Origin of the sequence: Cellulophaga sp. BC115SP (assembly GCF_009905545.1) — a bacterium.
GTDB lineage: Bacteria > Bacteroidota > Bacteroidia > Cytophagales > Spirosomataceae > Flectobacillus > Flectobacillus rivi.
Window position 1 is genome coordinate 1 of sequence record NZ_JAAALB010000018.1, and the last position, 57671, is coordinate 57671.

50 protein-coding genes and 2 tRNA genes (1 of these 52 running past the window's edge) are annotated in these 57671 nt (G+C 35.8%); 20 read left to right on the plus strand and 32 right to left on the minus strand.

Annotated features, from left to right (window positions below; genetic code table 11):
* Positions 1-350: hypothetical protein (locus GVN22_RS14495; protein WP_166551731.1), on the plus strand; the 350-nt coding region annotated here is incomplete at its 5' end.
* A 770-nt stretch (positions 351-1120) separates the two neighbouring features.
* On the opposite strand, the gene GVN22_RS14500 is transcribed toward GVN22_RS14495, so the two are convergent.
* The 15 genes from GVN22_RS14500 to GVN22_RS14570 all read right to left on the minus strand — a co-directional run bounded on the left by GVN22_RS14500 (position 1121) and on the right by GVN22_RS14570 (position 15387).
* Positions 1121-1357 carry a hypothetical protein gene (locus tag GVN22_RS14500; RefSeq protein ID WP_166551732.1) on the minus strand — a complete coding sequence of 79 codons (237 nt, stop codon included), beginning with the start codon at positions 1355-1357 and terminating at the stop codon, positions 1121-1123.
* 385 nt (positions 1358-1742) lie between these two features.
* Positions 1743-1919: a hypothetical protein gene (locus GVN22_RS14505; protein ID WP_166551733.1), complete on the minus strand. Its 177-nt coding sequence runs from the start codon at positions 1917-1919 to the stop codon at positions 1743-1745.
* 177 nt (positions 1920-2096) lie between these two features.
* Positions 2097-2252 carry a lmo0937 family membrane protein gene (locus tag GVN22_RS14510; RefSeq protein ID WP_166551734.1) on the minus strand — a complete coding sequence of 52 codons (156 nt, stop codon included), beginning with the start codon at positions 2250-2252 and terminating at the stop codon, positions 2097-2099.
* Positions 2253-2495: 243 nt separating this feature from the next.
* The gene (locus GVN22_RS14515; RefSeq protein ID WP_166551735.1) at positions 2496-3128 is read right to left on the minus strand and encodes a porin family protein; all 633 of its coding nucleotides are present in this window, start codon (positions 3126-3128) and stop codon (positions 2496-2498) included.
* 171 nt (positions 3129-3299) lie between these two features.
* Positions 3300-3752, minus strand: coding sequence for a peptidase M23 (locus GVN22_RS14520; RefSeq protein WP_166551736.1), 453 nt, complete (start codon positions 3750-3752; stop codon positions 3300-3302).
* A gap of 133 nt (positions 3753-3885) precedes the next feature.
* Positions 3886-4329 (minus strand): hypothetical protein, encoded by a 444-nt coding sequence (locus GVN22_RS14525; RefSeq protein WP_166551737.1) that lies wholly within the window; start codon positions 4327-4329, stop codon positions 3886-3888.
* A 374-nt stretch (positions 4330-4703) separates the two neighbouring features.
* Positions 4704-7199, minus strand: a complete 2496-nt coding sequence (locus tag GVN22_RS14530; protein WP_166551738.1) for a cation-translocating P-type ATPase — start codon at positions 7197-7199, stop codon at positions 4704-4706.
* 241 nt (positions 7200-7440) lie between these two features.
* Positions 7441-9834, minus strand: coding sequence for a glycosyltransferase (locus tag GVN22_RS14535; RefSeq protein WP_205690906.1), 2394 nt, complete (start codon positions 9832-9834; stop codon positions 7441-7443).
* Positions 9835-10233: 399 nt separating this feature from the next.
* Positions 10234-10869: a porin family protein gene (locus GVN22_RS14540; RefSeq protein WP_166551739.1), complete on the minus strand. Its 636-nt coding sequence runs from the start codon at positions 10867-10869 to the stop codon at positions 10234-10236.
* A 126-nt stretch (positions 10870-10995) separates the two neighbouring features.
* On the minus strand, positions 10996-11682 hold the full coding sequence (locus GVN22_RS14545) for a BON domain-containing protein (protein ID WP_166551740.1): 687 nt from the start codon (positions 11680-11682) through the stop codon (positions 10996-10998).
* Between the two features lie 529 nt (positions 11683-12211).
* Positions 12212-12442 (minus strand): hypothetical protein, encoded by a 231-nt coding sequence (locus GVN22_RS14550; protein WP_166551741.1) that lies wholly within the window; start codon positions 12440-12442, stop codon positions 12212-12214.
* 111 nt (positions 12443-12553) lie between these two features.
* Positions 12554-12892, minus strand: a complete 339-nt coding sequence (locus GVN22_RS14555; RefSeq protein WP_166551742.1) for a cupin domain-containing protein — start codon at positions 12890-12892, stop codon at positions 12554-12556.
* 400 nt (positions 12893-13292) lie between these two features.
* Positions 13293-14054: an SDR family NAD(P)-dependent oxidoreductase gene (locus GVN22_RS14560; protein ID WP_166551743.1), complete on the minus strand. Its 762-nt coding sequence runs from the start codon at positions 14052-14054 to the stop codon at positions 13293-13295.
* A gap of 267 nt (positions 14055-14321) precedes the next feature.
* Positions 14322-14528: a hypothetical protein gene (locus tag GVN22_RS14565; protein WP_166551744.1), complete on the minus strand. Its 207-nt coding sequence runs from the start codon at positions 14526-14528 to the stop codon at positions 14322-14324.
* Between the two features lie 280 nt (positions 14529-14808).
* Positions 14809-15387 (minus strand): AraC family transcriptional regulator, encoded by a 579-nt coding sequence (locus tag GVN22_RS14570; protein WP_166551745.1) that lies wholly within the window; start codon positions 15385-15387, stop codon positions 14809-14811.
* Between the two features lie 425 nt (positions 15388-15812).
* On the opposite strand from GVN22_RS14570, the gene GVN22_RS14575 reads away from it, so the two are divergent.
* The gene (locus GVN22_RS14575) at positions 15813-16406 is read left to right on the plus strand and encodes a DUF1003 domain-containing protein (RefSeq protein WP_166551746.1); all 594 of its coding nucleotides are present in this window, start codon (positions 15813-15815) and stop codon (positions 16404-16406) included.
* A gap of 162 nt (positions 16407-16568) precedes the next feature.
* Positions 16569-17597, plus strand: a complete 1029-nt coding sequence (locus tag GVN22_RS14580; RefSeq protein ID WP_166551747.1) for a pesticidal protein Cry7Aa — start codon at positions 16569-16571, stop codon at positions 17595-17597.
* 286 nt (positions 17598-17883) lie between these two features.
* Here GVN22_RS14580 and GVN22_RS14585 read toward each other — a convergent pair whose 3' ends face one another.
* The 4 genes from GVN22_RS14585 to GVN22_RS14600 all read right to left on the minus strand — a co-directional run bounded on the left by GVN22_RS14585 (position 17884) and on the right by GVN22_RS14600 (position 20711).
* The gene (locus tag GVN22_RS14585) at positions 17884-18798 is read right to left on the minus strand and encodes a PKD domain-containing protein (protein WP_166551748.1); all 915 of its coding nucleotides are present in this window, start codon (positions 18796-18798) and stop codon (positions 17884-17886) included.
* A 179-nt stretch (positions 18799-18977) separates the two neighbouring features.
* Complete coding sequence (locus GVN22_RS14590; RefSeq protein ID WP_166551749.1) at positions 18978-20225, minus strand: phage integrase SAM-like domain-containing protein; 1248 nt, start codon at positions 20223-20225, stop codon at positions 18978-18980.
* A 280-nt stretch (positions 20226-20505) separates the two neighbouring features.
* A tRNA-Glu gene (locus GVN22_RS14595) sits at positions 20506-20577 on the minus strand.
* 62 nt (positions 20578-20639) lie between these two features.
* Positions 20640-20711: transfer RNA gene (locus GVN22_RS14600), tRNA-Glu, on the minus strand.
* A 396-nt stretch (positions 20712-21107) separates the two neighbouring features.
* On the opposite strand from GVN22_RS14600, the gene GVN22_RS14605 reads away from it, so the two are divergent.
* Positions 21108-22691 (plus strand): putative maltokinase, encoded by a 1584-nt coding sequence (locus tag GVN22_RS14605; RefSeq protein ID WP_166551750.1) that lies wholly within the window; start codon positions 21108-21110, stop codon positions 22689-22691.
* Positions 22692-22877: 186 nt separating this feature from the next.
* Here the strand turns inward: GVN22_RS14605 and kbl are convergent, their stop codons facing one another.
* Positions 22878-24071, minus strand: a complete 1194-nt coding sequence (kbl, locus tag GVN22_RS14610) for a glycine C-acetyltransferase (RefSeq protein ID WP_166551751.1) — start codon at positions 24069-24071, stop codon at positions 22878-22880.
* 16 nt (positions 24072-24087) lie between these two features.
* Entirely contained in the window at positions 24088-25053 is a 966-nt protein-coding gene (locus GVN22_RS14615; RefSeq protein ID WP_166551752.1) for an NAD-dependent epimerase/dehydratase family protein, read from the minus strand.
* A gap of 203 nt (positions 25054-25256) precedes the next feature.
* Between GVN22_RS14615 and GVN22_RS14620 the strand changes: the two genes are divergently transcribed.
* From GVN22_RS14620 to glgB, 3 genes are all read left to right on the plus strand, one after another.
* Entirely contained in the window at positions 25257-25718 is a 462-nt protein-coding gene (locus GVN22_RS14620; RefSeq protein WP_095160424.1) for an Lrp/AsnC family transcriptional regulator, read from the plus strand.
* A gap of 193 nt (positions 25719-25911) precedes the next feature.
* A complete protein-coding gene (locus tag GVN22_RS14625) occupies positions 25912-26529 on the plus strand; it encodes a trimeric intracellular cation channel family protein (RefSeq protein WP_166551753.1) in 618 nt (205 codons plus the stop codon).
* A 309-nt stretch (positions 26530-26838) separates the two neighbouring features.
* Entirely contained in the window at positions 26839-28899 is a 2061-nt protein-coding gene (gene glgB / locus GVN22_RS14630) for a 1,4-alpha-glucan branching protein GlgB (protein WP_166551754.1), read from the plus strand.
* Between the two features lie 543 nt (positions 28900-29442).
* On the opposite strand, the gene GVN22_RS14635 is transcribed toward glgB, so the two are convergent.
* Positions 29443-31053: an amidohydrolase gene (locus tag GVN22_RS14635; protein ID WP_166551755.1), complete on the minus strand. Its 1611-nt coding sequence runs from the start codon at positions 31051-31053 to the stop codon at positions 29443-29445.
* A 1022-nt stretch (positions 31054-32075) separates the two neighbouring features.
* Between GVN22_RS14635 and GVN22_RS14640 the strand changes: the two genes are divergently transcribed.
* Both GVN22_RS14640 and GVN22_RS14645 read left to right on the plus strand, forming a co-directional pair.
* On the plus strand, positions 32076-32294 hold the full coding sequence (locus GVN22_RS14640) for a hypothetical protein (protein WP_166551756.1): 219 nt from the start codon (positions 32076-32078) through the stop codon (positions 32292-32294).
* Between the two features lie 9 nt (positions 32295-32303).
* The gene (locus GVN22_RS14645) at positions 32304-32537 is read left to right on the plus strand and encodes a hypothetical protein (RefSeq protein WP_166551757.1); all 234 of its coding nucleotides are present in this window, start codon (positions 32304-32306) and stop codon (positions 32535-32537) included.
* A 154-nt stretch (positions 32538-32691) separates the two neighbouring features.
* Here the strand turns inward: GVN22_RS14645 and GVN22_RS14650 are convergent, their stop codons facing one another.
* From GVN22_RS14650 to GVN22_RS14660, 3 genes are all read right to left on the minus strand, one after another.
* Positions 32692-33324 (minus strand): DUF1275 family protein, encoded by a 633-nt coding sequence (locus tag GVN22_RS14650; protein WP_166551758.1) that lies wholly within the window; start codon positions 33322-33324, stop codon positions 32692-32694.
* Between the two features lie 253 nt (positions 33325-33577).
* A complete protein-coding gene (gene pyrF / locus GVN22_RS14655) occupies positions 33578-34408 on the minus strand; it encodes an orotidine-5'-phosphate decarboxylase (protein ID WP_166551759.1) in 831 nt (276 codons plus the stop codon).
* Between the two features lie 320 nt (positions 34409-34728).
* Positions 34729-35964, minus strand: a complete 1236-nt coding sequence (locus GVN22_RS14660; RefSeq protein WP_166551760.1) for a pitrilysin family protein — start codon at positions 35962-35964, stop codon at positions 34729-34731.
* A 239-nt stretch (positions 35965-36203) separates the two neighbouring features.
* Here GVN22_RS14660 and GVN22_RS14665 point away from each other — a divergent pair, with 239 nt between their 5' ends.
* Together GVN22_RS14665 and GVN22_RS14670 are read left to right on the plus strand one after the other, a co-directional pair.
* On the plus strand, positions 36204-37304 hold the full coding sequence (locus GVN22_RS14665; RefSeq protein WP_166551761.1) for a glycosyltransferase family 1 protein: 1101 nt from the start codon (positions 36204-36206) through the stop codon (positions 37302-37304).
* A 337-nt stretch (positions 37305-37641) separates the two neighbouring features.
* On the plus strand, positions 37642-38682 hold the full coding sequence (locus GVN22_RS14670; protein WP_166551762.1) for a glucosaminidase domain-containing protein: 1041 nt from the start codon (positions 37642-37644) through the stop codon (positions 38680-38682).
* Between the two features lie 370 nt (positions 38683-39052).
* On the opposite strand, the gene GVN22_RS14675 is transcribed toward GVN22_RS14670, so the two are convergent.
* Positions 39053-39976, minus strand: a complete 924-nt coding sequence (locus GVN22_RS14675; protein WP_095160614.1) for an aspartate carbamoyltransferase catalytic subunit — start codon at positions 39974-39976, stop codon at positions 39053-39055.
* 80 nt (positions 39977-40056) lie between these two features.
* A complete protein-coding gene (gene pyrR, locus GVN22_RS14680) occupies positions 40057-40593 on the minus strand; it encodes a bifunctional pyr operon transcriptional regulator/uracil phosphoribosyltransferase PyrR (RefSeq protein ID WP_166551763.1) in 537 nt (178 codons plus the stop codon).
* 300 nt (positions 40594-40893) lie between these two features.
* On the opposite strand from pyrR, the gene GVN22_RS14685 reads away from it, so the two are divergent.
* Positions 40894-41763, plus strand: a complete 870-nt coding sequence (locus GVN22_RS14685) for a sugar phosphate isomerase/epimerase (RefSeq protein WP_166551764.1) — start codon at positions 40894-40896, stop codon at positions 41761-41763.
* Positions 41764-42079: 316 nt separating this feature from the next.
* Positions 42080-44287 (plus strand): carbohydrate binding family 9 domain-containing protein, encoded by a 2208-nt coding sequence (locus tag GVN22_RS14690; RefSeq protein ID WP_166551765.1) that lies wholly within the window; start codon positions 42080-42082, stop codon positions 44285-44287.
* A 160-nt stretch (positions 44288-44447) separates the two neighbouring features.
* Here GVN22_RS14690 and rfbC read toward each other — a convergent pair whose 3' ends face one another.
* The gene (rfbC, locus tag GVN22_RS14695) at positions 44448-44978 is read right to left on the minus strand and encodes a dTDP-4-dehydrorhamnose 3,5-epimerase (protein ID WP_095160411.1); all 531 of its coding nucleotides are present in this window, start codon (positions 44976-44978) and stop codon (positions 44448-44450) included.
* Positions 44979-45209: 231 nt separating this feature from the next.
* Between rfbC and hemW the strand changes: the two genes are divergently transcribed.
* The 3 genes from hemW to GVN22_RS14710 all read left to right on the plus strand — a co-directional run bounded on the left by hemW (position 45210) and on the right by GVN22_RS14710 (position 48487).
* The gene (gene hemW, locus GVN22_RS14700; protein ID WP_166551766.1) at positions 45210-46337 is read left to right on the plus strand and encodes a radical SAM family heme chaperone HemW; all 1128 of its coding nucleotides are present in this window, start codon (positions 45210-45212) and stop codon (positions 46335-46337) included.
* A 243-nt stretch (positions 46338-46580) separates the two neighbouring features.
* Positions 46581-47378: a monofunctional biosynthetic peptidoglycan transglycosylase gene (gene mtgA / locus GVN22_RS14705; protein ID WP_205690907.1), complete on the plus strand. Its 798-nt coding sequence runs from the start codon at positions 46581-46583 to the stop codon at positions 47376-47378.
* 518 nt (positions 47379-47896) lie between these two features.
* Positions 47897-48487, plus strand: a complete 591-nt coding sequence (locus GVN22_RS14710; RefSeq protein ID WP_166551767.1) for a hypothetical protein — start codon at positions 47897-47899, stop codon at positions 48485-48487.
* Positions 48488-48537: 50 nt separating this feature from the next.
* Here the strand turns inward: GVN22_RS14710 and GVN22_RS14715 are convergent, their stop codons facing one another.
* Entirely contained in the window at positions 48538-48870 is a 333-nt protein-coding gene (locus GVN22_RS14715) for an MGMT family protein (protein WP_166551768.1), read from the minus strand.
* The gene (locus GVN22_RS14720) at positions 48870-49442 is read right to left on the minus strand and encodes a DUF3109 family protein (protein ID WP_166551769.1); all 573 of its coding nucleotides are present in this window, start codon (positions 49440-49442) and stop codon (positions 48870-48872) included. Before GVN22_RS14720 ends, GVN22_RS14715 begins: the two co-directional genes overlap by 1 nt.
* 475 nt (positions 49443-49917) lie before the next feature.
* On the opposite strand from GVN22_RS14720, the gene GVN22_RS14725 reads away from it, so the two are divergent.
* Positions 49918-52278 (plus strand): LysM peptidoglycan-binding domain-containing protein, encoded by a 2361-nt coding sequence (locus tag GVN22_RS14725; RefSeq protein ID WP_166551770.1) that lies wholly within the window; start codon positions 49918-49920, stop codon positions 52276-52278.
* 282 nt (positions 52279-52560) lie between these two features.
* On the opposite strand, the gene GVN22_RS14730 is transcribed toward GVN22_RS14725, so the two are convergent.
* Together GVN22_RS14730 and GVN22_RS14735 are read right to left on the minus strand one after the other, a co-directional pair.
* Positions 52561-53208, minus strand: coding sequence for an O-methyltransferase (locus GVN22_RS14730; RefSeq protein ID WP_166551771.1), 648 nt, complete (start codon positions 53206-53208; stop codon positions 52561-52563).
* Between the two features lie 350 nt (positions 53209-53558).
* Positions 53559-54377 carry a class I SAM-dependent methyltransferase gene (locus GVN22_RS14735; protein ID WP_205690908.1) on the minus strand — a complete coding sequence of 273 codons (819 nt, stop codon included), beginning with the start codon at positions 54375-54377 and terminating at the stop codon, positions 53559-53561.
* Positions 54378-54622: 245 nt separating this feature from the next.
* Here GVN22_RS14735 and GVN22_RS14740 point away from each other — a divergent pair, with 245 nt between their 5' ends.
* From GVN22_RS14740 to rlmB, 3 genes are all read left to right on the plus strand, one after another.
* On the plus strand, positions 54623-55873 hold the full coding sequence (locus tag GVN22_RS14740) for a GWxTD domain-containing protein (RefSeq protein ID WP_166551772.1): 1251 nt from the start codon (positions 54623-54625) through the stop codon (positions 55871-55873).
* A gap of 208 nt (positions 55874-56081) precedes the next feature.
* On the plus strand, positions 56082-56990 hold the full coding sequence (locus GVN22_RS14745) for a hypothetical protein (RefSeq protein WP_166551773.1): 909 nt from the start codon (positions 56082-56084) through the stop codon (positions 56988-56990).
* Positions 56991-57197: 207 nt separating this feature from the next.
* Positions 57198-57671, plus strand: partial view of a 23S rRNA (guanosine(2251)-2'-O)-methyltransferase RlmB gene (gene rlmB, locus GVN22_RS14750; protein WP_166551774.1) — the 5' portion only. It continues 324 nt past the right edge of the window; 474 of the gene's 798 nt are visible here — the first part of the coding sequence; the start codon lies at positions 57198-57200; the stop codon falls past the right edge of the window.

Consider the following 57671-nt stretch of genomic DNA (forward strand, 5'->3'; position numbering starts at 1 on the left):
CAGCAACAGTGCAAATAAACTGGGAAGGAAAAGACGTGTACAAGCTTAAGGATTCAAAACGACCTACGGGGCAATTTGCGTTTGGATACCTTTACGATGGAACGATTGTATATCAATACCAACAAAATGGTACATGGACATTCACCACTGACCCTTATACACCACAGACAAACCAACACGGTATTGATACAAAAACCATTTTAGACTATTACAATGGTATTCCTATCTATCAATTTGGAAATGGAACGAGACCTGATGGAGTGGCTGGGTATCTTGAAGATGGGACATACGTCTATGAAAGATGGGCAAATGAAGGTACTGCAGAGGAAAAGAAAGAGTATTATTGGTGAAAAGTACCTGACAACGAAATATTCAAATGAATAACCGTCAAACATGGATGTAATTTGAATGATTAATTTTAAAAATAACGACTTTATGTAAGTGGAGAAGTAAGAACATTATTAATTGTATTTAAATGAGATTCCTATAAAAGAAATATAAAGAGAAACATCTGTCGTGGAATTGTGGGAAAGTGGAGTATCATGTAATATCTTCTATTTTGGAGTATTTCAATTTTTCTAGAAAATATTACGCCTTTTGAATTAGATATGATGTAATGTGTCTTTGATTTTTTGATAGACCTACATTAGCCTTTATGATGTTATCTTTAGGTTGTTTTTAGAGAAGTATTTTATTTCAGTCGAAAACGCTTCAAACACTTCAATAAAAAAGCCCCATAATTGTACAGGACTTTTAAATTGTTTTCAGTAACAATGTAAAAAATATCTAAACATTTTCATATTTTAAACCTTATTTTTTGTTATTTGAAATAGATGAATCAAAGGTTTTGCAGGATATTTGACAATGTACAACTTTTTTACCTTTCTATAATTGCTTCTTCTATTATCTATGCTTTATTATTACTTGTAATTTCTTTTTTTATTTTTGCTAAAATAGTTGAATTGCTAAAGTGTAAAGTACCACTATAGCATGCATTTATCAATATAAGATACTATCACAAGAAATTAATTTAGACACATATAAATTATCACTCTGATACACAGAGAAAATATAATTATCAATTTGATGATAGATTAACAATGACAGACCTAAACAAATGTTATTTAGATATATTCTTTACAGGAGATTTTTCATCTTCAATTAAAATACTGAAGTCTTTGTGAGCGATTTCATCCTTAACACTTTCATAGTTTTTCCTAAGCTTTTCCAAGTAGTTCTTTCCTCTCTCCGTCAAGTCTTTTCCTACTCCGTCCTTTGAACTGGCTATCAACATCCCAGTTAAAGTACCTAAGCCAAAAGCGGCTAATACTCCTAAAAATACACTGCTATTTTTCATGATTTGTTGTATTTAATAAATTTGAATAATAATCTTACTACTTAAAGTACTGATTATAAATAGAATAATCCTAGTCATGGTATTCATAATCAAGAAACCTTCGCTTTAGCACAAAATATGTCAAATATTTGTATATACGTAAGAGGTAAATAGTTTCTAACGACTTGAATATTGGATTGATTCATGCTTTTGAGTACTATCAGAAAAAGAACTATTTTATCTAATCAAATAGGAATCAATTTTAAGTATAACCAGCTAATTATATAAAAATGTGAACTTATCCATAATGTATATTACTGAAACTCGCATGTGTTTTGTATAAATCACAACTTATATAAAGGGAATCAATCGACACATATAAATTTGATTGTACAAAAGTGGCATGTTAACTATGATTTAATTCCAACTTACTTCTAAGTCCTAACTTGATCACCCTTTTAGCAATCTTCTTGGAGTACTTATCTATTGATTTTTTCAGTTTTTTATCTGTATCTGAAGTGATGACAGCTTTGTAAATGGCAGATGAAATTTTTTCTGTAACTTGTTGCTTTACTGATTTCATAATGATGAATATTTTTTATTAAAAAATTATACTACTTTTTGTTCAAGAATTAGCCAGACTATACTCATTGTGTGATACATTGGGAACTCTTTATCGCCATTAGTCAAAATAAACTTTTAGAGATATTAGGATACTCATGAAAGGAGTTGAAATCCTAATCACGAAAAAACATCCTGTTCAAAGAGGACGCTTTCCTCTAACGACTCTCAATACCACAGCAATAACTGCAACGGCTAACAGAATATGAATTATTCCATCCACATTGTATCCAATAAAACCAATAGCCCACAATAAGACGAGTATGACAGCTATCGTATAAAGTAAATTCCCCATCTATTTGTCATTAATGATTGATAAGTGTTATTCATTTTGAGTATTTTCTATGGCTGCAGTCTCATCAGCAAGCGTTTGTTCTCGTATTATTCTTCTTTTTCGCTTCAATTTTCTCCATCTATATGATTGATACAGCATGAAAGCAAAGAACAAGACACAAAGATGTATCAGCGAAAAGTAGATAAAGTCCATCGATAAATCTCTCATATCGGTAAGATTTAGGCTATGCTATTATAGTAATGTCTACAAAAATCTAAATCCAAGCGTTGCCTGATACCATCCGTTTTTATACCTTGGAGTAATAGAAGAACCATCTCCATTATTTTGTTGCAAATCATAACCAACTCTTGCGCCTAAAACAAAGTGTCCAAAGTTGATATTAACTCCTCCTGCAAGTGAGAGTAAGTTTTTCCTAACATTATCGTTCTTAAATTCCTTCTCTTGCTCCACACTAGTGGTAGAGGTCTTAAATGTATTTTTCTCCTTCACTAGAAAAGAAAACTGAGGACCGACCAAAATAGCCACCGCAGGAATGGGCTTAATCGCTAGTAATAAAGGAACATCGACATAGTCAGTGTTTCTGGTCATTTCGTAATCACTACCTAATACTCGTCCAGTGCTCTTAAAACCTTTTTCGGAGTATAATACTTCTGGCTGAATACCCAAAAATTTTCCAAATAAAATAGTAGCAAATCCTCCAAATACTACCCCGTATTTGCTACTAGCGATGAACTTTTCACCTTGTGTGTCATAAACGTTAGAGTAGTTTACTCCAGCTTTTAGACCAAAATTGAAAAAACTTACCTCTGTTTGTGCATAAAGGGGTGACGATAACAAAATAATTAATGTTGTTATCAACATAAGAAAACTTTTCATAATATTAATGTTTAAGTAAGTCAATAAAGTTAGTAGTCTCATTAGTAGTTATCTATATCTAAAAAATAGATGCAGTAGCCCGAAAGTATGTGTTATCAGAGACTAAACTATACACAACAAATTGATTGTTGTACATTGTTTTTGAAGATTTGATAGAAAATAGAGAGATTACTATTCTTTGGGAATCTTAACATTTTTTACAGTTAAATCCTTAAAGGCTTTACCTATTTCATCCATATCATGATTAAATTCCTTTTTAAAAGCTTTCCAATTCTTCTTGTTGTCCGCCCTAAATTCGTCCATGCGCTTCTTGAGGTCACTATTTTTCTTCTCAAGTTTTTCTATTTTTAATAGATAATCTTTTTTTGCGCTCTTTTTTTCAAGTGCAACTCTTGCTTTGAACTCTGCGATACTTTTATCATTCATCGCAATTTTTTCAGCTGTTTCTTGCTTGTACTGTGCCACTTCTTTAAGGTACTCCTGGTTAGCTTTAATTAAATTACTATCAGCTTCCATAACAGCAGCTTTAGCATGGTCTACTTTTTTGATTGGACTATTACAGCTCGACACAGTTGTCAAACCACATCCTCCTAAAAGGATATAAGTCAAAAAAAATGTTTTCATGTTATTGAGATTTAAAGTAAAAATGAAGTTAAAAAGTTTCATGATGCTATTTCTAACATCCATAAAGTCAAATCCTGTTCAAATACGCTGTTGTCTATTAATGGTATTAATAGACTTCTTTAAACAACGGGTATCAAAACGAATCTGTAGAAAGAATCATTTGGTTGTTCGGCAATTGTATTGTTGGGTCATTCTCTGCGGTAATAAAAATACGGGTAGGTTTTGTGGCTGATACCGTTTCAAAACTAGCTTTCAACTGCCTTGACACAGTCCCCTTTGTACTACTGATTTTACCAATATTTTTAGGAGTATTACTAGCTGATTCCATCCAGATTACATAGTATTGTTTGGGAGGTGTCAAACGTGAAACCTCTGCTAACTCTGTTATGTCTACGTGAATAACATAATTCATATTCCTATCCCTATGCACTTGAATGGTGCCTCTGGCAGCTGGAACCACAGAAGAAGTTAAAAAGGATATTTTTTTGGTACAAGATAGAAATGAAGAAGAAAGAGTGAGCGTCAGTGCAATAAGCGATATAACTCTTATTAGTACTTTACATATTAACAAATTCATACTGTCTAAATGTTTAATTGAATTGATAACACAAAGTTGGGATTATTCAAGACCTAAAGTGTTACATACTTAACACTTTAAAATACATATATCACTGATTTTAAATACTTTACAATTTGTTGAATATAGTAAGATCTACAAAGTGTATCACATTATTTAATAATCTGAAGCATTGTGAACTACCAAATACAGAATTCCATTCATCAACTCAGTTATAATCGAATGTATCCATTCTCAACTAGGCTTATCCTCTATATAGAGTACAATGGTCGTGAGGTAAAGTAAATACCTTCATCAAATTATTGACCTATTAGACATCAAATAGCCTACAAAGGAGAACTTTAAAGTGAACAAAAAACAAGAAAAACATCGTTTTATAAAATTCTTTTGCCCCACTTAAAAAATTCATACCACAGTACACTGATACACGCTATTGAAACGGAGATTACAAATTGAGTAAAATTGAGGGGCACCAACTCAAAAAATGCACTTGCTGGTTTGATATATAATATACTGACTAACAGCGATACGGTAATACCCAAAATCCACCATATTAGGTTGTTTTTATACTGAATTGTTATAAATATTGAATAGTATCCTGAACGATTAGTAAGTGTGAGGAAAATATTTGACCCAATGAGTACCGTAAAAACCATAGTTCGGGTCAAGGCTTCTTCCATTTGAAAAGTCACTGCGTAGTGATAAGTAAAGAGGGCTCCTGCTGCGATGACAAGTCCCTGTAAAATACTGATAATTAATTCGTTCCAATTAAAAAAAGTAGTAGTAATTGGTCGTGGTTTTTGATTCATAATGTTTTTCTCCATAGGTTCATTTTCGTAGATAATTGAACATGTGGGTCCCATAATTAATTCCAGAAAAATAATGTGTACAGGAGAAAAAATATTGGGATAAGTCCAATTTAACACTAAAGGAATAAATAAGACAAGAATAATAGGGATATGTATAGAGATAATATATTGAATAGCTTTTTTGAGATTGGCGTAAATTCGTCTTCCCATAGCAATAGCATTGACTAATTTTGTCAAATCATCATCTATCAAAACCAATGAGGCAGCTTGTTTGGCTATTTCTGACCCTTTTTTACCCATAGCTATACCAATATGTGCTGCTTTGAGCGCCATGCCATCATTTACACCATCACCAATCATGGCAACAATTTCGTGGTTTGCTTTTAGTGCATTAATCACTCTGAGTTTTGCTTCGGGAAACATTCTTGAAAAAATATTAATAGATGAAACTCTATTTTGCAAGACTTCATCAGAAAGCTCCATAAGTTCGTTTCCTGTAATACAGAATTCATGGCCTTCAAGTCCTATTTGTTTGGCAATAGCAACCGTAGTGGCAGAGTTGTCGCCTGTGATAATTTTTACTTTAACACCAGCCTGATAGAAGCTTTCTAGCACAGATCTAATATTAGGTTTTGGGGGGTCATAAAAGGCAATTAACCCTTTAAATTCAAAGCTAAAATCCTTTTGGTCTGAGGGAAATTGTTTAGACAAAAGCTTTGCCTCGCCAACTCCCAAAACACGAAAACCTTCCAGCCCCAAGCGCATGTTTACTTCTTCAATTTGTTGTATTTGTTGCTTTGTCAAATTTGACGCTTTGATTAGTGCCTCTGGAGCTCCCTTAGCTGCTATAATTCGTTGATTTATGTCGTTTTCAAATATATGAGTCATCATAGGTGGCGTGCCTCCAAGAGCATACTCTTGTACCATTTTGTACTTAGGTCGGTTGTCTACCTTCACAAAATTCGAATACGCATCATGCAAAGCTATCTCCATTGGATCATAAGGAATTACTTCACTAGCCCATGTGGCCAAAGACAGTACCTCCTTATCAAAATCAGTTAACAAGTGATTTACCACAGTAGTCTGTTGGGTATCCAGTGAAAAAATCTTAGCTAGGCTCATTCTGTTTTCGGTGATAGTGCCAGTTTTATCAGTACAAATAACAGTAGCACTTCCTAGGGTCTCGACGGTTTTCATTTGTTTTATAATAATCCCTAGGTTCATTAGCCTCCAAGAGCCTATAGCCATAAAGGTGGTAAATGCAATGGGTATTTCTTCAGGTAAAATACTCATCGCCAAAGTAAGTGCTTGTAGCAAGCTATCAAGTAATTTTTTGGAATGATAAAAGTTAATCCCCCAGAAAAAAATAAAAACAAAAAGACCAATCAATGCCATTTTCTGAACAAAATTGGTGATTTGAATCTCCAATGGAGTTTTCTCATCTTTAATGAGTTCAAGACTATTTCCTATTTTACCAAGTTGAGTTTGATTGCCGATTGCTTTTACAATGACAACTGCTGTACCAGTTGATACCATAGAGCCTTGGAAAACCATATCTGACTCCGAGTGAATACTTTTCCAAATAGGTAAGGATTCGCCCGTGAGTGTTGACTCATCAACAGAAAAATCATGCGAGTTGATAATTTGTCCATCAGCCGTAATAATACCTCCCTCTTCAACCAAGAGGTAGTCACCGATAACTATTTCTTCGCTTCTGATTTGCTTAATTTTGCCTGCTCGAATCACCTTTGACTTCGGTTGAGTAATTCCCCTGAGTTTTTCGAGTACATTTCGACTTCGGGTGTCCTGATATAATGACATAGCACATTCTAATACCAACGCTGATGTCAAAAAAAAACTATCGCCAAACTTCCTATTAATGAAATAAATACAAGCTGTGAGAAATAATAAAATGACCATTGGATCTCTTAATAAACCTTTTAGAGAGATCCAAAGAGTATTTTCTTGCTTGAAGTTTTGAACGTTATTTCCGTACTTGTTTCGTGCCGAATAGACCTGATTGTTAGTTAAACCATGATACCCAAACGAATCTGTGTACATATTTATGAGTTTTTAAGTATAAAAAATAGACGAACTATCCAAGCTTTTATCGGGTGAGAATACCCCAGTAGGAATGTATGGTTAAGTCCAAAATGATTCCCTAACAAAGGATAGAGTTTTTTCATGAAGGATGTTGGTAAAACAACAATTACTCATCTGAAATTATATAGAGTCTTTATGATTTTAATTCCAAAATCTGTATTTATACTATTGACAAGGTTCTATTAGAGAGTGTGTCATCTTATTCTGTAATAACCTTTTGCTCTGCATAATTGATAAGTAAATGGATTTCGGTACGACTGATGGCGCTGATTTTTTTGATGGTTACAAATAGTTTTTCGACCGTCAACCTAGCCATAAGATAACTAATAGTAGATTCAGCACCTTGGTTCAAATTCACAGCATGTTCCTCCAAACCATCGTAACATCCTCCTGTACAAGGATTATAGATAATTTGTTTCAAGTGATTATTTCCTAAAAACCAATTAAAAGCTACTTCAATCTTGTTTAAATATTCTTCTTCTTCGAAAACTTCATAGAATTTATGGAGTGCCAAAATGGTATAGGCTACGTCGATTGGTTGTTCGCCACCAATATGATGAAGTTTTTTTTCGTCATCTTTTTGTAACCAGTTTTTATTAGAAATAACTCTGATGGAATTAGGAGTGAAAATTTTTGAGAGTAAAAAGTCGAAGGATGATTTTGCAATATTTTTGTAAATGGGGTTATGTGTAGACAACCAAGCACAAAGCATTGATTCTGGCAAAATACTATTTGCATAAGTTAGATAGCTTTCAAACCACTCCCATTTGTGATTAGCCTCATGTCGAAACATTTGTACTAATCTATCGGATAGTTGCTCAATTAAAGGTACATACTCAAAATCGGACTTACATAAATTTGCATAATATAAGCCCTTAATGGCAAATCCCATAGCTCGAGTAGAGTGTACTTTACTCATACTTGGCAAGGCATCCTGTAAGGTTTTTTCAGCTTCCAAAAGAAGTCCCACAGGGAGTAGATGTCTAATTGAAATCAAGTAACCCAATGCCCAAATAGCACGACCATTGGAGTCAGCCAAATTGGAGGTAGTATTTTGTGCTGTAAAATGATAAGTTTCGCTGACATAATTATAAAAGTAGCCCTCTGGCTGTAAACAAAACCGGATAAATTGAAAATAGATACTAATATATACTAAGTCATTGGAGTCTTTCGTAATTTCATAGTGTTGGCAAAATGCCACTAAAGCACGTGCATTGTCATCCAATGTATAACCAGTATCTAGGTCAGGGTGATTTACTTTAGCAAACTGAATTATCCCAAAATTTGTCGTCATTTTTCTGATATGCTCCAAGTTAATATCAGGAATCCGATAATGTAAGTGAATTTGTTGATTACTCGTTTTTTCAAAGAGAATAGCATGTGCAATAGCTGCATTTTCCCAAGCAGTAGACGCCATACGATGGAGTCCATCTGAACTTATTTTTTGTCTTCGGGAGTTATCTCTTAATAAACTATTTACTTTTTCAGTGAGTTGTATGCTGTTACCAAAGTCAAAAATCAAATCAGAATTGTTTTGCAAAACCTCTATGGCATGCGGAATTGGAGTGGAAATAACTGGACACCCGCAACTAATAGCATAAGAAAAGGTTCCACTCACAGCTTGATTGGGATCTTTTGAGGTGAATAGATAAATATCTGAAAGTTGTAAGTATTCTAGTAAAGTATGGGTTGGTAAAAAGGCATTAATAAACCTGACATGCTTCTCTAATTTCAAAGCAGTAATTTTATTTTTCAACATTTGTCTATACACTTCACCTTCTTGTTGAACAACTGTGGGGTGAGTTTTTCCAATGATTAAAAAAAGTATACTCGGATTTTGTAAGACTATAGCAGGCAAGGCTTCCAAGGTTGTTTCTATACTTTTTCCAGAACTCAAAAGACCGAAAGTTGAAAGAACCGTTCTTCCTGATAAATGGTATTTAGTCTTAAGTAAATCTCTATCTAATTGTGATACCAAGTGAGTACCATGAGGTATCACCGCTACCTTCTTGATGTTTACTTGATAGTCTCTTTTGAGTACCTCTGAAGAAAATTTGGTCATTACCACAACCGATGATGCCACGTTAACAATTTGCTTTACATGCAACTTGAGCGTCTCATCAGGCGACTGAAGAACTGTGTGAAATGTAATTATAATAGGCTTTTCTAGGAGACTCAAAAACTTCAAGAATATTTCTGGATGCTGATTAAAAAAGCCAAACTCATGTTGCACAACAACAATTTGGATAGATTCATCATCGTTAATATCCTTTGCCAATCGTAGGGCAAGTTTAGGAAAACTTGTGTTGAAAACATATTTTACTTCATTCCCGTAAGAATAGTCGCTCAATTTTGATTCGACAGCACATACTTTTAAAGAAAAGGAGTATTGGAATTTGTTATTTAACGCCCTCAGTAAGTCTTGAGAATAAGTAGCTATACCGCATTCGCGAGAAGGATAGGAGGTAATAAATAGTATTTCAGGTAAAAGTAAATCTATTGATTTTTCATCTAACTGCATGAATTCGATTGAATTAGTCAATTCTGTTTCAATCAGCGATTGTGGCTGGATAAGGGAGATTCTCTTTCTCATTTTCTGAAAATTTTGTTTATGAGTGTGGTTGCTTCCTTTGACAGAATCATTAAACTACACTGTCTGAGCAGGCAAGCAAGATTGTATGAAAGCTAAGGCAGCTGACTGGGTAATTAATGGTAGTACCACTTAAGAGATTGATTAGTAGTTATTAGACGATATAAAGTTATTTAATTTAACTCAAGATGCTTTACATCCTGAATAAGCAATTTTATATATTTCACTGATTATCAAAAATAAAAAATCGTCCCGTAAAACTACAGGACGATTTACCCTCTGTTCTCCCTAACCTATGTTACTAAACCTTCCTTTCAATTTAAATAGATATTCATATTTGTTATATGCTCTGATAAAGCTCACAAGTTTTAAAGTAACGATAATCAATATACGTATAACTTTTTAATAAGGACAAAATCCTACAAACCCCTGAATCCAGATATTTTTGTATAAAGGTATCAAGGATGCTCTGGCTGCCATATTCATGCTTAAATCCTTGTTTACTCTTATCCCCCAAACGAAATGATTCAACACTATGTCTACACCTAATACTATACTGAAACTATTTTTTCTGGGATTTCCTTTCATAAATTCCTGCGCTTGAGCAGGAACGGTTGAGAGAAGATAGTCTTTTTGCTTAATCAAATAAGAATATTGAGAACCAAGCAAAATAGTAAATAATTTATTGGGCTTGTAGGTAAAGAAGATAGGAAAGTCAATATAGGAGGTACTTCGACAAAATTTGTAAGGCTGTCCCAATAACTTTCCAGAAGCCCCAAAGCCATTTTCTGAAAATAGTATCTCTGGATGAATACCCATTTTTATAGTAATAGGTATTTCAAGGTAAACACCAGCTACAACATCTAACTTAGGTTCCGTAACAAAGTCTTGATTTCGTACTCTATATACTTTAAAATAATTCATACCTATTTTGAAACCCAGCATGACTGTATCTCGTTTGTCACTAAAATTTTGTGCGTTTGTACAAATTAAAGTAGCGATGGTAAGCCCTATAGTTTGGTACAGTAATTTCATCATTAGCAATAAATTAGTGAATAAGTGTCCAAACAATTAGAGGCATACAGGAAATGTCGTTGCATGTAATATTCTAAAAAATAGAGATTTGTTTCTTTATTAGGATATCGACAGAAGTTTGGATTCGTCCTAAAAATTAATTTCTCCAAGCCATTTTTGTACTTTATACTGCACACCTAGCTCATTATCGACATTCCATACACCTGGGGCATTCCAAGCAACACGCTCTGCCTCGTCTTTTTGAAACAAAAAATGCACATGACCGCTCAAGGTTACTGAGTGACCAGCCACTTTAACTCTGATGTCTAATCCGTTGAGTGAACTGCATCTACTGAGTGCATCCTCGATCCTTCTTGTTTCGATTTCATCGTGACTCCCAGATTTTATAAGAATCCTATTGGTAATACCCGTTACTCCAGAAACCCCTCTGACGGCCTGATAAGCCCCTTGCTTTTCATAATTCCAAAAAACAATTCCTTCTAGTGTTACCCAACCATTCTCGACTTTTATCTTGACTTTATCTTTGGGAACCGCCCAGCTACTGCTCAGATTATTGAGAGCTTCTATGGCAATATCAGTATCGTCTTTGATATCGGATAGCACAAACTTTACATTAATATCTTCAACTATAGCTTTTACCCCTGGTACATTTTTAGTTGCATGCTCAGCTTCCGATTTTTTGATATAACTATCTACGGTTCCTGAAAGTGTGACAACTCCGTCTTGGGCGGTAACACCTATTTCTGCAGCGTGTAACAGTGGCTCCCATTTTATGGCTTCTTGAACGTCTTTCTGAAGTACTTCGTTACTATTCATGGTTGTCAAATTTAGATAATATTGGATTTGTTACGGTATTGATAAGGAGTAATACAAATAACGAATTGTGATAGTATATTTCTTAGTAATCAAAAAATCATACTTTAATTGACTGGGTATTATTTTTAATTATTGGCAATAGACGTTAAGTGAAAATACTTCCATTATTTCATCAAAAAAAGAATTGAACTTTTAGCCTAAGCTTAACACTTAGTTATTATTAAAAAAATCATTTTACCCATCTACCTACACAAGCCCTAACCTTATAATTATGTGTTTATCAGTTGATTTCTTCAAAAGAGGAGCAAAATCTTACTCCTCTTTTATTCCAAGCACTTTCCATTATATTAGCTCATTAACTCAAATTTTTGTCTGTATTGGGTATAGTCACAGCATTATCAACATTAAAAGCAAGTGAGATAAAATTTGAATTTCGTAGAACACTCAATAATAGGTCTATGTAAGATATAGAGGTTAAAGGTTTTATTTTTGTTTTGTTATATCGCTTTCTTGAATGATTCCATGTGTCTTACTTAGGGTTATTTCTTAATACAACGGTTTCTACGTAGGGTGGGCTGTCGTATTTAGCTGATTTCTTACGAAGGTTTTCATACATCCTTTTTAGTTTAACAAGATACTCTTTCCCTTTATACTGTAGGTTTTTTCCGATACCATCCTTGGAGTTGGCAAGAATAATTCCTGCTAAAGTACCGGCACCAATTACCACTAAAGCTCCTATAATTATATTATTTGATTTCATGATTTATTTATGTTTAAAAAATTAAGTCTTCGTGTAAGGATTATAAGTCAGGATGTAACGTGTTAATAATTAGATTGATAGTCAACCGTGAGTTGAAGTTCAGATAATATTTTATTCGTAACCACTTTTGATTACAGTGGACAACATTTTAAATCTCACATTAGCCCTAATAGTATTGGGTTTATGCGCAGGAATAATAATAGATTGCCCTACTGCAAGAAGATTAGATTTACCATCAATTTCTATTTCTGCTTGTCCCTCAATGACTTGAATAAATGTATCGAAAGCTGATACTTTTCCAGATAGAGCTTCGCCTGAGTCAAATGAAGCGACTGTAACATTGCCCGTGGTTTTACGTATAATAGTCTTTATTACTACTGAATTCGGAACGTATTCAACGATTTCGACAATGATAAAAACCTTGGCTTTTTCAAATTCTGAGTTTTCCAATTAAGTATGGGTTGAAGATGATTTAAAGGAGATATGTTTCGATGATTTTATAGTAGCTTGATTGGCTCACATCTTAGAGAGATTGTCTCTTTGACCATACTAGTGTTTATTGCTCTCATTTCATTTTGTTTCGCCTTAACTATCTCTACATCATTAATTTTCAAAGCCTTTCCTTAATTGTAATGATGGTTATCAGAGCAAATAGTTTACATAAATTCTGATTGACAATTACTTCACAAATGTGATAAGTATTTGGTTATTTTATCTTACAGAAAACATTTTTCAATTTACATAATTCACGGATTAATGCATTTAAACAGTAAATAGTATCGATACTATGATGTTTGTTCATCCTAATATGGGAAATTTGTTGACAAATTTGAGACAAAATATTAATTGATTATCCAGCCAACAAGCCACCGTCTATCACTTGAGAGGTTCCTGTAATAAACTGACTGTCATCACTAGCGAGAAACATGGCCAGACTAGCCACTTCAATAGGTTCAGCATAGCGTTTCATAGGAATCCTCGCTTCAAAAAGTCTTTTAACATCTCCTGAGTTATTTACTGATGTCCCTTCTTCAATTGAACGCATCATTCGATTATTTACAGGTGAAGGATGTATAGCATTTACTCTAATGTTTCTGTGAGCAACTTCCAATGCGGTCACTTTCATAATCCCAACAATAGCATGCTTGCTTGCTACATAGGCACTGAGGTTGACAAAGCCTGTTAGTCCTGCAACGGAAGAACTGATAATGATGCTTCCGCCATTGTTCATGTGAGGCACTACATACTTGATACCCAGCCAGGTGCCTCTAACATTTACTTCCATCACCCTATCAAACACAGCTTCTGGATAATCGATGATGGATTGAACAACCCCTTCTACCCCAGCGTTGTTGAAAAAAATATCTATTCCTCCAAACTCATTTAGAGCTTCCATCACGTAACGATGTGTATCATCTGAATTGGAAACATCTGCAACACAGTATCTAATCCGCACACCTCCTAGCTCATCTTCAATCTTTTGGAGTTCTGGTTCGTTGGTATCTACCAAAAAAACCTTTGCACCTTCCTCCATAAATAGTTTTGCAGTTATTTTTCCGATGCTTCCTGCCCCTCCTGTGATAATGGCAACTTTATTTTCTAGTTTTTTCATGATGTTGCTTAGAAGTTAAAGTAAATGGATGATATGCTAGGAACAAAACAGTATTCTTTTGATCGAACCCGTCGATACAATAAGTAATTCCTGAATGATCCTTACATTGCTCTGTTACTCACTTTTCTTGTTTTTGGCTTCTCGCTTGAGAGCTTTATCTGCACGTTTTTCTTTAAGGTTTTTGATGGGCGTTTTTTTCTCTGACTTTTCAGAGGCTTTTTTTTCTTTTGACATGGTAAGAAGAAATTTAGATGAGTTGGGTAAGAATTACAAATGACTAAATGAGTAGTTTTTTAAAAGATATTCTAATGACTGTAAATAATCGGAAAGTGTTTCTGAATTTATGAGGGGAGATTCTTCATTGGGTACTGTTATGGGCATCTCGGTAAGATATTCTGATAGCTCTGGATATTTCTCCATGATTTCCATAGTAATTTGAAGAATATTTACAGTGATGACATGTGCTGTGTTCATAGGTAGTATTTAACTGAATGTTAGAGTATTGTAAAGGTGAGAACAATAAAGAACATATTAGTTACATAAATTCTGAATTAGTTACATATTTCACATAAACAAACTACTGTGTTATTGAGGAGCATATTTATTACTATACTTGAGGCGTACATTAGAAGATTGAATTGTACGTAAGCTTTTAATAATCAACAGACTGATCCATTTGCTTTTTCTGAAAGGTTTCATCGAAAAAAGACACCATAATGTCACATTACGAACAAGGCTTATATCTCATTTCTAATTAGACAGTCTCTGATTCGCTCTCTAATGTTTCGAGATTATTTCGTTTTTGTTTTAGTTGCTTATAAAAAGAAGGCGATAAACCTGTTACTTTTTTGAATTGATTAGAAAGATGGGCCACACTACTATAGTGAAGTCGATAAGATATTTCGGTCAAGTTTAGTTCTCCATAAAGTAGCAATTCTTTTACCTTCTCTATTTTGTGTATGATAATAAACTGTTGAATCGTCATACCCTTTACCTCTGAAAAAATATTTGAAAGGTAGGTATAGTCATAGTGAAGCTTCTCGCTGATATAGTCAGAGTAGTTAACTTTGGGTATATCTTCGCTGTAATGAATCATCTCAATGATGACATTCTTAATTTTATCAATTAAGATGCTCTTTTTGTCGTCTAATAACTCTAATCCTGATTTCTGTAGATTTACCTTCAGTTTTTCATACTGCTCGTCAGAGAGCTTTTCAAGTATTTCGACTACACCTAGGTCAATTGAGATATAGTGTAAGCCCATTCTTAGTAACTCTTCTTTGACCAACAATTTACAACGAAGGCTAATCATGTATTTTATGTATAGTAACATTTTTCTTAAATTTTAAAGTTCTTATAACTTATAGAAAAATCTCCTATAGATGCACCCTGTATCCAGTTTAAAGGTACTGTTTTTTTAATAAACAATTACATTAGTGACAATATTCATATTTTAATATACTGAAAATCAGTTTATTAAATTTCACTAAATTAGGTAAATAATATTTTATAAAAGCTGTGAATTATATAAACAAAAGCTTGATTGATATAACTTCATTGGTAAAAAAACTTTCATATTTGGTGTTCAATTGAAGCTTAATACCAAGCTTTATAATCAAAGATTTATTCTACAACAAAGTCAACATAGCGCTTTTATGGGATTGAAAAACTGCGTACTGAATAGGTCTATTAAGAATTTTTGAAGACGGAGACTTAAATAGATTATAAGGAAAATATAGGCAAAAAATATTGACTAAGATGAGAGAAGGAAAAAGTATTAAGAATCATCAATATAAAAAAAAAGATGTAACACAATTAATTAATGATGAAGATGAGCATCTGAGAAAACTTCATACGATTGTTGAAGAAGCTATAAGTGCCGAAAAATTAATTATATACAATCTACTTAACCCCCCAATAGAGATACTAACCCAAGGGCAGAAAATTTCTGATAAAGTTGCACTGTTTGGAGGAAGTTGGCGTTTCATTAGCTTTTTTGGAGTAATTCTGGTCTTTTGGATTTTATTTAATGTGTTTAGTGTCGGAGTTTTAAAGTTTGATCCATACCCGTTTATTCTCATGAATTTGATTCTTTCGTGTATTGCTGCACTACAGGCTCCAATTATTATGATGAGTCAAAACAGACAAGAGGAAAAAGACAGAATGAGAAACGAAAATGACTATTTAATTAATCTAAAAGCTGAAATGCAAATAAGAAGCTTACATCAAAAAATGGATCTACTGCTGGAAGAGCAAATAAAAACGCTTTTTGACACACAGGAAAAACAGTTAGTGCTCCTACATCAACTTAGCACTCAACTTTTGAAGCTATCAAATAAGGTAAAGGAATAATAGACATGTTTTTTAAATAACGGTATCTAGGTTAATAAAGAAGGTATAATAAACAATCCTATTCATGGTTATATGACAATACTCAACGAAGGCTTGGAGATTATAAAAGATTTGGACAAACAAATGCCATTACACAAATGACTCATTTTCAGCAAAAAAACAATGATAGAAGTTAAAAAAGAAGGTATTTTATTGGAAAAAACATCTTTAGGGTTTGAAAGCCATGGAGTACTAAATCCAGCTGTGTTAATAGAAAATGGCGTGATTCATTTATTCTATAGAGCCGTTAGTAAAGACAATTACTCTACAATTGGATATTGTAAACTCGATGGACCTATGTCTATCAGTGAACGCCAAGATACGCCTATTTTGTATCCGCAAAATTCTTTCGAGTCACATGGAATAGAGGATCCCAGAATTGTAAAAATTGATAACCTCTATTATATGACTTATACTGCTTACGATGGGAATAATTCTCTAGGAGCGTTAGCAATTTCGGATGACCTACAAAAATTCGAAAAGGTGGGGATTGTAGTTCCGTGTATTCCATTTCATGAATTTGCACACTTATCGCAAACTAAAACCCCATTAAATGACAAATATTTAAGATATAATGAATATAAAAAAGAGCTTATTCACGACGACCATCAAAGTTTTGTTTGGGATAAGAACCTTATTTTTTTCCCCAGAAAGATAGATGGATATTTCCATTTTATTCATAGAATAAAACCAGATATTCAGATAGTAAAGGTGGATAAACTAGAGAGCCTCACTCCATCATTTTGGCAAAGTTATTTTTTAGACTTTAATGCGCATATCCTAATGTCACCGAAGTATGAACATGAGGTTAGTTATATAGGAGGTGGATGCCCGCCAATAGAAACTAAAGAAGGATGGTTACTGATTTACCACGGTGTACATGACACCCTTGAAGGATACGTTTATTCAGCTTGTGTGGCCTTGCTCGATTTAACAAATCCTTGTGTAGAAATCGCAAGACTTCCTTACCCTTTATTTAGTCCTATGTTTGAGTGGGAGAAAGCAGGATTGGTCAACAATGTTTGTTTTCCGTCTGGCGCAATAGTGTTAAAGGACAAGCTTTATATTTATTATGGTGCAACTGACGAACATATTGCTTGCGCCACTGTAAACCTTCCCGACTTACTCAATGAACTATTGAGCCAAAAATAGGTTAATAACAATTTAATAAGGCTGTCTTTATAATCTTAGATTTCTAATAAGACCATATCTTGTTTAAACATAAGTCATCCCTAATTTAGTGATTTAGCGATTGAATGAATGAGTGATTAATTTAAAATTTGTATTCCATCAGTAGAGACGCAATGATTGCGTCTTAAGTCAAGTCATATCTAACATAGTAGCATCAAAAAGGGGTCGAAAAATATTTTTCAACCCCTTTTTGATAAAAACTTGGAGAATAATCCCAATCCTAAAAATTCGGGATGACTCATGTTTTTTAATCTTTAGTCAACACTAAGTCATACTTATGCGTATAGAAATCTGCTTCAAAATGTATAGTTAGTTTCCTTCCATCAAGAGCGATTGTTCCAATACATTTTCTTTGGTTATTTCCATCGAGAGAGGTGTTGGTCTCATTTATCAGAAACTTTGAAGTTGATTCAGCTTTGATGCTTGTGAACTTAAAAATATCACTAATTATATCGCTGTAGTACCTACCATTAAGATAAGTTCCATATTGTATTAGTTCTGCATTAACTGTATTCTTATCTACTTTAACAACTTTAAGCTTTGCAGATCGTGAGTTAACCGTGGATAGATAACAACAAGTATAATTTAGACTTCCAGAGTAGCTACCAATTAGCAAGTCACTTGGTTCTATAACCTTTGATACCCTAATTGTTTTGGTATCACTGGCAGTCCCTCCAGCACCCTTTCCAGTAAGTTTCACAGAAAACTCCTTATTGTCATCAAATTGAACAGTAGGGTTTGTCTCTGTTGATAATTTACCATTTCCAAAATTCCATTCATAAGAATCAGCGCCAGTGGATTTGTTAGTAAAAGTTACAAAACCATTATCCTTTTCGACATAATCAAAACTAATCATTACAGGAGCTGGTATCGATGATATTTTGATAGACTTAGGCTTTGTATTCTGACCTCCAGCGCCTTTGGCAGTTAAATTGACAACATACTCCTTATTCGTATCATACTGAAAACTTGGGTTCTTTTCGCTTGACCGTTGCCCATTACCGAAATCCCATTCATAGGTTTCGGCTCCTGAAGATTTATTGGTAAATAGAACTAAACCTTTTTCTTTTTCAACAAACTCAAAGTCTGCAATTACGGGTTCTTCTTTTGAACATGATGTGAACAATAGTAGCGCACTAATTAATAGGCTAAAAAATCTCATTTTGAATAAAATTAGGAATGAACGTTTAATAATAATTTGTAATGTGAAATAGTATAGAGTTTTCATGTATCTGAGATGAAATAGGGGGTTAAATGTAGTAATGGTAGTAGATACATTAACTTTTTCATTTTTAACGGTGTTTGAATTTTAGATAGCAAAAGTAATTTATATAATCCAAATTAATTAAGCACTTTTGCAGTTTTTACGGCATGGGCAACATCCTCCATGTCTAGGTTTACATAATACTTTTTGGTATCCGCTTTGTTATGTCCCAACATTCTGGATACAAACTTATCTGCTATGTCTGTTTTTTTGTACCAATATTGACCAAAAGTCCTTCTTGCAATTTTGGTCGATAGGCTTACCTTGAGCCCCAATAATTTACCTACAATCTTGAGTTCCTCGTTTATAGTTGTTAAATGTAGAACAGGGATATTCTCAATACTGCCATATTTTTCGATTAAAATCAGAGCTTTGTCATTAACTACTACAGAATAATCAATCTTAGTCTTTGACCTCTTCCCTCCCAACATTGTTAAGTCGCTTAAATCACTGTCTAACTTCTGAATCTGCGCCTCACTCAAACCACTTGTATCTACATGACTTTGGCCTGTGTAACACATCCACAAGAATGAATCAATAACTTTCTGGTATTTCTCAGAAACAAAGGGAGAAAGCTTTTCAAGTGATTGTACTTCTTCTTGAGTAAGGTGGGAGTAATCCTGTGAGACGTCGTTGGTATTAACCTTGTACTTCAGCTCTTTGGCATTCAGAACTTCTGTTTCTACTCCGAAGCTTATGACCTTCTTTATAAATGTGATAATTTTTTTGATGGAGGTAGATTTCATTTTTGCTCCATGTGAGTGCGATTTAGGTATATGGACGGTTTTGAAATAAATTTCAAGTTTTCTCAGAAAATCTGTATTTACCTGACTGGCGAGAATAGTTGATTGATTCGAATATGCAATATACTCCTTAACATTCTCAGCGGTTGATTTATGACTTTTAATTGTATTATGGGTTAAATGAATTGTGTATTCAGCGAGGGTCTTTTCAATTAGAGCTAAAAAGGTAATCGGTTTAAGTACCGGACTTCTGAACTGTCGAATAATATCATCTGGAGAATAGGCTATTCTCTCATATTCAAAGCTCATTTTTATAGCTTCAAACTTCTTTCTAATATTAAATAGACGATTGTTATAAATCTCAAGATTTGACTTATCTATTTGACCATCATTACTCATACATACCTGATAATCAACATTTAATGTATTAGCAGGCACTTGAATTCCAGATGCAATCCATACGGTTTTGTATCCTTCAAGTACTATTCCTACCTTAAGATTTACGAGTCCTTTTGAATTAGGCTTCTTGCCATCTTCGCAAAAGCGAATTTCCATGACTTGAAAATTATAGTGTATATTCATGTTTTAGATGTATTTGTCTCACGGAAAAATTTTTGAGTGATGAGACATACCCGCTTCATGAAAACACATGAAAAAAAACAAATTTGGAGAATGGAGGGGGTCTTTGGAGAATAAATAAGTGTATAATGGAGAATAGAAAAAAATCATGTCCTAAAACATGAATTATGCTCCATTTAATCATCTATTTATCAGAATACTTAGGTGTAAACTCAAAAAAAAAGTACCCCTCTTTTACGAAAGGTACTATATGGTTAAAATCAGTAGAAGAAATACTTCTGTGTAGTCCGTACGGGAATCGAACCCGTGTTTCATCCGTGAAAGGGACGTGTCCTAACCCCTAGACGAACGGACCTGATGGGGCAATTCAAAACAATAAATACTAATTAAATATCAACGCCTTCTTGTTAATATTTGTAGTCCGTACGGGAATCGAACCCGTGTTTCATCCGTGAAAGGGACGTGTCCTAACCCCTAGACGAACGGACCTGATGGGGATAAAAACGCTTAGAATATGTTTCCTTGTCGTTTTTCGTGGTGCAAAATTACAGCTTTAAGTCATTCACTCCAAATGTTTTTTATAAAAAAAGTGAAATTATTTTTTAATCATCTGATTATGAATTTATTATTTTTATAAAATTTTTCAAACTGTAATTTAAAAACTCAATCATAAATCACAAATTGTTTGTTTTAGTCCTAAATGAGTCGCTTTGGTTTTCTTTAACGCTACATTTTTTATTTCTCCCATAACAGCTTCCTATATCATACCCATTTATACTTTATTACTACCCAATCACTCCTTAGAGCCTGTGATAATGCTTTTTTTTCACCTAAATATATTCTAAATTTAAGCCATTAAAATACCATTTTTGTAAACAATCAACTATGAATGAAATCACCTCGACAAATCTCAGCTCCTTAAAAGCTTGGGAGGATATCAAAAATGATAAGGCACTATTTTCAAAATTTGAGACCGAAATTCTTCCCTCTTACATGAATAGTTGTCGATGGTTTGCAGGTAAAGCCAGAACCCAACAGTATTTTAAGGTAGCATCAGCACTCGAAATCCCTATCAAAGACTCTATTGCCTTGCTTTGTATTGTAGAAGTTGGCTATGACAATCAGGAGATTGAGCGTTATTTACTACCTGTATCATTTATAGAGGCCTCACAATCTAACGCTATAGCACCTGTTGGTATCATCAGTTTGGCATATATCAACGAAAAACGAGGTTTTGTGATTGATGCCTTGTATGATGAACGTTTTCAACAGGCTCTTTTTTATCAAATTTCTCACGCTGAATCAGTTTATCAACAAGACGGGAAGGTTGATTTTGTGCGTGGTAAAGGACTGTCAGGTGAAGACATCAATGCTCCTATTACTTCAAAGGCATTAACCTTATCATCTTCCAACTCGGCAATGGTTTTTGGAGAAAAATATTTTCTCAAACTTTATCGAAAACTCTTTAAAGAAACCAACCCTGAAGTTGAAATGATTGAGTTTTTGACCGAGCACTCTGATTTTGCTTTTATTCCAGCATTTGCAGGAAGCATAACTTGGCAACAAGAGTCAGAAAGCGAAATTACCCTTGGGATGATGCAACGAATGGTCGATAATCAGGCTGATACTTGGGAAATGACAGGCAACCAGCTTACAGACTTTGTAACGGCGTTTGTCGATAAAACCTTTGCTATTAAAGAGGATGTTTTCAGTCAGGTAGAATTGCTGGCACAACGCACTGCCGAAATGCACTTGGCACTATATGCGCCTGAGGCTGAACCGATGTTTGCTACCCAAAAGTTTGATGATACTTATCGCCAATTTATTCATAAACGCTTATGCGATTTACTGGATCGACGCTATAATTTATTGATAGAAAAATATACAAGTATTACTGACCCAGTGACTCGTAAATTAGCTTGGGACTTCATGGAAGCGAAAGAGTTGATTGACGAATTTGCTGACCAGATTCTAACCAAAGACTTAGATTCGCTCAGAATAAGAATCCATGGTGATTATCATTTAGGACAAGTTTTGGCTACTGGAAATGATTATATCATCATCGACTTTGAAGGAGAGCCAGAAAGCTCCATCACCGATCGAAAAATCATGCACTCACCACTCAAAGATGTGGCAGGTATGATTAGAAGTTACCATTATGCTATTTCGGCAAAGATGCTTAATTCAAACGAAACAGCAGATATGGATGCATTTAGAGTACAAACTGCCGCTGACCGCTGGTATCGTTTAATTATGCAGACGTATTTGGAAAAATACTTGGAAACCTTTGGGCATCCTCATCCGCTTTTCAAAAACAATAATGAAACCAACTTCTTACTTTTGATTTATTTATTAGAAAAAGCCGTTTATGAGCTTGGCTATGAGATTAGTTATAGACCCGATTGGGTAAAAATTCCATTAAAAGGAATTGTCAACGTGATTCGAGAAATTGAGAAAATGAAGATGTAACAAAAATCCCCCTTACCAAATGGCAAGGGGGATTTTTTACTACCTATCCCGAATAAATAATAAATTGTTGTTTATGAGACACAAAGGTAATAAATGCCTCGTATTAAAACTATGGAAACACCTGTGATTCATGTCAAATCACAGGTGTTTTTTACTATTTTTTATAAAATAATCACAAACTTCTTACTAAGCCTTCAAAACACCAAGCTCCTTCCCTACTTTAGTAAAAGCTGCAACTGCTTTTTCAAGGTGCTCCATATCATGTCCTGCTGAAATTTGTACTCGAATACGTGCTTTGCCTTGAGGTACAACTGGATAAAAGAACCCAATTACATAGATACCTTCTTCTAATAAACGCGCTGCAAACTCTTGAGCAAGTTTAGCATCGTACAACATAATCGGCACAATTGGATGCTCACCTTGTAAAATATCAAAGCCAGCTTCGGTCATGGCCTGACGGAAATATTTTGTATTAGCTTCCAATTTATCACGCAACGCTGTCGAGCTACTCAATACCTCTAATACCTTGATAGAAGCGCCAACAATGGCTGGTGCAAGCGTATTTGAGAACAAGTATGGACGAGAACGCTGACGTAATATTTCTACAATCTCTTTGCGAGCAGCCGTAAATCCACCAGAGGCTCCTCCCAATGCTTTACCATAAGTCCCAGTAATAATATCGATACGCCCCATTACATTTTTAAACTCATGTGTACCACGACCCGTTTTACCCATAAAGCCCGATGAGTGGCATTCGTCTATCATAATCATGGCGCCATATTGCTCAACCAAATCACAGATTTTGTCTAACTGCGCAATTGTACCGTCCATTGAGAACACGCCATCTGTCACAACCAAAATACGGCGACTTCCTTGAGCTGCTTTTAATTGCTCTTCAAGGTCTTCCATATTGTTGTGCTTATATCTAAAACGCTTCGCTTTACACAAACGAATACCGTCGATAATTGAAGCGTGGTTTAGTTCATCAGAAATAATCGCATCTTGCTCGTTCAATAATGGCTCAAACACACCTCCATTGGCATCAAATGCTGCGGCATAAAGAATACAATCTTCCATACCCAAAAACTCAGCAGTTTTTTGCTCTAATTCTTTGTGAATATCTTGTGTTCCACAAATAAAACGAACCGAAGACATACCAAATCCATGGGTATCAATTGCCTCATGTGCTGCCTTAATTGCTTCAGGATGAGACGATAACCCTAGGTAGTTGTTAGCACAAAAATTGAGTACTTCCTTACCTGTATTGATTTGAATATTAGCAGCTTGAGGACTCACAATAATACGTTCTGATTTGTATAGTCCTGCTTCTTTGATGATATCTAACTCTTGTTGAAGAGCCTCTTTTACACTTCCGTACATAAATAATACTTGGTTATTATTGAGTAATTAAGAGTTTTTGTTGGTATTTTTCAGATAATTTTTCAATCATGACCTGTGTCATACGTGCCAAGTCGAATTGTGGTTTCCAACCCCAATCCTGATAAGCCGCCGTGTCATCCACAGATTTAGGCCACGAATCGGCAATCATTTGTCTAAAGTCTGGTTGGTATTGCACCTCAAAATCAGGGTAATACCTTTTTATTTCGGCAGTAACTTGTGCAGGCGTAAAACTCACACCAGCCAAGTTATACGAACTACGAATGCGAATATTTTCGACTGGCGCTTCCATTAATTCTAGCGTTGCACGAATCGCATCGTCCATATAGATCATAGGCAAAAGCGTATCTTCACGCAAAAAGCACGTATATGGCTTATGTTGAACTGCTTCGTGGAATATTTCCACAGCATAATCTGTAGTACCTCCGCCAGGCATTGATTGATAACTAATTACGCCAGGATAACGCAACGAGCGAATGTCTACGCCATAACGTTTATGATAATAACCAGCCCAGTTTTCGCCAGCTACTTTGCTAATACCATATACCGTTGATGGATCTAAATAGGTAGCTTGTGGTGTATCGTACTGTGGAGCGCTATCGCCAAAAGCGGCGATTGAACTAGGGAAGAATACTTTATCGAGCTTTACCTCACGAGCTACTTCAAAAACATTGAAGAGAGTTCTCATGTTAAGTTCCCAAGCACGAAGAGGATCTAACTCGCCTTTGGCAGAAAGTACTGCGGCTAAATGATAGATTTGAGTGATACCATGACGGTGAACTGTTTCGACCAAAGCCAAAACGTTGGTGGCATCCAAAACGACAAACGGACCATTCTCCTCACGAGGAGCTACTATATCTGAGCCAATTACTTGATCTGCACCATGTATGCTGCGTAATTGCTCAAGCAATACTGTACCAATTTGACCATTGGCACCAATTACTAAAATTTTGTCTTTTGCCATAGTAGTTGATGAGTGTAATTCAAAAATATTACTGACAAGAATAACTTTTTCAGTAATTATATTGGCACAAATTTATATTTTCAGTTATATTTATCAAAACATATAGATTATTTCAATAAAAATTACTTTATTATAATATTTTTACCATAATTTTTACTTTTCCAAGAAGGCAAAATATTATTTGGGTAGAAAAAATTACTTTTATGGAAGCAATAGACGAAATAGACAAAAAAATCCTCAGGATTTTACAACAAGATGCTAAAGTAACAACCAAAGAAATCGCCAATCAATTGGGGCTAACAATCTCGCCCGTGTATGAGCGAATTCGTCGCCTCGAAAGCGTTGGATATATCAAGCAATACGTAGCAATTGTTGATAAAACCTTGCTCGATAACCCTATTATGTGTATCTGTCAGGTATCTATGCGCTATCATAATGAAGAGTTTATCGAGAAATTCGAACAGGCTGTTCAGCAATTAGAAGAAATCCATGAATGCTACCACATGGCGGGTCAAGTAGATTTTTTACTAAAGATTTATATCAAAAGTCTCGACGAATATCATGACTTTGTTAAATACAAACTTTCAAAACTCGAAAACATCGGTGTCCTCAACACCACATTCGTTTTGAAAGAAATCAAACACACGTATTCGTATAGTTTTTAATGGTGAATTGTGAATGACGAATTAAGAATTAAACTCATTAGTTATCAATTAGTCATCGATTACTAAAACCTGAGCATTAAGCTAAGTAAAAATATCTTTGAGAAAGTAAGCCATTTTTACTATCATTAGAAATTTCTCTAAATAAGCGTAAAAGCTAATTCGTCATTCACAATTCACTCATTCATCATTAATTATGGAACACCTCTACAAAATCATCAGTATCTTGGGAACGGTGGCTTTTAGTATATCGGGCGCTTATGCTGGTATTCAAAAACGATTGGATTGGTTTGGGGTTATTGTTGTTGCTTTTGTAACCGCCGTTGGTGGAGGTACGCTTCGTGATGTATTTCTGGGTCAGCCTGTACGATGGATTCATGACGAGACCTTGATTTTTATTATTTTCATCAGCGCCATCTTAGCGATTCTTTTTGCGACATGGATTCCTAAGGTAGATATTCCACTTCAAATCTTTGACGCACTAGGCTTAGGATGCTTTTATGTTTTGGGTTACCAAAGAGGTATTTCTGAAAATAATGAAGTATTAAGTAGCTTTTTATTGGGCACTTGTACAGCCTGTGCAGGAGGCGTGATTCGAGACATATTACTGAACGAAATTCCTGTTTTATTTCGAAAAGAAATTTATGCAACCGCTTGTTTAGTAGGCTTTTTCACGTTTTACCAAATCAAAAACATCTCAGGTATAGAATCTTATTCAAACCAAATTACCATCTTCATCATTTTTACCGTTCGTATTCTTTCATGGAAATTTGGGTTATCATTGCCTCAAGCAAATGCGAATAAATCGAATTGAAATTGTGAAAAACTTTTAAAAAATATTATTTTAGCAGTAATAACCAATCGTTAGATTATTGGTTGTAATTAATTTTATGGCAGATAGCTCAAAGCCCAAAGCCAATTTATTTATTTCCTTCAGAATTTTGCATGATATATCAAACTATCACCTCTAAAAGGATAGCCGAAGATTTGAATAACGAAAAAGAAATTCCTATAAACGTCAAATTTTCTCCTATTCTCAATGATTGTACTATGACAACCTCTATCTTTACTAAAGTCCATCTAGTTCCTTTTGAAATTTAATCCATTAACCATTTCAGAAAATATGGCTAAGACCACCAAGGCAAAAACTCAATCTGAAGAAGAAAAAGCTGTAACCAAAGCTCCTGCAAAAAAAAGAGTCTCAAAAAAAACTACTGAAGAAGCACCAGTTGTCGAAACTTCAATTGTTGTTGACCAAACGCCCGCAGCTCCTCCAGTCGAATTAAAGAATGTAGAAGCGTTTACTCGTTTCTCTGATTTTGATATTTCGTTGTTTAAATCTGGAAAGCATTTTAGATTATTCGAAAAGCTGGGTTCGCATACTACCGAATACCAAGGCGTAGCTGGTACTTATTTTGCTGTTTGGGCTCCTTCAGCAAAGAGCGTATCGGTAATCGGTAATTTTAACTATTGGAATAAAGACTCTCACCACCTTTTTGTCCGTTGGGACGAATCTGGTATTTGGGAAGGATTCATCCCTCATATCGGCAAGGGAGAGGCTTACAAATATTGTATTGAAGCCCATGACGGTCGTAAACTTGAAAAAATCGACCCGTATGCGCATTACTTCGAAACACCTCCCAAAACAGCTTCGATTGTATGGGATAACTGGTATGAGTGGACAGACTCCGATTGGATGGCTACTCGTAAGAGTAAAAACTCCCTTTCGTCTCCAATGTCTGTTTATGAAGTACATATCGGCTCATGGCGTCGTAAAGGTGACGAAGAAAAACTATCGTATATTGAACTGGCAGACCAGTTAGTTTCTTATGTAAAAGAAATGGCATTTACACACATTGAGTTTATGCCAGTAATGGAGCACCCATACGAACCATCGTGGGGTTATCAAGTATTAGGATACTTTGCTCCTTCTTCGCGTTTTGGCACACCACAAGACTTTATGTATTTGGTAGAACAATGTCACAAAAATGACATTGGTGTCATACTCGACTGGGTACCATCTCACTTCCCTGGCGATGCCCACGGACTTTATGAGTATGATGGCTCACATCTTTTTGAGCACCCAGATATGCGTAAAGGTTACCATCCTGATTGGAAATCGTATATTTTCAATTATGGTCGTAATGAAGTACGTAGTTTCTTAATTTCAAATGCTATTTATTGGCTAGAGCGTTTCCACGCCGATGGCTTACGCGTAGATGCAGTAGCGTCGATGCTTTACTTAGATTACTCGCGTAATCATGGCGAATGGGAACCTAATATCTTTGGTGGCAATCACCACCTTGAGGCTATTTCGTTATTCCGTGAACTAAACGAAATTCTTTACGCCGAATTCCCAGACGTACAAACGATTGCCGAAGAATCTACTTCATTTACGGGAGTTTCTCGTCCAGTATATACAGGAGGTTTAGGTTTTGGTCAAAAGTGGATGATGGGCTGGATGAACGATACCTTGAAGTATTTCGAAAAAGATCCGATGTATCGTAAATACCATCAAGACCAATTGACATTCTCAACAGTTTATGCCTTTACTGAAAACTTTATGCTACCGCTATCTCATGATGAGGTTGTGTATGGTAAAGAGTCGTTGGTAGGTAAAATGCCAGGAGATGAATGGCAACGATTTGCGAATTTGCGATTGCTGTTTACTTATATGTTTACACACCCAGGTACAAAATTATTGTTCATGGGTGGTGAATTTGGGCAAACCTCAGAATGGAATTTCTCAAAAAGTCTTGAATGGTGGTTATTAGACCATGGGTATCATCAAGGAGTTCAAAGTCTGGTTAGAGAATTAAACTTACTTTATCGCAACGAACATGCGATGTTTGATAAGCAATTTGCACCAGAAGGTTTTGAATGGATTGATTCCTCGGACCGCAACAACTCAGTAGTAGTTTATGCAAGAAAAGGCAATTCTCACAAAGAGCAGCTCATTATCGTGTTAAATCTAACACCAATTCCTCATAATAATTATCGTATTGGCGTGCCAATGCAAGGTGTTTGGCAAGAGATTTTGAACTCTGACGACACCAAATTTGGTGGAAGTGGCAAGACAAACCCAGAGCCAATTTTTGCAGAAGAAGTTTCTTGGCAAGGAAAAGCTTATTCGATTCCACTAAACCTTCCTCCATTGGGTGGCTTAGTGTTGAAAGTGAAATAAAAAAGAAAATCGACTCTCAGAAATGGGAGTCGATTTTTTTATATACATAAAGTACTTTTGTTTTTTCAAAGGAAATATTTTCTTAAACCCTATAAAAAACGAAACCCTCGAAGCCGCCACTCCAAGGGTTTTCTTGTTTTTTTTAGTTATCCTATTTAGAGGATTACTTTAAGATTACTTAGGCTATTGTTGTTTAATAACGCCAATAAACATCACTGCCGCCACAGTTATTTTATTTTAATTATTAACATAAATTAAAATGAGTCTATTATCCACGCTTGCCGCCACAATTGTGAATCGTTGACATTTCAAAGTTAGTATAATTAATTTTATCCACAATAGAAATGTTTAGTATTTTTCTAAGATTTACATAAAAGATGGAATTTCTATGACTAACTCTTAAAATTTGATGCAAGAAACAACAGTATTAACCACTCTCAACGTTGGTACAACCTTATTCAACGCTAATAATGAAATTTCATTCATTTGAAAAATAGCGTAATAGAGCCTTTTTGGACTATATTACGCTGTGATAAAATGAGATTAGTCTTTCTTTTGTTCTACTTTTCGAACAGTAGGATATTGTATACCTAACTGTTCCAAGTAGGTTTTGTACTTAGTAGGATCAAAGTAATATTGCTTGAGTTTGGGACGGTAAATTTCCATGATATTGGCATTAATCGCAATCGCAGGTTTATCTGTAGGAGCAATCAACGCTTCATATTTAATATCCTTGGTTTGAACATTTTTATAATAATCCCAAGCACTTTCAATGAGCTTTGGCTCGTTTAATAAGTCCAAAATTGTCAGCGCCTCTACTTTCGCCCCTGCTGTAATTCCTTTGTGTGCAATAGGAGTAGCCATCGAGATGGCATTTGCCCAGTGGTGCCCCGGCAAACCCGGAATATTTGAAGGATAACCCAATACAATGGTCGGCAATGACCAAGAAATATCCGCAATATCGTCTGAACCTCCGCCCATCGAGCCTACAACCTCCAAAACAGTATCGATTTCGGCACGAAGTCCTTTCTGTTCTGGCGAACTAAGTTCCTGCTGAATTCCCTTCGCTAATTGCTGATCAGCATCTGACCATGTAGGTAAGCCTACACGTTTGATATGTGAAAAGGCTCTTTCGGCAATAGGTTTGTTAAAATGCCCGGGCCATGCGCTTCCTAGTACCTCCCACGAGACTTTAGTATCTGTCATCATGGCAGCACCTTGAGCTATTTTTTTACCAAAATCATACAATTCTTTGATTTTGGGATAAGTACGTTCTCTGAAATAATACCAAACCGAAGCTTTAGAAGGAACTACATTTGGCTGGTCGCCCCCATTTACTACTACATAATGTGAGCGCTGTGTTGGCAAAAGGTGTTCTCTTTTATAATTCCAGCCCACATTCATCAATTCTACTGCATCAAGAGCACTTTTACCACGCCAAGGGTTCGCAGCGGCATGAGCAGCTTCGCCTTCAAAATTGAACTTTACCGAAACCAAGCCATTATTTCCTGCATCACCATGTTTTACGCTCAAATTGCTGTTAACGTGGGTAAAAATACACGCATCTACATCTTTGAAATAACCATCACGAATGTAAAAAGCCTTTGTTCCCACCAATTCCTCAGCAACCCCAGGCCAAAGCATCAAGGTTCCTGAAAGTTTTTCACGCTCCATGATTTTTTTGAGCACCAAGGCAGAAGTAATATTCAGTGCCTGACCAGAATTATGACCTTCTCCATGCCCAGGGGCACCATCTACAATTGGGTCGTGATAGGCCACACCAGGTTTTTGTGAAGCTTTGGGAATACAGTCGACATCCGATCCGATGGCAATGACAGGTTTACCTGCCCCCCAAGTAGCAATCCAAGCCGTTGGGACTCCAGAAATACCCTTTTGAATCGTAAAGCCTTCTTTTTCTAAAAGATTAATCAAATACTGCGAGGTTTCGGTTTCTTGAAAACCTAATTCGGCAAAACTGAAAATCATATCATTGACCTGCGCAGAAAATTCTTTTCTTTTATCAACTTCCTCGATAATTTCTTTTTGGAGCGCTTTGATTTTTTGTGGAGAAAGCTTTTGAGCAAAGATTGGTTGAGTCAAAAATGCACTTGCGACCAACATGAGTGTTGGAAGTTTTCGGAAAAATTGCTTCATGGTAATTTAGTTTTAGTTTGAAGTAAGATTTTATCTATCCCAAAAGCGCCAATGCTATTGGATTAGAAAAAATATATTAAAATTAAAGATTTGTGGATGAGATAAAAGGAAAAAGACTGGGAAAGCTAAAAAATAACAGGAAATACTTAATTGAGGAATTTTGGGATGGGTATAAAATAATAAAGACCCGCAGCAATGCTCCGAGCCTTTACGCAATCCGCCTAAGTAGTTATCTTTTGGGTAATCCACCCGCGAGCCGAAGCTCTAAAGTTTGTTTGCTTTCGAGTCATAAGACTTTACTCACTCAGTTGATTTATCATCAACCTTGAATTTTTTTGGTGATTGAGTAGCGGCTCAATCACCATTCCAGTAGCGTGTGCGGCACTACGTCGAAAAAGCGGTCAATATCTAACCAAATATTTTTGAATTGAAACGTTCTTCAATTGCTATTTCTAATCTAAGTTGTAAGCCTAATTGGCTCACGTTGTAAACCTTTATTTTGTTGTTCTTGATTTACATTACAAATGTATTAACAATAAACGTGCCAAACAAATTTTATGAGACTTTTTTTTGAAAAATATTTCAAAATATCTAACCAATACTCAAATTACCTCATGAACTGACACCCTTACATGCAATTTTACCCATAAACTGCTTTGGTATAATTAAAACAAGTTTCATGCCAAGAAAAGCACCTAATATCTTATTGGCGCAGAAAAAACCCTTTAAAGCACAAATTTTTGATACTAATTTTCGTCCTTCTTATTTATTAATTTTCAATACAAATTTGTCATTTTATTGCTCAATTTATCAACAATGATAATTGTTGAATATATCATGATTTACGGCGAAAAATATACACAAATAATAAATTAAGCTTTTTTTTCTTGCTTTTTGCCATTTTTGATATTAGTATTGCATTAGTTCAAAACAATATCATTTTACCTATTACTAGAGAAATTTCATCAATAAACCTTCTTTTTCTTGAAATTCAATAGCAACCCATGAATTAATACTAACCGATGAATTATAAGTTTATTTACCGTGATAAGGATTCTGGCAGAATTATCACAAATAAAGACATTATTAACCTACACAAATACAAAGTTGCTTGCGTAAAGCTTACCGAAAGAGGGATTATCAGAGATATTACAATACCGCCTGAATGGTGGATTGATGGTTCGATTGACAATTGTAAAGCTATTGCGTATCACACAAGGATGAGTAAAACCAAAACTTAACATTAATATATGAATATGAGATCTCGCCAAATTAATAAGCCATTTTCTATGCCATATCGTCCTGAAGATGTTTTTTATGTAACTTATTCAAAATTTTTGAGTACGGCATTCCTGATTTTAAAAGAAAACCGTGAAAAGGTTCAGGTAATCGTTAAACATGAACACATGAAAGACCTTAAAGATTGGGTCACCAGACACCATATCTTGACAGACGATAGTGTTCTCGACTTTATCCCTTACTAATATTAAAAATTATAAAACCTAAAATCCCCTGTCATTTGGAAATGACAGGGGATTTTAGGTTTACTTTCTACAACTCGCTTCGTATTTTGAACCAATATGTCTTAGACGTAAATCATGCGCATAGCTTGTCTACTCGACATCTCAAAAAAACCTTTTAAAACTTCCGTAGCAATACACTAATGATAAGACCTATATAGAATACAGCTGCCACCAACATCATGCTCATGGTTTGATTTGTTACCGCTACGACAGCTCCTATCGTAAAAAATACAATAATGGTAAGTCTTGTCAATATACTATCCCACAGACACCCTCTTGATTCGGAACTAGTAAATCTTAGTTTTGATAACTCCACCCCCAAATCCATTACCAAACCTGTTAATTGCGATGGCTTTACTTTGGCACAAGTAAAATTGGAAGCAAAGGCATTGTGGTTACTCATGGCAAATACCAAACTGGGGATAAAAGGCTCCTTCATAAAATATGCGACAAGAACAATCAACAGATTCACACTTGGAGTGATGAGTTTTTTCCGCATTTTGGGGACCAACTGATAACTATGATACCACCATGAACTAAAAAATGACCCCAATAAATAACTCAATATATATATAGTAAGCGTAAAAGGAAACTGATGTCCGTTATCACTCCACCATTGTACGCCCAAACTAAACAAGCCCGTAACATTGGTGGTGACAACACCGAGTAACTTTATACCCAAAATATTCACTATCCCCGATATTATCGAGAATGGAATAGCAATTGCTATGAGTCTTTTAAGCTTCATTTTTAGTAATAAAGTGATTTTTCAATAGAATCTCATTGACACGCTAAGGAATATGAATGAGTTTTTCTTTGTATATTTTAAGTCTATATATCAACAAACAAATATATTAACATTTTTTCATATAGTTAATATATTTCGATAATTGGGCTAAAATATTAGGAGAACAGTTGAAAAACAGGGGAAAAAGAAAATTGGCAATTAGTCTAAGCTTATATTCTTAGACTAATTGCCAATCCAAACATTGAAATATTTTTTATTTCTTCAAATACAAATCCAGATACTGAGCCATTTCGGCTTGTACTTTTTGTGCCTCTTCGGCAGCTTTTTCAGCAAAATCTTCGCCAGATGAAGCATAGATAATAGCACGAGAAGAGTTTACTAATAAGCCACAAGTGCTATTCATACCGTATTTAGAAACCTCCTCTAAGCTTCCACCTTGAGCACCAACGCCAGGTACTAACAAGAAGTGTTCAGGAGCAAGTGCACGTACTTGTGCAAGCATATCTGCTTTGGTAGCCCCAACCACATACATCAGTTGCTCATCGGTACCCCATTCTTGTGATTTGGTTAGAACCTCCTCAAATAATGCCTTATCTCCTACCGAAAGCGTTTGAAAATCTTTGCTACCGCCATTTGAGGTTAACGCCAAAAGAATCACCCATTTGTTAGGGAAAGTCAAAAATGGCGTAACAGAATCTTCACCCATATAAGGCGCTACTGTTACCGAATCAAAATCAAGCCCTGAAGAGTTTGGGTCAAAAAAAGCTCTTGCGTATAAACCAGAAGTATTACCAATATCGCCTCTTTTAGCATCAGCAATAGTAAAACATTCTTTGGGAATATAGGCTAATGTTTTTTGAAGACTCTCCCATCCTTTTGCGCCAAAAGCCTCATAAAAAGCAATATTAGGTTTGTAAGCTACTGCATATTGTTTGGTAGCATCAATAATTTGCTTGTTGAATTCAAAAATGGGATCTTCAGTATCCAACAAGTGCTTTGGAAGTTTTTGAAGGTCGGTATCAAGACCAACGCATAAATAGGATTTTTTGGACAAAATTTGTCCGAAAAGTTCTTGTTTTGTCATTGTTATGTTCAACTGTGAATTACATGAAATATAGCTACTGTTGTAACTATTAGAAGAGGTGCCACCTTCGTAAGATTGAGATTTGTGCTATGGACAATGTTCTTTCCTTTTGAAAGCATATTTAATAATTTCATTTGGTATTTGTCGAAAAAAACAAAATTCCCCTTCGCCACACCTTACTTTTCTTGTCTTGACACAAGAAAAGTAACAAAAGAAAGTCAAGAAATCCTAAACTCGCCTTCGGCTCAAACAATAGGATTTCAGAAAAACATATCAAACCATAAATCGCTCATTATAAGCAATTTAAAGAATAGTAAATTCTAATTCTCAGGAAGGAAGGTCAAATAACTTAAATCTTCCTCTCTGCAAAGTTCATTGGCTAAATCTTGGAGCTGAGTAGCCGAAACCGTACGAATCTGAGCAAAAAGCTCTTCTAATGTATCGATACGGTTAATATCCAACAGACTTTTGGCCATCATAAGCATAAAGCTCATATTGCCTTCTTCGGACATCGCCATCTGACCCATCAATTGCTCTTTGGTATTATGCAATTGTGTTTTGGTCAAAGGGACTTCTCTCAGCACCTTTAGTTCTTTCAGAATGAGCGCATTAGCTTTTTTCAAGTGCTTTGGCTCAGTCGCAAAATAAATACCCCAATAGCCTGTGTCAATAAATGGTGTATAGCCTGCATCAATCGAATATACTAAGCCATTTTTTTCTCTCACAGCCAAATTTAAGCGTGAATTCATGCCTGGTCCACCCAATAAATTAATAAGCATAAAAAATGGCAATCGTTGGGCATGAGTAATTTCGTAGGCAGTACGACCAATCGCTACATGCGCCTGCGTGATGCTACGTTTGTGATCAACATTTTTAGGCGTATATAGCTCTGGAGGAGTTCTTACTAAACTAGAACTTTTGGCAGGAATATTTTTCAAATATTTTTCTACCAAAGCCACTACTTTCTTGAAAGGCATATTACCCACTGATGAGAAAATAATACGACTTGTATCCAGATTTTCAGCGATAAAATCAAGTAAGTCTTGACGGGTAAAACCGTTTACACTTTCTTGTGTTCCCAAAATATTACGTCCTAGTTGATGATTTGAAAAGATAATATCATCAAAATCATCCTGAATGGCATCTTCGGGCGAATCGTAATACATCGACATTTCTTCGAGAATTACCCCACGCTCACGCTCTACCTGCTTATCTGGAAATACAGAATGAAAAGTAATATCTGATAAAAGTTCTAATGCTCGCTCATAGTGAGGAGTTAGTACTGAAGCATGAAAACAGATTTTTTCCTTGGTAGTATAAGCATTCAATTCCCCTCCTACTACCTCAAGGCGATTGATAATTTGTAATGACGAACGCTTGTCTGTTCCTTTAAAAGCCATGTGCTCCCAGAAGTGTGCCAAGCCTTGTTGATGAGGTTTTTCGTCACGGCTACCCATATCGAGCATCAAACCCATGTGTGAAATCGCTGTATGCGTTACTTGGCGATGTACAATTCGAATACCGTTTGGTAATGTATATTCTTGAATTCCGTCCATTCTAATGAATTTCCTTGTTTGATGGTGGTTCTCAGACAAGTTATTTACTAATTTCTAAAGCACTTTTTTATCGAACTACAAAGTTACACAATTTTGAAGCGATTGATATGGTTCGTAAAACTACTTATGAAAATAAGATGCCTGATTGTTATAACACATTTTTAAATAAATACATTCTCGTAGCCAGAAAGTTTAGGTAATTTTGTTTTTTTCAGGATTCACCATTAGCCCCCAAAAGTATGCGTATAGGATTTGATGCAAAACGAGCTTTCCAAAATTTTACAGGATTAGGAAACTACAGCCGATTTATTATTCAATCTTTGCTGGCTTCTCCTTCGCAACACGAATATTTTGCCTATACGCCCAAGCTTAACAGTAAAGTACAATTTGATGAACGATTGCATATTGAGCTACCACAAACCTCTATGCCAAAATCATTGTGGCGAAGCTGGGGCATTAACCAACAACTCAAAAAAGACAACATCGATATTTTTCATGGTTTGAGCAATGAATTACCTTGGCAAATTCAAAATACAGGTATCAAAACTGTGGTAACTATCCATGATTTAATTTTTATCCGATATCCAGAGTTATATCCTACGATTGACCGTTGGATTTATAAACAAAAATTTAAGTCTGCTTGTGAAAAAGCAGATTGTGTGGTAGCTATTAGTCAACAAACCAAAGATGATATTGTTGAGATGCTACACATTAATCCTTCCAAAATCGAGGTGGTGTATCAGGACTGTGATATAGCTTTTAGAAATAAGTTAACAACTGAGCAACTTTCGGCTATTACCCAGAAATACAATTTACACAAGCCATATATCTTGTGCGTAGCTACCATTGCCGACCGTAAAAATCAACTTACGTTGGTAAAAGCATTTGAAGAACTTCAAAACAGCGATGTGGATTTGGTACTTGTTGGTGGAAAAAGTGCCTATCAAAATCAAATTGAAGACTATATTCGACAAAAACATCTCAAGGGAGTTCATATTATCAATGGTGTCCCCTTTGCGGATTTGCCTGCATTGTATCAAAATGCAACTTTAACCGTATATCCATCCATTTTTGAAGGCTTTGGTATTCCTATTGTAGAGGCATTGCATTCAGGAGTACCTGTGATAGCTGCTACGGGTTCATGTCTAGAAGAAGCTGGAGGCAATGGGGCACTTTACGTAAACCCTTATGATATTAGCGGTATGACAGAAGAAATAAAACGAGTACTTTCAAATCCTATTCTTCAAAAAAACTTAGTTATACAAGGACAAGTGTATATCAAAAAGTTTTCTTCAACGGAAATCGCAAAAGATTTAGAAAAAATTTATCAGAAAATTTAATAATGAGTAAGTGGTAAAATCTATTCTCAGAACACACAAACAAACATTTGGTAACTTTTAGCACTACACACATTTAAATCTCAATAAAAAATAATCAAATATTCACAATTTGGTTTTATATAATAGGCACGGTTTTTGAAAATTCTTGTAACATGCTGACTTGTAGTTGAGTAAATAGCTACTGGTCTGTGATATAAATTTCCTAAGTATTGACCGAGTTATGAAAAAAAATAGTCTTTTTCTACTTATATCATTAAGTGGTTGCAAGGACTTTATGTATTTGTCCTTACTAATATTTAACCTACTTTCAATCTCTGCAAAATCTAATGATACTTCAATGGGATTCAGTGTATATTATCCCAAATACGCCCAAACGGGTCAAGAGGTGTCTTTCAATTTTGCTACACGTTTGAATATCCATCGAATTCGTGTTTTTGTCAACGGCAGTAGCCTTGGTTCTACTTACGTTTCCAACAATCACGCCGAATTCAAATTCAAGTTTGTGTACGCCAGTACCAAAAAGCTAAAATTTGTCGGTTTTTCTCCTGATAACAATACCCTTAGCGAAGTCCAAGGGGAAATAACGATTGCTGGCAAAAATCAAATCTCTAAAGAAACTAAGTATGAATACACAAACGCTAGTTTGCCAAACAATACGACTGACAAAAGCTATAACTCCAATAGTGGGAGTATTACAGCTGCTCTTTCGGGCGCCAGTGTGGTGTATCCTAATCCCAATGTACCTACTTTTTCAGATACTTTTGATGAAAACAATAAGGTAGTAACCAATGTATATCCCTTCGAACAGCCTACCAACGAAGTAGCATGGACATTTTTTAGTAGTATTCAAAATGAAGTGATTCCTCTCGCACACAAATATCGTGTACCTGCTAGTGTAATTATGGCGATGGCAGCATTAGAGAGTGGTTATGGATATAGTCCTATTTCAATTGCTGCTAATAATTATTTTGGCATCAAACAATGGAAACCCTCAGCAGATGGCTACCAACTAAAAGGACAAGCAGATGAACATAACGGAAGGGTAAGAATCCTAAAAAACGCAGGACAAGGGCAATATATTTATGATGAAGCCCGCAGGAAAGATAATTGGTATCGCTCTTTCAAATCACGAGCTGAATGTATCAAGTTTTTGGTAGAAGAAGTTTTTTTACATAAAACAGGAAAATGGAAACGAGACTACTCAGGAGCCGTACGAGACTATCAGAATCGTCTGGATAGAGGATTTTCGAAATACGATGCGGCTTATCAGTTTGCTTTTCAGCTAGGTTCAAAAGGTTATAATCATTTGGGAGGCAAATATTATGCTGATAAAACCATTAAGATTATCGAAAAATATAATCTACTTAGTTTTGATTAAACTATTGGTAAATAAAAGATGTATCCGTACTTTGTGGTCATAATCTCAGTAACTTGATTTTTTGAATTACCCACAACAAACTAAAGCTAAGTTAACATGATTCCTCACTCATTTAGTGATTTGTAATTGAGTGATTTAGTGATTATTAAAAATCTATATTTTAACAGTAAAGACGCAATGCTTTGCGTCTAAAGAGGTATCATTCGGAATATAGTATCAAAAAAAGCGGTCGAAAATTATTTTTTCGACCGCTTTTTTTGATGAACATTTGGGTATTGATGCTGAAACTCTCAAAAGTCACATCTAATATAAAAACCTATTATTAAAATACTTATACAGTAAATACTCCCTCACAATTTAGTATTATTTCTTAGTTCTGCGCTGCTAACAAATATAACACTGCCATACGCACTGCTACACCGTTTTCTACCTGATCAAGAATAATAGAATGATGAGAATCAGCGGCATCTGAAGTAAGTTCAACCCCACGGTTGATAGGTCCTGGGTGCATTAGTACGATTTCTTTATCCAGTTCATCCAACATTTTTTTGTTGATACCATAGTACAAAGAATACTCACGCAAAGACGGGAAATACTTGATTTGTTGGCGTTCCAACTGAATACGCAATACGTTGGCTACATCGCACCATGCCAAAGCTTTTTTAACATCGTGGCAAACTGTTACGCCTAGTTCAGTAATATGTCGAGGAATCAAGGTAGAAGGACCACAAAGCATTACTTCTGCACCTTGTTTTTTTAAGGCAAAAATATTGGACAATGCGACACGAGAGTGTAAAATATCGCCGATAATAGCGATTTTCTTTCCTGCTAAATCACCCAATTTTTCACGCATCGAAAACGAATCTAATAATGCCTGTGTTGGGTGCTCATGCGTGCCATCGCCAGCATTAACGATATTGGCACTGATATGTTTTGACAAATAATGTGGTGCTCCTGGACTAGCATGACGCATCACAATCATATCTACTTTCATGGCCAAAATGTTATTGACCGTATCCAAAAGTGTTTCTCCTTTTTTTACAGAACTTCCTGCTGCTGAAAAGCTTAAAGTATCGGCCGATAGGCGTTTTTCTGCTAATTCAAAAGAGAGACGTGTACGAGTTGAGTTTTCGAAAAATACATTAGCAATTGTCACATCACGAAGCGAAGGCACTTTTTTGATAGGACGATTGATAACTTCTTTAAACTCGGTGGCAGTAGCCATGATGAGTTCGATATCTTCAGGAGTTAGGTCTTTGATACCCAAAAGATGGCGAGTGCTTAATTTTTGCATGGTAATTTATAGCTCAAAACGCAGTATGCGATGAAATAAGTCAAAAAAATACACGACTCAAAAAGAATCGTGCCATCAGATTATTTTGTAATCAACCAAATTCTATCGGCTTCATGGCCTTGTTCTTTCCATTCAACCAATACCTTTTCGGTATCAATAGTATTTACCTTTTTGCCAACATAGTCAGGTTTAACAGGTAAATCACGGTTGTAGATACGATCGACCAACACACACAATTCCACCTTATCAGGGCGACCAAATGCCGTCATTGCATCTAGTGCAGCACGTACCATACGACCTGTAGCCAATACGTCATCTACTAAAATAACCTTCTTATTTTCAATCAAGAAAGGCACTTTAGTAGCGTTGGGCTTGAGGGGCTCACGGCGACGAAAATCGTCACGATAGAAAGTAGCATCTAATTGTCCTAATGGAATATTTTTGCCTGTAATGCTTAACAATTCTTCTTGAATACGTTTAGCAAAGAAGATACCTCTTGGTTGTAAACCAATGATGACACTATCAGTAAAATCTTGGTGATTCTCGATCAATTCTTGACAGAGACGGCTGATAGTAATCTCTAAAAGGGGGCTTGAAAGAATAAGTTTCCGTTGCATTGGATGCAAAGATAATATTAAATTATGAATTGTTCGTGCAGAGACGCATTAACAGCAACAAAATTACAGGTTTGTTTAGTTTTTGAGCTATAAAACCCTCAGAGATTGTTAATTTATGATTTAAGTTTTTATCCGATTGTTTCTTGAAGGCAAAACAATTTAATCAATGTCAACATCCACAAATTGATGTTACCCCAATAACAACTGGTAAGAAACAGATTATTGTCCTTAATTTTGTAAATAACTATCCCTAAACCCCACAAAGGGGTTTTGTTTTACGTTTAAACTATATTCAAACTCATGCAAAGAAGAAATTTTCTTAAGCAATCTGGCCTACTTACCGCTGGAGCATTTGCGCTCAATTCATCAGACTTATTCGCCAATTCGAATAGCAAAATCATCAAAACTTTCGGTGTGCAGTTGTACAGTGTTCGTGATGTGTTGCCAAAAGACCCTAAAGGCGTAATGACTCAATTGGCACAAATGGGCTACAAACAATTTGAAAGCTACGGTGGTGCAAAAGGTTTTCTTTGGGGTATGACTCCTAAAGAAATCAAGTCATTTTTGGGAGATATCGGTGTAAAAATGGTCAGTACGCACTTCAATTATACGGGCGAAATCAAAAAACCAGAAGAGTTGAAAAAGAGTATTGACTTGGCGGCAGAAGCTGGTTTGAAATACATCCTTTGTCCTTACTTGGGTGCTCAAAAAACATGGGACGATTGGAAGCGTATTGCTGATAAATTTAACGAAGTGGGTGAGCAAGTGAATAAAGCTGGCTTGAAATTTGGTTATCATAACCACGATTACTCTTTCCACTTGCTAGATGGCAAAATGCCTCAAGAGTACTTGTTGGAAAACACTGACCCTTCAAAGGTAATGTTCGAATTAGATTTGTGCTGGATTGATGTAGCAGGTGTAAATACAGCAGAGCATTTGAAAAAATACGGTAAGCGTTATGAGCTTTGTCATGTAAAAGATTACAAAAAGGAAAATGGCAAGCCTGTTCAAAACGACCTTGGTAAAGGAAGCGTTGACATGCAAAAAACGCTTAGAGCTGCACTAGACAACGGTATGAAATATTTCATGGTTGAACAAGAAGAATACCCAGAATCGTCATTGATTAGCTTAAAATATGACGCCGAATACATGAAAAAACTTTCGATTTAGCATTATCATTCGTCTGCTTTAGGCTGTAAGCTTTAGACATTAAGCCAAAAAGCTTTTTTGCATTCATTGGGAACATTTTTGCCGAAAGCCCATTGCTGAAAGTCGAAAGCCAAAATTTGATTTTTATATTACCCATTAACTTGGGCAAAGAGAATATTGACATTAGTTTCACACTACATACGTATCTCTTTGCCTATTTTCTATTAAACAGTTCATACTACATCTACCGTCAATTGGTTTTCCATCATTTACAAAAATATCTCTACTCCTCTCTTTCAACGTTTAATCTCAACTCACATACTATCCTAAATAATTAATGAAAAGATTTCTCCTCCCACTATTATTGGTTTGGACTGGGGTAACCGCACAAGATGCTGAAGTTTTTAAACCAGATTCCATCAAAAAAGAGCTTAAAGCTATTCAGATACATCATAAACTAAAAGTTGATGGATTACTCAATGATGAAGAATGGAAATTGGCGCCAAGCTCCCCACACTTTACCCAAATAGAACCTTTTCAAGGTAATAAGCCCAACCACCATACTGAAGTGAAAGTATTGTACAACAATCATTTTCTATATTTCGGTATTACTTCAAAGGATTCTTTAGGGAAAAAGGCCATTAGAGCCACCGATTTCAAAAGAGATTTCAATGCACTTCAGCACGATTTAATCATGCTGTCATTTGATGGATTTAATGATCAACGAAATGCTATTTCGTTGGGAACTAACCCTTATGGCGTACAACGAGATTTATTGTCCTTTGATGATTTATATTATGACATGGATTGGGACGGGCTTTGGCGTGTACGTACAAGCCGAAGCGATTCTGGGTGGGTAGCCGAAATTGCCATTCCTTGGCAAACCCTTCGTTATCCGAAGACGGCAGATTCTATTCAAAATTGGGGTATAAATATTTATAGAAATAGAAGACTAAGCAACGAGGTTTCTGCCCTTTCGGCATTTCCTCGCTCGTTTACTGCTATGCGTATGAATTACGCAGGAAAATTGACCAACTTAAAACCTCCTCCCCCAACTTCAAACATCCGTTTTCAACCTTATTTCTTGACTTCGTATGACCATTATTCGGGCTATGATGCTTCGGTAAAACCTGAAGAGACGAATATTAAAGTAGGCGGAGAAATGAAATGGGCTATCAATACTAATACCATTTTTGACTTAACAATCAATACCGACTTTGCTCAGGCCGATGCCGACCGTCAGGTAAATAATGTGAGTAGGTTTTCAGTATTTTTTCCAGAAAGACGCCAATTCTTTCTCGAAAATGCTTCTCTTTTTGGTGTAGGCATTAGTCGAAATCCTGACGAATCAGGTGGTAATATGCGTATTCAGCCATTTTTTAGTCGCCGAATTGGCTTGGACGATAAAGGAAATCCTATTCCTATCGAAATTGGCGGCAGACTTGTATATCGATCAGATAAAAGAAACTTTGGAGCTATATTGATGCGACAAAAAGAACTTGGAGATTCACCTGCAACTAACTTTTTTGTAGGGCGTTTTTCTGAAAATTTTGGTAAACAAAATCGTGTAGGTGGCTTATTAACCCTTAAAAATAGACCCGATGGCACCAATATCGTAAGTACTGTTGATGCTTTTTTTAGGCTTTCGGATACTCACTCTTTAAATACCTTGGTATCGCAGTCGTCGTCGAGTATTACCGGAAAAAATGGTATGACGGCGTATGCGCAATACTTTTTTGTCAATAATCAATTCAAAATCTGGTGGACACAGTCGATTGTCACCAAGGATTATGACCCCGAATTGGGTTTTGTCTCCCGTAACGATGTAGTTGCTACAACACCAGGGATTTTTTGGTGGTATCGCGGAAAACATTTGCCCTTCAAAAAGTGGCTTCGAGCTTGGGAACCAAGTATTTTTCCAGAGTTCTACCATCAAGCCTCCACAGGCAAACTGATTGAACGAGTTTGGACAATTTACCCCATTTGGCTGAACTTGCAAAGTGGCGGATATTTTGGGTATAGTATCAACCCTACTTATCAGTATTTGACAGAAGCCTTTGAACCACTTGGGGTAAAAATTGGTGCTGGTGAGTACAACTATGTGCGTCATCAAATGTATTACAGTACGGACCCTTCGCGCGTCCTCAATTTACAAGTAGGCTATTCGGGAGGTTCTTATTTTAATGGTCATTTGGATGGAGCAGACGCTACCTTACAGTTTGCGCCCATGCCTCATGTGTCATTATCTGGGAGATTTAACCGAAATCATTTCTCGAAAGTAGGTGAAAACCAAACGACGACCAATGTAGATTTATATTCCATTGAGGGAAGATTTGCGCTTAATCCTAGATTACAACTCATAGGATTTTACCAAAGAAACTCTGAAAATAGCTCACAGAATTACAACATTAGGTTTTCGTGGGAATACCAGCCTTTATCATATATCTATCTGGTATTCAACCAACAATCCTTTAATCCATACATGGAAAGAGTACGTGTAGAAAATCATGTGATTACCAAAATTAGTTATTTGAAGCAGTTTTAGAGAAAAGAAAACAGAGATAAGGTACAAATACGTAATTCCATCAAATCTTAATCGCTAAACAAAAACCCCTTCAACTCACAAATAGCGTTGAAGGGGTTTTGTTCTAGATAATTTTCAAGATAATAGCAAGAAAGCTTTATATGAAAAACTTTCTTTTTGACTACTTCAAATCCTTGAAGCTTGGCAATACTAAATCCTTTGAGGATACGATTGGGTTTTCTACGCCCCAGTCGATGCCAAGGTCAGGGTCATTATAAATAATACCCGATTCAGAAGCTTTGTGCCAGTATTCAGTACACTTGTACAAAAATACAGTCTCTTCCAAAGCCACAAAACCGTGTGCGAATCCAGCAGGGACAAATAACATATTGCCCACGTTTGAATCCAATTCAAATTTGGCGTGTTGACCAAAAGTTGGAGAATTACGGCGAATATCTACCACGACATCAATGACTTTTCCAGTGATTACACGCACCAATTTGCCTTGTGCAAAAGGATCATATTGGAAGTGCAAGCCCCGAACGACGCCAGGCTTTGACCAAGAGTGGTTGTCTTGAACAAAATTCCCTGGAACACCATTTGCTTCAAAAAGTTTTTGATTGTACGATTCGAAAAAAAAACCTCTTTCGTCTTCGAACTTAGTTGGGTAGCATTCGATAACTCCTTCTAAGGCTGTTGTCTTAAACTGCATTATTAACGAAATTGAATAGACTGATTAACTAATTTGTTTTGAGATTCTTCAAAGTTAGTTTTTTCATAACGAAACCTAAAATTATTTTAAAGGAATCTACTTATTTGATAGCTTTTATGTTCAAGTCTGCCTTTTTTGCTATTGGAAAAGTTCAAAAACTTTATCGAATAAACTTCCTACCTTTGCCATTTATTTACCCCAAAATTGGGAATTAACATCGCACTCAAACGTATGCATATATACCTTCATATTCCTTTTTGTAAACAAGCATGTTACTATTGTGACTTTCATTTTAGTACCTCTTTATCCCAAAAAGAAGCCGTAGTCGAGGCGATTTGTCAAGAAATCCGTTTACAGAAAAACTACCTCAAGAATACCCATATAACAACCATTTACTTTGGTGGTGGCACGCCCTCTATTTTGGATGAAACTTCATTAGGAGTCATTTTTTCTACTTTACACCAAACATTTACCATTTTGCCTGATGCTGAAATTACCCTAGAGGCAAATCCAGACGATATTAGTGTTGAAAAACTAGCCATATTCAAAAAATTTGGCATCAACCGACTCAGCATTGGTATTCAGTCATTTCATGAGCCACATCTCAAACAAATGAATCGTGCACATAATGCACACGAGGCCGAAACTTGTGTCAAACTAGCACAGGATGCAGGAATTGATAATATTACGATTGATTTGATTTATGCGATTCCAGCACCAGACCATCAAATTTTATATTCAGATTTGGCGAAAGTTGAAGCATTAAATCTTCAGCACGTATCCGCCTATTGTCTGACAATCGAACCACAAACGGTTTTTGGAAAATGGACAAAACAAGGCAAAATGCCCAATATTGACGATGATTTTTCGGCACAGCAATTCAACATTCTGGTTGAAAATCTTCAAAGAATGGGCTATGAACAGTACGAAATTTCCAATTTTGCCCGAAATCAGCAGTATTCAAAGCATAATACCAGTTATTGGAAACAAGAAGAATATCTTGGCATTGGTCCGTCGGCACATAGTTTTAATGGAGCTAGTCGCCAGTATAATATTGCTAATAATACCAAATATGTTCAGCAAATCAGCGCAGGAATTATTCCAGCAACGCTTGAAATACTTACTAAGGAGGACCAAATCAATGAATATTTGTTGACAGGACTAAGAACTATCTGGGGCTGTAAAATTGATTATTTGGATAGTATTCTTGGGAGCTCTTTTTTAGATTTACAAAAAAGCTATCTTGAGCCAATTTTAAGAGCTGGGCATCTTGAAATTAATCAGCATACACTCAAGCTCACAGAAGCAGGAAAACTTTTTGCCGACCGTATTGCCTCAGACTTATTTGTAGAGGAATAGAGCAAAATATCATTTCTCCGAGACGGTAGTTTTGCTAGAATCTTTTTTACAGACCAATGATAGGCAGAATGCTAAAAAACGCTTTATCATTCAAAATCAATATTTTGTATTTTTTCTAGAAATACTTCCTAAAATTATAACAAAACCAATGATATTTTTGAGTAAATTTGTGTTTCTCAGCTTATGGCAAAAACCTAATCTACTCGTACAAATCAACTCCTCATTTGATATACAGATTGCTTTATGGGAAAAAATACATTCAAAATCACTGAGCAAGAACCAATGGAAGAAACCACGCCCAAACCTAGTTGGTGGCAACGTTATAAAACATTTAGAGAAGAACATACATTTGCGCAATACCTACAACGTCTTTTCTTCAAAGCCATCCTTTATTTTTTGGGTATCTCGTTGGCATTGGTGCTGATTTTTAAATTTGTACCTGTTTGGTTTACCCCTACCATGCTCGATCGCAAAATAGAAGCCATTGCAGATGGACGCGATTCGGAAATCTATTCAGATTGGGAACCTTACGAAAATATTTCGAAAGAAGTAGCCCTAGCCGTAGTAGCATCTGAAGACCAGCTTTTCCCAGAACATCATGGATTCGACTTTGATGCCATGTGGGGTGCATTTCGTCATAATTTCAAAGGTAAAAAAATCAAAGGAGCTAGTACTATTTCGCAACAAGTAGCCAAAAACGTATTTTTGTGGCAAGGCAGAAGCTATGTACGCAAAGCGTTGGAAGCATATTTTACCTTGTTAATAGAATTGATTTGGGGAAAAGAGCGTATCCTTGAAGTGTACCTAAATGTTGCCGAAACAGGCAAAATGACATTTGGTGTAGAAGCAGCCTCACTCAAATATTATGGGCATTCGGCCAAGTCGCTCACACGAGCAGAAGCAGCACGTATAGCGGCCGTATTACCTAGTCCCAATCGCTTTTCTATCAAAAAACCTTCGGGTTATGTACAGCGCAGAACCAATTTTATCGTAAGACAAATGCGAGGATTGGGGGGCAAACAATATATCTCAAATCTTTAGAGAAGACAAAATATTCTAAAAGTAAAAACGGGTAAAAGGTGTTTTTGTGAAACATTTTTACCCGTTTTTCTATTTTTCAGCTTATCTAAAAAGTTATTCCTGAACTACCTAGAGGAGTAACGGACTTTATTAAACGGTTTGGAAAAGTGGTAAAAAATGTATTACCTTTGCATACACTCTTGTGAAAATGTCCAAAAACGTTCTTTGAATCCAAATTTCACACGTCAAATTTAAACAACTGTAAAACAGTTTCTTACTTAATTACACATCAATTATCCAGCTTATTCGGATACGAACATTTTCACAAAATAATCCAAAACCTAATCACGATTAAGGTATTCGCTTTCATTCCCCAGGACTCCGCACAGCTTGGTTACGAATGACTGTTTTTTGTGCTATCTTACTTTTTGAGCACAATGAATATTCAAGAATGACTACTACTTGAATACGGGAAGGTGCAGTAGTCTCGCATCAGGCCGAAAGAGGCTTTTTGCTCTACTTAAACAACCATATATTGTATGAGAAAGACGCTATTACTCTGCATGTTTTTCGCTATGATTAGCATGCTTGTATCTGCTTGTAAAGTCAAACAGAAACAACACGACCTTTCTTCTCAGGACAGTCCATCTATCATCACTGAATTATTAGAGGGAGATGAACTAACCCATCAATTGTCTAAGACTTGGACAATCAACAAGGTAAATTACCAAGCAGATGCCAAAAAGGATATGCTTTACCAAAGAGGAGAAGTAGCAAATTTGCGTGATTATTCGAAAGAATGCTTCAAGTTATCGCCCGATGGCACTGTGATTCACACAGACGAAGGTGGTGACAAACACGAAGGAAAGTGGAAGCTCGTGGACAACAACACTAAATTAAAAATGGTGTTGGAAGACAAAAAGGAAGTGTTTTGGGATATTTTGAAAACCGACGCTAAGACTTTGGTACTCCATTTGAGTGTAAACGCTCGCAAAGTAAATTGGGATATTCAAAAACTCGATGAGATTGATATTCCGACCGCCGCAGTATTCGCAGGTTTTTTCGCCGGCATTGTTGATGAAAATACACAAAACATTAGCATTACTTATCAAATGAGCCCTAGGGGCTAATCAAAAAAGGCTAACCCAATGGTTAGCCTTTTTTTTGTGCTTTATTGGCACTACAACAACTCCTCTGAGGGAATCCACAAGTGTTTTTTAAAATCGACAATCTTATCATTTTTGATTACAAGACCTTCTGCTTCTAATAGTTCTTGCATAAGATTACCACCAAAAAATTCTTTTCCTGTGAGCATACCAGTACTATTTACTACACGATGCGCAGGGATAGAAGGGTCGGTATGACAAGCATTCATAGCCCAACCCACTAATCTGGCGCCACTCTTTTTTCCTAAAAACTGAGCAATAGCACCATAGCTAGTCACTCTCCCCTGAGGAATAAGACGCACAACGGCATACACATCCTCGAATATGCTTGATTTGTCGGTAGCCATTACTCCTCCTGACGGTCTTTGATTTCTTCCAGCAATTCTTGGTACCAAGCTTCGCCATATTTACGGATAAGAGGTTCTTTCAAAAACTTATAAAGCTCCACACCCAATTGTTCACCATGTGAACAGGCATCCGAACAAATATGCCAACGATCGTAATTTAAGGCATCATATTGGTCATATTTTGAAATACGGATAGGGTACAAATGACAAGAAATAGGCTTTCTCCACGAAATTTTACCATCGAAATATGCCTGTTCAATACCACATTTCAAAATACCTTTATCATCATATAAAGCAAAAGCACACTCACGACCTTCGATTACTGGCGTTGAAAAATCGCCTTCCCAATCTTTTACATAAGTACCTTCTTTTTCAATAACGGCTAATCCTTCTGGTGACAAGTAAGGTTTTACTGCATCCAAAATTTCGTCCATAATTGGCAATTCATCATCTTCCAGCGGTGCGCCTAGGTCACCTTCTACACAACATGCCCCTCTACATTTGAGGAGATCACATACAAAAAATTTTTCGGCTATATCATCACTAATGACCGTATTCTCAATTAAAATCATAATCCTATAGTATATTCGTTAAATTTGGGAAAAAGCACCAAATAAAATGCGCCACTGAATAAAAATCTAGCGAAATTAAAGTAATTTTTAGATACTTTTACAATTTGGCACTCTAATTGAGTTTGCTTGTCAAGATGTGAAGAATCTCTTTCTCTTTTGCACCTGTGCAATTTGCTTTGATTTAGCTTGTATCAGAATGGCTCATTCTATCAGCTAATAGCTTACTTCTACATAAATTGAGTATATAGACCTATCATTACTTGATTCGTTATCATTTTCTTTTAATACTGGAGGTTTTCCTAATTTTTTAGCCTCTGAATTGAATTATTAAGTATTTGTAAATACATCAAAACGTTTGAAAGTCTAAGAAACAAAACTCTGTAGAAATCGCTTGGCCCTGACATTTGCACTAAAGTACCGTAGTTGAATTAAAAATTATTGCACAAAATATATCTTACTTTTCTTAAAAAAGTTCATGAAATTATATCGCTACCTAACATTACTTGTTGCTTTCTTCCCAAGCCTATTAATGGCTCAAGATGTTCCGTCAAGTATGGTCATTGGCTCTGTTAATGTAAAGATTACGGATGAGGCGCGCACCAAAATCCAAAATGAAATTAGCCCTCTCACCATCAATTCAAACTATCTGAATAGAATGGTGAGCCGAATGCTAACCTATTTGCCTTCGGTTGAGCGCATTTTACAAGAGGAAAGAATTCCTGATGAAATAAAATACCTATGTGTGCAAGAAAGTTTCTTGAGCCCAGATGCACGTTCGACTTCGGATGCAATCGGCTATTGGCAATTCAAAAAAGAAACTGCCAAAAATTTTAATCTCCGAGTAGACGCTGTAGTAGACGAACGCAAGCATCTTATGGCATCGACTAAGGCAGCTTGTAGCTATTTTAAGAAACATAAAGATTTGTTGGGCAACTGGGTTGCCAGTATTTTGTCGTACCGCTTGGGCTATACCAGTTTTAGAAAAGCCAAAGAGATGGAATGGGCAAACAAGTCTGAAATTACCGTTACTGGCGAAACGGACTGGTATATTATTCGTTTCTTGGCCTATAAGCTTGTCCTTGACCAAGAATACAACAAAGCCAAACAAAATCCTCCTATTAGTAATCCAGTACTGTTTGAGTATAGTAAAACAAAGGGTAAAAGTCTTTACGAAATTGCTACCTTTCTGAAAGTAAGTACTCAAGAATTAGAACTTTCTAACTCTTGGCTTACCTCAAAGTCTGTTCCCGACGACAAAGATTATACAGTCTATTTGATTGTAGATCCGATGAAGTATCAAGAGCTCATGAATATTGTCGATGCTACTGATAATAATAATAATTCGTCGAACAACTATAATAATAATAGTGGCAGCATTTCAAATGGTCCAGACACTACACCAGATATTGGCTTCCCTGTGCTCAAAAGACTCTCGCCTGCCAATACTAACCCCAATGAGCCTATTTATTACGAAATAAATGGGAAAAAAGGGATTTTAGCATTGGAAGGAGACACACCCGAAAAAATAGCTGAACGTGGAGATGTTAGTTTAAAGAAATTTTTGAAATATAATGATTTGGAAGATAACGAGCGTATCATTCCTAATCAGGTATATTATTTGCGTAAAAAAGACCGCAAAGCACAAGTAGCATTCCACACAGTTCGTGGGAATGAATCTCTTTGGCAAGTATCTCAAATGTACGGTATCAATTTAGATGACTTAAAGGAGAAAAACCGTATTACAACAGTTCAAAGGTTACAAAAAGGAAGACTTCTTTATCTTATCGACACCCGTTCGGAGAAGGATGATATTCAGATTGTCAAAGATTCAGAGCAACCTCAGCCTCCTAAAGATACCAATAAAAATCCTGTACCTACACCTCCTAAAGAAGCACCAAAACAAGATAACAATACTAGCAGTGGTGTAGACAAAATGCCACCTCCAATTCTTGTAAATCCAGGCACCTCAACCAAACAACCTGATGTTCCTGTAACGCCACCTAGTACTACAAAAAAAGACCCTGATCCTTTGGATCCTGTGTACCCAACACCGAATCCAAAACCTACGAATCCAACACCGCCAAGCGATGCAAGTGATTCAAAGAAAAACTTGAATATTGGCTCACACCGCGTTGAGGCAAAACAAACTTATTACAGCATTGCCCGTTTGTATAATATGTCTGTAGCAGACTTATATCAACTCAATGGCGTAGATGCAAGCGTAACATTGCGCGTTGGTCAGGATTTGAAAGTTTATAAAAATGGGGCTTCAGATGCTTTAATTGGTAATAAAGACAACGTTATTCCTAACGATAACAAAAAGCCGAAGCCATCAGCTATTGATGAACCTATTTATAATACCCCTGAAAAAAATGAGGCACCAGTAAAAAACCCTGACAATACTGGAACATCAACGTTTGAAAGGTCAACCAATAAGCCCATTTTTAAGCTTGTACATACAGTTCAAAAAGGAGAAACGCTTTTCCGTATTGCTCAGTTTTATAATGTGAATGCCGCAGATCTTCGCAACTGGAATAGTTTGCCATCCAGTAATGTTGAAGTAGGACAAGAAATTTCGATTCCAGGAGAATTTGCTCATTTGCCAATCGAAGGTCCAGGAACAAGCACTTACAGTTCTGTTGCTCTTCCTGAAAAACCTCATGCTCGTACTCCAATAGAATATACTCCTACTGAGACGAAATATCATACGGTAAAAGCAGGAGAAACGGCGTTCCGTATTTCACAAATGTATGGACTAACGGTATCTCAATTCTTAAAAATGAACGGTTTATCAAGTCCATCGATTTCTGCTGGACAAAAACTAAAAGTTAAGTAAGCAGATATTAATATTTAGTGATTTGAGATTGAGTGAATGAGTGATTATTTTAATATTTATATTCTAGCAGTAGAGACGCAATGATTGCGTCTTAAGCCAAGTTATATCTAACATAATAGCGTAAAAAAGCGGTCGAAAAATAATTTTCGACCGCTTTTTTACGCTAAATTTCATTGTGATATATCCCTCGATACAAAGTACTGCGTATCTACTACTAAGATTTAGCTTAGCATAATCACTAAATCGCTCCATCACAACTCACTCAATATTCAAATATGCCTCTTACAATTTTCTAGAAATCATAATACCATCTCTCAATGGCAATAAGATATTTTCTGTTCTAGGATCATCGTGACACATTTTGTTGAAATCTAATAAGTTTTTGGTATCCTTATCAATCTTCTTGCCTTCTTCTACATTGGCAACTTTGCCGCTCCACAAAACATTGTCAGAAAGAATATAGCCACCTTTACGAACTTTATCAAAAACTAAATTATAGTATTTGGTATAGTTCATTTTATCAGCATCAATAAATACCAAGTCAAAAACTTCGTCGAGGGTTGGAATAATTTCTCCTGCATCACCAATACGATAATCAATTTTATCAGCATAAGGAGATTCGTCAAAAAAACTACGCGTAAATGTTTCTAACTCTTCATTTACGTCGATGGTAATAATTTTGCCATCATCTGCCAAACCCTCCGCCAAACAAAGTGCAGAATACCCCGTATAAGTCCCAATTTCAAGGATACGACGTGGGCGCATCATATAACTTACCTCCGCCAAATAACGTCCTTGTAAATGCCCTGAGAGCATACGAGGTTGTAAGATTTTGACGTGTGTATCTCTATTCAGTTTTTTCAACAAATCACTCTCAGGCGTGGTATGCTGTTCTGAATAGTCATTAATATTTTGTGGAAGAAAATCCATTTTAAACTCAATTTAACTTCTTGATGAAAGTACCTAAGCCCTAGTGCTCAATTATGAGTTGAGAATTGTGAATGATGAATTAGTCCTTTATATTGGAAATATTGCCTAATTTTTGCCTCATATTTCAGGAAAATTATGGAATACTCCCCTATTTTCGAAATCAGAAATTCATAACTAGTAGTGTACAAAGGATTATGAAAAATGTTTATTTCGAAAGTATAATCTTCTAAATTTTGTAAAAAAATAAAGGTATTTTACTTTATTTCCGAAATCAGAAATCCCAAATCTGAAATTGTTGGAAATCCTTCGTACAGTCTCCTAATTCATAACTCACAATTCTACATTATTAACTACTTTGTGGCGATATAGAAAAAGTCGAAACAATTTTCTGCATCGTCATTAATAAAATAATCCTGCCAAGTAATATCTGACACTAACTTGCCATCACTTTTCTGAATAATATCACGGCTCATACGGTTGGCAATATCATAAGGTATTTGCAACATCCATCTTGGCAAGCGGTATTGTAAGTTGAAAATATCGAATCTTGTAATTTTCTCAACTGAGCGTTTATTTTCTTCATAGTAAGCCATTACTTTAGGATTACCATGAATACCTTTCGTTTGGATGGTAGGGAATACTTTCAAGATTAAATTTTTCAATTCATCTGCAAGGTATTCTCTCACGTGCCAAGGATTGCGACTCAATGAATATTTACGGTTTACCGTAGTCAAAATCAACTTCCCGCCTGGTTTTAATACACGATGTGCCTCTTTGATAAACGCCAAATCGTCTTCGATATGCTCGATTACTTGAAAAGTCACAATATAATCAAACGTATTATCGGCGATACCTTTGAGCGGTGGCAAAAACATATCGATGAATTTGAAGCTTGGATACTCAGCTGTTAACTTAGTCATCAAAGGCTCATTTTTGTCGACACCCGTATAATTTGTTACCGAAGGAGCCAATACAGCCACTCCGCGGCCAGTTCCACAACCGATTTCTAACAAGTCGCCAGAGACCATTTTTGCGGCTTCGATATAAGGGAATAACAAACGCTGATGAACAGGATTGTCTGATACAATTTCAGAGGAAGCGATTTCGGTAGTTTTATACATTGTATTCTTGAGTAAAATCCAATTTGTCAATAAAGTGTGTGTTTCCACGCTTTGGCACTTGGAGTCTTTGTATTTTTTTTCAAAATTACCGCTTTTGCTTGACATCAGAAAAATACTCCTTAAATTGGTTCGTTATTTATCCGAAATAAGTTTCGGTTTGGTAAAGTTCTAAGCATATATCTTTCAAAAAATGCTTTAAAGAATTTACCTCTTAAGCTTTTTTACACTGAATCATTTGAACATTCCCTACAAATTGTAGGTTGATGAAACGAGCTTACTCATTTAGAATTACTATGAAACAATTATTTTACCTATTCGCCGCATTAGTTTTGTTGAGTGGATGTACTGCTACCAATCCATCTGTAAAACAAACTGCCAATAACCAAGAGAATAGAGTTCCCTTACAACGAATTCTTACCAAAAGTAAGTTTTTGGACAATGGTAATAACATCAGAGTATATGTAACTTTCTATCTCGACCGCCCCTCTACTCTTGCAGAGGTAAGTCGTGAAGTGGTAGTAAATTATCAGCTATTTGCTGAGTACAACAGCACCAAACAAGCTTTGGTAAGTGGCAATGTCAATTTTTCGGTAAATACATTGCTTGAAGACAAAGGCTGGTACATTGCATCATTTGACGTACCTAAGCCAAAAGATTTGTACACAGGCGTTGTTTTAACCGAAATCAGAGACAACCGTAGCAATAATAAAACAATTAATGACTGTTTTGTAAGATTCCAGTCTGGCAAAGTGGGAGACTACTATATGTTTTTTGATAAAACTGGAACAGTACCTCTCTTACAAAGTTTTGTAACTGCTGGTGATTCTGTTATCTTAAAAAGTTTAGATAGCAAAACAACAGTATTCAAAACAATGCGCTATAAATACGAGTTTGACCCAGCCCTTTCACCAATGGCTACAGGGCAACGTGTACCTCAAAAAAGCTTATATACCGACTCTGTTTACACGCTTCAGTCGAATAAAATCATCAGATTTGATACAGAATCTTTGTATTACATGACTAAAGATACCTCTGAGGCGTTCGGTATCGGATTGATGGTAGTGGATAAACGTTTTCCAAAACTAACTCGTCCAGAAAAGCTAGCTCGTCCGCTTATCTATATGAGCACCTCTACCGAAACAGCTGATCTTTACGGTTCAAGAGAGCCTAAAAAAGCACTTGATAACTATTGGCTGAACGTAACTCAAGGCAATCAAAATAATGCTAAACGCACCATCAAGGCATTTTATCAACGAGTAGAACAAGCCAACAAAATGTTTAGTACCTACAAAGAAGGTTGGAAAACCGACAAAGGAATGGTGTGGATTATCATGGGAGACCCTTCAAAAATAGTACGAACTAAGGATAAAGAAATCTGGACATATACTCGCAATAGTCAATACTCGGAGGTAAATTTTACCTTTAACAGAAGAGCGAACCAATTTACCGAAGACCATTATGAACTACAGCGATATGCTGAATATCAATCTATTTGGTATCCAACGGTAGACCAATGGCGTAATGGAGATGTAGGAGTTAGATAAGCTTTATTTTCATACTCTTGTTAAAGAAATTAAATCAAAACGCTGTAGATGAAACCATAAATCTACAGCGTTTTTTATTGAAAATAAATTTTCAATAAAAATGCCTTATTTACATTTGCTAATTTTAGGTGAATAATGAAGAATTTCTTTTAAAATACTGCATTATACTATACCTTTAGGAATCGACCATATACCTAAATCTACCATAATGAACTCACCACATCTACGTACAATTTTTCTTTTCCTATTTTTATCTATTTCTATCACAATTACCAAAGCACAAGCACCTACTCCAACAGATACCTCCCATGTGCAACTAGAATCTGTGATTTACTTAAAAAGTAAAATTTTCTATATTGGAAAGATTCTAGAACAAACTCCAGAATTTGTTCGATTTGAAACACCTGATGGACGCAAGAAAAAAATTTACAACACAAGTATCGACAAGATCGTACCTCTCGACCCTACAAACCCACCAGTAAAGTACTACTTCGAAGACCGATTTTTGGATAGGCTCATTCTAAGTCCAACAGGATTTGAAGGTGGTCAAGAAGGAGCACAACTACATATTCATTCGGGAATTACAGAAATATCTTTGTTTCCGATTAAAAAATTTTCGATGTCTGGAGCTATATTTCCTTTTTATCCTAGGCTCTTTTATATGTATAAAGCCAAGCTTATCTTCTTAGATACAAGGCTTTTTCATGCTTCTGTATCTGCTGGGAAAATAGGTATGTTTAGTAGTAGCGGCGCCTACTGGGCTCCTGCGCTGAGTATTGGTACAAGCAAATCATTTGTCAATATCTCTACCGCATTTTTCAAAAATGATCAGGAAAATAGTAAAGGGGTTTTAGCAGCAACCTTGGGATACTCCAAACGATTAAATCATCAATTGACACTAATGAACGAAGGGGTCATGGTGTTTGAAGGAGGCGATGCTATATTAACGATGCTAGGTTCATCACTAAAAATTAGTAGAGAAAGATATGCCTTAGAATTTGGGCTTAACTTAGCTATTGATACAGATAACGTTCGTAATAACATTCAAATCAATGGTTCGCCCAGATTTAGTTTGCATCTTCTTCTCAATAAACCTACTGCTAAAAAAAAACCATAATCTTTTCTCGCAAACAGATAAGTTGTAAAGATTTTAGTAAAATACCATTCAAAGCATCGCATAAGAATGCGGTAGTTGTTGGTTACTGCCAAAAACTTTACGAACTTTGTTAAAATTTTTCATTAACAAAAAGAAAAGACTTATAAGGATATCTATCTGATTGTTAATACCAAACATAGCCAAGTGCTATATTTATATTCAAAAAAAATGTCATTCGAACAAAAATCTGAAGGGCCTAAAAAACCTTTCAAATATTTTAATCATGCACCGAGACCCGACAATAAAGATATTGTTTTTGGGGTTCAATCGGTATTGGAGACACTGCGCTCAGGGAAAGAAATCGACAAGATTTTAGTACAAAGAGAATTAGGATCTATCGAAGTATTGGAGTTCGCTCGTCTTCGTGGTATTCCTGTTCAAAAAGTTCCTACTGAAAAATTAGACCGTGTTACTCGTAAAAACCACCAAGGTGTTATTGCTTTTGTTTCTGCAATCAATTACGCTAAGTTGGATAACGTAGTAGCGGGTATCTACGAAAAAGGAGAAACACCACTTCTTCTAATTTTGGATAGAGTAACCGATGTTCGCAACTTTGGTGCGATTGCTCGTACTGCCGAGTGTACCGGTGTTCATGCTATCGTGCTTCCTACAAAAGGAGCAGCACAAATCAATGCTGATGCC

What these genes read in the sequence shown, in the direction of transcription:
- GVN22_RS14650 (WP_166551758.1), bottom strand. Translation starts at nt 33,324, where the DNA reads ATGAAGCTTAAAAGACTCATAGCAATTGCTATTCCATTCTCGATAATA.
- pyrF (WP_166551759.1), bottom strand. Translation starts at nt 34,408, where the DNA reads ATGACAAAACAAGAACTTTTCGGACAAATTTTGTCCAAAAAATCCTAT.
- GVN22_RS14590 (WP_166551749.1), bottom strand. Translation starts at nt 20,225, where the DNA reads ATGAATATACACTATAATTTTCAAGTCATGGAAATTCGCTTTTGCGAA.
- hemW (WP_166551766.1), top strand. Translation starts at nt 45,210, where the DNA reads ATGCATATATACCTTCATATTCCTTTTTGTAAACAAGCATGTTACTAT.
- GVN22_RS14565 (WP_166551744.1), bottom strand. Translation starts at nt 14,528, where the DNA reads ATGAACACAGCACATGTCATCACTGTAAATATTCTTCAAATTACTATG.
- GVN22_RS14690 (WP_166551765.1), top strand. Translation starts at nt 42,080, where the DNA reads ATGAAAAGATTTCTCCTCCCACTATTATTGGTTTGGACTGGGGTAACC.
- GVN22_RS14745 (WP_166551773.1), top strand. Translation starts at nt 56,082, where the DNA reads ATGAACTCACCACATCTACGTACAATTTTTCTTTTCCTATTTTTATCT.
- GVN22_RS14505 (WP_166551733.1), bottom strand. Translation starts at nt 1,919, where the DNA reads ATGAAATCAGTAAAGCAACAAGTTACAGAAAAAATTTCATCTGCCATT.
- GVN22_RS14710 (WP_166551767.1), top strand. Translation starts at nt 47,897, where the DNA reads ATGAGAAAGACGCTATTACTCTGCATGTTTTTCGCTATGATTAGCATG.
- GVN22_RS14545 (WP_166551740.1), bottom strand. Translation starts at nt 11,682, where the DNA reads ATGAATAGTAACGAAGTACTTCAGAAAGACGTTCAAGAAGCCATAAAA.
- GVN22_RS14670 (WP_166551762.1), top strand. Translation starts at nt 37,642, where the DNA reads ATGGGATTCAGTGTATATTATCCCAAATACGCCCAAACGGGTCAAGAG.
- mtgA (WP_205690907.1), top strand. Translation starts at nt 46,581, where the DNA reads ATGGGAAAAAATACATTCAAAATCACTGAGCAAGAACCAATGGAAGAA.
- GVN22_RS14725 (WP_166551770.1), top strand. Translation starts at nt 49,918, where the DNA reads ATGAAATTATATCGCTACCTAACATTACTTGTTGCTTTCTTCCCAAGC.
- pyrR (WP_166551763.1), bottom strand. Translation starts at nt 40,593, where the DNA reads ATGCAACGGAAACTTATTCTTTCAAGCCCCCTTTTAGAGATTACTATC.
- GVN22_RS14585 (WP_166551748.1), bottom strand. Translation starts at nt 18,798, where the DNA reads ATGAGATTTTTTAGCCTATTAATTAGTGCGCTACTATTGTTCACATCA.
- GVN22_RS14515 (WP_166551735.1), bottom strand. Translation starts at nt 3,128, where the DNA reads ATGAAAAGTTTTCTTATGTTGATAACAACATTAATTATTTTGTTATCG.
- GVN22_RS14620 (WP_095160424.1), top strand. Translation starts at nt 25,257, where the DNA reads ATGGAAGCAATAGACGAAATAGACAAAAAAATCCTCAGGATTTTACAA.
- rfbC (WP_095160411.1), bottom strand. Translation starts at nt 44,978, where the DNA reads ATGCAGTTTAAGACAACAGCCTTAGAAGGAGTTATCGAATGCTACCCA.
- GVN22_RS14660 (WP_166551760.1), bottom strand. Translation starts at nt 35,964, where the DNA reads ATGGACGGAATTCAAGAATATACATTACCAAACGGTATTCGAATTGTA.
- kbl (WP_166551751.1), bottom strand. Translation starts at nt 24,071, where the DNA reads ATGTACGGAAGTGTAAAAGAGGCTCTTCAACAAGAGTTAGATATCATC.
- GVN22_RS14510 (WP_166551734.1), bottom strand. Translation starts at nt 2,252, where the DNA reads ATGGGGAATTTACTTTATACGATAGCTGTCATACTCGTCTTATTGTGG.
- GVN22_RS14520 (WP_166551736.1), bottom strand. Translation starts at nt 3,752, where the DNA reads ATGAAAACATTTTTTTTGACTTATATCCTTTTAGGAGGATGTGGTTTG.
- GVN22_RS14675 (WP_095160614.1), bottom strand. Translation starts at nt 39,976, where the DNA reads ATGCAAAAATTAAGCACTCGCCATCTTTTGGGTATCAAAGACCTAACT.
- GVN22_RS14635 (WP_166551755.1), bottom strand. Translation starts at nt 31,053, where the DNA reads ATGAAGCAATTTTTCCGAAAACTTCCAACACTCATGTTGGTCGCAAGT.
- GVN22_RS14550 (WP_166551741.1), bottom strand. Translation starts at nt 12,442, where the DNA reads ATGAAATCAAATAATATAATTATAGGAGCTTTAGTGGTAATTGGTGCC.
- GVN22_RS14535 (WP_205690906.1), bottom strand. Translation starts at nt 9,834, where the DNA reads ATGAGAAAGAGAATCTCCCTTATCCAGCCACAATCGCTGATTGAAACA.
- GVN22_RS14625 (WP_166551753.1), top strand. Translation starts at nt 25,912, where the DNA reads ATGGAACACCTCTACAAAATCATCAGTATCTTGGGAACGGTGGCTTTT.
- glgB (WP_166551754.1), top strand. Translation starts at nt 26,839, where the DNA reads ATGGCTAAGACCACCAAGGCAAAAACTCAATCTGAAGAAGAAAAAGCT.
- GVN22_RS14720 (WP_166551769.1), bottom strand. Translation starts at nt 49,442, where the DNA reads ATGATTTTAATTGAGAATACGGTCATTAGTGATGATATAGCCGAAAAA.
- GVN22_RS14580 (WP_166551747.1), top strand. Translation starts at nt 16,569, where the DNA reads ATGATAGAAGTTAAAAAAGAAGGTATTTTATTGGAAAAAACATCTTTA.
- GVN22_RS14530 (WP_166551738.1), bottom strand. Translation starts at nt 7,199, where the DNA reads ATGTACACAGATTCGTTTGGGTATCATGGTTTAACTAACAATCAGGTC.
- GVN22_RS14685 (WP_166551764.1), top strand. Translation starts at nt 40,894, where the DNA reads ATGCAAAGAAGAAATTTTCTTAAGCAATCTGGCCTACTTACCGCTGGA.
- GVN22_RS14640 (WP_166551756.1), top strand. Translation starts at nt 32,076, where the DNA reads ATGAATTATAAGTTTATTTACCGTGATAAGGATTCTGGCAGAATTATC.
- GVN22_RS14540 (WP_166551739.1), bottom strand. Translation starts at nt 10,869, where the DNA reads ATGATGAAATTACTGTACCAAACTATAGGGCTTACCATCGCTACTTTA.
- GVN22_RS14715 (WP_166551768.1), bottom strand. Translation starts at nt 48,870, where the DNA reads ATGGCTACCGACAAATCAAGCATATTCGAGGATGTGTATGCCGTTGTG.
- GVN22_RS14615 (WP_166551752.1), bottom strand. Translation starts at nt 25,053, where the DNA reads ATGGCAAAAGACAAAATTTTAGTAATTGGTGCCAATGGTCAAATTGGT.
- GVN22_RS14570 (WP_166551745.1), bottom strand. Translation starts at nt 15,387, where the DNA reads ATGTTACTATACATAAAATACATGATTAGCCTTCGTTGTAAATTGTTG.
- GVN22_RS14730 (WP_166551771.1), bottom strand. Translation starts at nt 53,208, where the DNA reads ATGGATTTTCTTCCACAAAATATTAATGACTATTCAGAACAGCATACC.
- GVN22_RS14645 (WP_166551757.1), top strand. Translation starts at nt 32,304, where the DNA reads ATGAATATGAGATCTCGCCAAATTAATAAGCCATTTTCTATGCCATAT.
- GVN22_RS14560 (WP_166551743.1), bottom strand. Translation starts at nt 14,054, where the DNA reads ATGAAAAAACTAGAAAATAAAGTTGCCATTATCACAGGAGGGGCAGGA.
- GVN22_RS14525 (WP_166551737.1), bottom strand. Translation starts at nt 4,329, where the DNA reads ATGAATTTGTTAATATGTAAAGTACTAATAAGAGTTATATCGCTTATT.
- GVN22_RS14605 (WP_166551750.1), top strand. Translation starts at nt 21,108, where the DNA reads ATGAATGAAATCACCTCGACAAATCTCAGCTCCTTAAAAGCTTGGGAG.
- GVN22_RS14740 (WP_166551772.1), top strand. Translation starts at nt 54,623, where the DNA reads ATGAAACAATTATTTTACCTATTCGCCGCATTAGTTTTGTTGAGTGGA.
- GVN22_RS14500 (WP_166551732.1), bottom strand. Translation starts at nt 1,357, where the DNA reads ATGAAAAATAGCAGTGTATTTTTAGGAGTATTAGCCGCTTTTGGCTTA.
- GVN22_RS14575 (WP_166551746.1), top strand. Translation starts at nt 15,813, where the DNA reads ATGAGAGAAGGAAAAAGTATTAAGAATCATCAATATAAAAAAAAAGAT.
- GVN22_RS14665 (WP_166551761.1), top strand. Translation starts at nt 36,204, where the DNA reads ATGCGTATAGGATTTGATGCAAAACGAGCTTTCCAAAATTTTACAGGA.